The sequence below is a fragment of the Rhizobium tibeticum genome (genome assembly GCF_900110205.1).
Classification (GTDB): Bacteria; Pseudomonadota; Alphaproteobacteria; order Rhizobiales; family Rhizobiaceae; genus Rhizobium; species Rhizobium tibeticum.
Map to the genome: position 1 here is coordinate 57672 of NZ_FOCV01000018.1, position 57671 is coordinate 115342.

The following is a 57671-nucleotide window of genomic DNA, read 5'->3' on the forward strand; positions in this document are numbered from 1 at the left end:
AACCCGTGGTTTCCGTATCGAAGATGATTTCACGCATTCAGGAATTCCCCACTGGCGAGCCGCCGTCTCAAATCCGAGACAATCTCCGCGACCCGTTTTCTGGCCGTTTCGATGCTGTGTCCGCTATCGATCACATAGTCGGCCCTTGCGCGCTTTTCCGCGTCAGGCGTCTGGCGGGCAAGAATCATGTTGAATTTTTCCACTGTCATACCCGACCGCGCAAGTACTCGCTCACGCTGTATCTGTGGATCACAGCTGACAACCACGATCACATCGACCCTGCTCTCGGCTCCGGTCTCGAACAACAGTGGGATATCGAGCAGCACCATATCCGTGCTGCGTTGCTGCTCGCGTTCGATGAACTCTGCCTCGCGCTTTCTGACAAGTGGGTGGACGATTGCTTCTAGACGCTTGAAACCATCCGGACTTCCGGCCAGCTGGCGGCCGAGTTCCTGACGATCGACGGCCCCGTTCTTCAGTGTGCCAGGAAAGGCAGCATCGACCAGTGGTGCGGCCTCCCCGGCATAGAGATCATGGACGACGGCATCGGAATCATTCACCGGCACTCCTGCTTCCGCGAAGAACTTTGCCATCGTTGATTTACCCATGCCAATCGAGCCGGTCAGTCCAATCCGCAACATCAGTGCTTGTCCATGTCCTCAATAATAAGCGCACGCAGCTTTTCGTCGACCACCGGGCGACGCCCGAACCACTTCTCGAAACCAGGTACTGCCTGATGCAGCAGCATGCCAAGCCCATCGACAACAGGAAATCCTTGCTGAACAGCCTGGGTTAAGAACGGCGTCTTCAGGGGGACATAGACGATATCCGTTACAACTGCATCGGGCAGCAGGGGTGAGAAATCAATCCGCGGTGCCTCCTCGCCAGTCATGCCCAGAGAGGTCGTGTTGACGAAAAGACCGGCTCCGCGCATGACGTCCGGCAAGGCTGCCATCGAATGGGCATATATTTTGGGGCCAAACCGATCTGCCAATTCCTGAGCCCGCTCGACCGTTCTGTTGACCAGATGTATTTCCCTGACGCCGCGATCACGCAGAGCCTGGACGATGGCGCGGCTGGCGCCGCCGGCGCCAAGCACCACCGCCGACTGGGCCCTATCCCAGCCGGAATGTCGTTCATCCAGATTTGCGGTGAAGCCGCGTCCATCCGTGTTGGTTGCCTTGAGCCGGCCGTCCTCGATCCAAAGTGTGTTGGATGCACCAAGTTCGTCAGAAAGTTCGTCCGGATCGTCGGCGAGTTTGAACGCCATCTCCTTGTGCGGGATGGTGACGTTGCCGCCTACGAAGCCGGATTCGCCGCTCTTCAAAGAATCCACAAAGACCGAAAAATCGGCGGGCGCGACCTCGTGGGCGCGATAGGATCCCGGCAATCCAAGCGTCTTCAACCAATAGCCATGGATAAGAGGCGACCGGGAATGCTTGATAGGAAAGCCCGTGACGAAGGCCTGCGGCCCTAATGTTTCACGTGAATCATCCATCAATGGCACTCAATTCTCTCAGTTTCTCCAAGAGCGGCAGCATCGGCAGTCCCAGAATTGTAAAATAGTCGCCGTCGATTCTCGAAAACAATTGAAGCCCTTCCCCCTCGAGTTGATAGGCGCCGACGCTGCTAAGTGCCCTCTCTCCTACGCGGTTCAAATGTCGCGCGATAAAATCAGCACTGAGTGGCCGCATAGTCAGCTCGGCGTGCGAGACATGCTCCCAGACGATATCGCCGTCGTAAGCAATCGCGATGGCGCTGTTCAGCCGATGCGTCTTGCCCGACAGCACCTGAAGATGATTTGTGGCATCGGTCATGTCCTTCGGCTTATGGAAGGTCTGCGGCCCAAGAGACATCGTTTGATCCGATCCGATGACGAAGCGCGCCGGAAACCGGTCGCTGACCTCCTTCGCTTTGGCCTTGGCGAGGACGAGCGCGACTGTATCCGGCGTTGCTCCCTCTCGTTCGAGGGGCTCTTCCAGCGCGCGTTCGTCAATATGGGCTGCATGCGCCTCGAAAGCGAGACCGGCATTGTGCATCAGCAGGCGGCGAAACGGACTGGAGGATGCGAGAATGAGCTTAGGTGTCATATGGCCTCGAACATATCTGATGCTGCGCTTACCGTAGCTTCGGACGGAGGGCAACAATTGCTGCCGCTGTCTCTTCGATGGAGCGGCGTGTCACGTCAATGAGCGGCCAATTGTGCCGGGCACAAAGCGACCGCGCATATTTCAGCTCCTCCGAGATCGCAGCTCTGTCTGTATATTGCCCGCGGTCAAAACCCGGTGTTGTTCCCAGGATGCGGTTTTCGCGGACCTGAGAAATCCGGTCGGTCGTGGCGATCAGGCAGACGATCAAGGGTTTGGTCGCGAGGAATAGGCTTTCCGGGAGCGGCACGCCATAAACGACTGGAATGTTGGCCGTCTTGATACCACGATTGGCGAGGTAGATACTCGTCGGCGTCTTCGACGTCCGACTGATGCCGATGATCACGACGTCAGCATCATTGTAGTCATCAGGCATCTGGCCGTCGTCATGATCCATCGTGAAGTTGAGGGCTTCGATGCGCGCGAAGTAGCCGGCATTCATCACGTGTTGCGCGCCGACCCGGCGACGTGAGGGTGCACCGAGATAGATCTGGAATGCATTCATGACAGGCTCTAACACGTTCACGGATGCAACACTCATCTCCGAGCAGCGTTGATCAATGAGGGTCGCAAGCTCGCGGTCGACAATCGTATAGAGAACGATGCCAGGCTGACTGTCGATCGACTGGAGAACCTGCAGGAGCTGCTTGCGATTGCGGACGAGCGGATAGACATGCTCGATTGGCTGGGCGGATTTGAATTGCGCCGAGGCAGCGCGCCCGGCCGAAATCAGTGTTTCGCCGGTCGAGTCAGAAATCAGATGCAAATGGAAGAAGTTCGTGCGGTTCTCCACGCTATTTTCCGCGACTTGTTGAAAAGACTGGACAAAGCAGAGCTAAGAGACGCGGCACGGGTAAGGCAAGGGAAAACATGCCAGCTTTTCCACAAATCGGATTTCGGGGGAGCCAATGAGCGTGCCGTGTTGGTTCTGTGGATAACGGACGACAGTTCGACCGATGTTGATCGCTTTTCCACAGTTCAACCTCGACCGGCGAGCTTCTATCCGATTGGAAAGATTTTCATTTTCTTGCTTATCCACGATTTGCGCCAAACAACTGGACGTTCGATCCTTTCGGATCATCGGTGGCGCGACAAAACGCTTCGGGCGTGGATAGATTTTAATCCTTGATAGAAACAGACTCTAAGAAATAGAAACCTTTTAAAATATCTTTGATTTTTTATAGGGAAGAAGCGCGTGGGTGAGAACCGCCGGAAAATCATGAGGGTCTTGGACGGCGAGACGCTCAGCCCTCCTCCAATCTGGCTGATGAGACAGGCGGGGCGATATCTGCCCGAATACCGGGAAACGCGTGCGAAGGCCGGAGGTTTCCTTGATCTCTGTTATACGCCTGAGCATGCAGTGGAGGTCACTCTCCAGCCCATCCGACGCTACGGCTTTGACGCAGCCATTCTCTTTTCCGATATCCTTGTGATTCCGGATGCGATGAAGCGCAACGTTCGCTTCACCGAGGGGCATGGCCCGGAGATGGATCCAATCGATGAAGCCGCAATCGCCCGGATCGAGACCGATGGTGTCATCGACTACCTGAAGCCGGTTCTGGAAACAGTTGGGCGCCTGCGAAGCGAGTTGCCGGTCGAGACGACCCTGCTTGGCTTCTGCGGCGCTCCATGGACGGTTGCTACCTATATGATTGCCGGCCATGGTACGCCCGATCAGGCTCCGGCCCGGCTCTTTGGCTACAAGTATCCGAAGGCCTTCGAACGTCTGCTCGCGGTATTGGCTGAGGTGTCAGCCGACTACCTGGTTGCACAGATCGATGCAGGGGCCGATGCGGTCCAGATCTTCGATTCCTGGGCTGGTGTTCTCGGTGAGCGGGAATTTGAGGCATTCGCAGTGAAGCCTGTTGCGCGGATGATTGCGTCCATCAAGGCGCGGCGGCCGAATGCTCGGGTCATTTCCTTCGCCAAGGGAGCCGGGTTCCTGCTGAAGGACTACCGCCAAAAAACGAAGGCGGATGCGATCGGGCTCGATTGGTCAGTGCCTCTGGATTTTGCTGTAGAATTGCAGAAGGACGGAGCCGTACAAGGTAATCTCGATCCGATGCGTGTAGTCGCCGGCGGCGCAGCGCTTTCGGAGGGAATCAACGATATTCTCGACAAGCTCAGCGACGGTCCGCTGATATTCAATCTCGGACATGGGATCACGCCACAGGCCGACCCTCGCAATGTCCAGCTGCTCGTGGACCACGTCCGCAGTTGGAGGCGCTAGCTCATGGAAAAACAGACCGATGAGAAGCCCGGCGCCTATGCGCGTCGCCGCGCCCATTTCGCGATCCTGCTTTTCGCGCTTCTGGCCGTGGGGCTGTTTGTCTGGAATCCGGCTGACCTCTACCTCTGGATCAAGGCTCTTCATGTCATCGCAGTGATTTCCTGGATGGCCGGTCTTTTCTACATGCCGCGGCTTTTCATCTATCATACCGACGCCGAGCCGGGTTCCATGCAGTCGGAAACCTTCAAGGTCATGGAGCGGCGCCTGCTGAAGGTGATCATGAACCCGGCAATGATGCTAACCTGGATCTTTGGACTTTATCTCGCTTGGTCGGTCTATGGCTTTCAGGGTGGCTGGCTGCACGCGAAGATTGGTCTCGTTGTGCTCTTGACGGCCGTGCACGTCTTTTTTTCCCGCGCGGCCAGAGCGTTCGAGCGCGATGAGAACCGCCGGCCGGCGCGCTATTGGCGTTTCATGAACGAGGCGCCAACCCTGTTGATGATCGCGATTGTCATTCTGGTCGTGGTCAAGCCCTTCTGAGAAAACGCTGTTCGGTTAAATTTGCTTCATTTTAAGCAGCCCCCTTGCGGCGGTGATCCTTACTCGCTATTTTCGCTCCACCTCATCCTTGTGGCATGTATGTAAAGTTCGATCGTCTGCGATCTCTTCGCAGGACCGGTTACAGCCTCGACATCGCCTCCCCCCAGAATTATAGAGTAATGGTCACTTCATGGCTGAAATGAAGCTTCAAGAACTTAAGAGTAAGTCCCCGACGGATCTGCTGGCATTTGCCGAATCGCTCGAGGTCGAAAATGCGAGCACAATGCGCAAACAGGAATTGATGTTTGCCATACTAAAGGTGCTTGCGAGCCAGGATGTGGAGATCATCGGCGAAGGCGTCGTTGAAGTGCTTCAGGATGGTTTTGGCTTCCTGCGGTCCGCCAATGCCAACTATCTTCCGGGCCCAGACGATATCTATATCTCGCCTTCCCAAATCCGCCGTTTCTCGCTGAAGACCGGCGACACTGTTGAGGGTCCAATTCGTGGGCCGAAGGAAGGCGAGCGCTATTTCGCGCTTCTGAAGGTCAATACGATCAATTTCGACGATCCCGAGAAGATTCGTCACAAGGTGCACTTCGACAATCTGACGCCACTTTATCCGAACGAACGCTTCAGGATGGAGTTGGATGCCCCAACGTCCAAGGATCTTTCGCCGCGCGTCATCGATCTCGTCGCGCCGCTCGGCAAGGGCCAGCGTGGACTGATCGTCGCACCGCCGCGCACGGGTAAGACTGTCCTGCTCCAGAACATCGCCCATTCGATCACTGCGAATCACCCCGAGTGCTATCTCATCGTACTCCTCATCGACGAACGTCCCGAGGAAGTTACGGACATGCAGCGTTCGGTCCGCGGCGAAGTCATTTCGTCGACGTTCGACGAACCTGCCGTGCGCCACGTCCAGGTGGCTGAAATGGTAATCGAGAAGGCAAAGCGTCTTGTGGAGCACGGCCGCGACGTTGTCATCCTGCTCGATTCAATCACGCGTTTGGGCCGCGCCTACAACACTGTTGTGCCCTCTTCTGGTAAGGTTCTCACGGGTGGTGTCGACGCAAACGCCCTGCAGCGACCGAAGCGCTTTTTCGGCGCTGCGCGTAATATCGAGGAAGGTGGCTCGCTGACGATCATCGCGACCGCTCTTATTGATACCGGCAGCCGCATGGACGAAGTGATCTTTGAAGAGTTCAAGGGGACCGGTAACTCTGAAATCGTTCTCGACCGCAAGGTTGCCGACAAACGCATTTTCCCGGCAATGGATATCCTGAAGTCCGGTACACGTAAGGAAGATCTGCTGGTGCCGCGGCAGGATCTGCAGAAGATCTTCGTGTTGCGCCGCATCTTGGCGCCGATGGGAACGACCGACGCCATCGAATTCCTGATCGACAAGCTGAAGCAGACGAAGAACAACCCAGACTTCTTCGACTCGATGAATACGTAGTGCTTAGCCGGATTCTCTAAGATTAAGCCGGTCACAGCGTGGCCGGCTTTGTCGTTTGTAACAGATGTTCTCTTCAGCCTTGAACTGGAGAAGGAAGATGCTGACCAACAAGGAAACAATATTTGCACTGTCGAGTGGCGCGGTTCCCGCCGGCCTCGCCGTAGTTCGAATGAGTGGAGAGGATACGCCAGTGGTGCTTGCCTCTCTCGTCGGTGAGTTACCTCGGCCGAGGCAGGCGGCATTACGATCGATTCGGACTCGTAATGGTCTCGTCATCGACACCGGCCTTGTCCTGTTCTTCCCGGCACCACATTCCTTCACCGGCGAACATGTAGCGGAACTGCACCTTCATGGGGGCCGCGCCGTTGTTGATGCCTTGCACCGCGAACTCGCAGAATTCGAAAACATGCGGCCGGCAACACCAGGAGAATTCTCGCGGCGAGCCTTTGAGAATGGAAAGCTGGATCTGATCGAGATCGAAGGCTTGGCGGATCTCATCGCAGCCGAAACGGAGATGCAGAGACGTCTTGCTGTGGAGCAGAGCTCCGGTGGTCTTTCATCGATCTATTATGGCTGGTCCGAGCGGCTGACGCGGGCCCGAGCGCTGATCGAGGCCGAGCTGGATTTTCCAGATGAGGAAGATGTACCAGGCTCCGTATCCGACCAAGTCTGGACGGACGTGGCGCGCTTGATAGAGGAGATGGCGAGCCATCTCGAGCAACTGGAGGCCGGCGAGATCATCCGCGATGGATTCAAGATCGTCATCGCAGGAAGGCCGAACGCCGGCAAATCGAGCCTCATGAATGCCCTAGCAAAGCGTGACGTAGCGATCGTCACGGACATCGCCGGTACAACAAGAGATGTGCTGCAGGTAGACCTGAACATGGACGGCTACCTTGTCAAGCTCTACGATACCGCGGGCCTTCGCAATACGGACGAAATCGTCGAACGCGAGGGGATTCGGCGCGCAGAGAAAACGATCGCGGAAGCGGACTTGTTGATCTATATCGAGGACCTTTCGGTAGATACCGCAATCGACGAGAACCTCAATGGCGCAGTGTTAGTGGGCACGAAATGCGATCTGCCTCGTCGAAGTGTGAGAGAGTACGACCTTGTGATCTCGACCGCAGACGGGACCGGCCTCGATATGCTTCGAGCCTTGATCGTGCAGCGTCTCAAGGCAAAAGTACATCCGCACTCCATGGCGATCCCGAGTCGCGCGCGCCATAGAGATTCGCTGACGAAGTCATTGATGGCTCTGCAGGCGTCCTTGTGCGCTCCAAATCGAGGCCTCGATCTGCGGGCAGAGGATCTGCGCGCGGCCGGCGAGGCCTTGGGACGTGTGACAGGGCGCGTTGATGTCGAGAACCTCCTTGATGTGGTCTTCGGGGAATTCTGTATTGGAAAATGATTCACGTGAAACATTCCAAATCGCACCCTGGCTCTGGGTTTCACGTGAAACGCCTTGACTCGTCCGATGACATCGCTCATCACCTGAGGATCTCAGGAGCTTGAATATGAACACCTCACGGTTCGATGTCATCGTCATCGGTGGCGGGCATGCGGGATGCGAAGCCGCTGCCGGCGCAGCGCGCCTTGGCGCTAAGACGGCGCTGGTGACCCATCGGCGCGATACCATTGGAATCATGTCGTGCAATCCAGCGATTGGCGGACTTGGGAAGGGCCACCTCGTTCGAGAGATCGATGCCATGGATGGGCTCATGGGTCGGGTTGCCGACGCCGCCGGGATTCAATTCCGGATGCTGAATAGGAAGAAGGGACCCGCTGTTCGCGGCCCTCGCACGCAGGCTGATCGAAAGCTCTATCGACAGGCGATGCTCGCGGAAGTTGAACGCCTTGAGAATCTCACCGTCATCGAGGGTGATGCCTGCGATCTGTCCATAAGGGATGGTCGGGTTGCGGCTGTTTTCATGAAAGATAGCCGGATTCTCTCGTGCGCATCGGTCGTACTGACGACTGGCACTTTCCTACGAGGGCTCATTCATATCGGCGATCAGAAGATACCGGCTGGTCGCGTTGGCGAAGCGCCATCCGTGGGTCTTTCTCAGACACTCTTGAGTTTGGGTCTTCGTCTCGGACGTTTGAAGACCGGTACGCCGGCGCGGCTGGACGGAACGAGCATTGATTGGGAAAGTGTCGGCCGGCAGGGCGCTGATGAAGAGCCCGTCCCGTTCTCTTTCATGACTGATGACATCTCAAACCCTCAGATCGAATGCGGCGTCACGCGCACGACGGAGGCAACCCATCGTATTATCGTCGAAAACCTGAAACGCTCGGCAATGTATTCAGGGCAGATTGAAGGGGTTGGGCCGCGTTATTGCCCATCAATCGAGGACAAACTCGTCAAGTTTGGCGAGCGCGATGGGCATCAGGTGTTTCTTGAGCCGGAAGGACTGGATGATGACACAGTCTATCCGAACGGCATCTCCACGTCCCTGCCCGGTGATATACAGGATGCATTCATTCGCACGATTCCCGGTCTCGAACGTGTTCGCATTCTGCAGCCCGGCTATGCAATCGAATACGATCATGTGGATCCGCGCGAACTGAAGCCATCCCTTGAACTCAAAAAAATGCCGGGGTTGTTCTTGGCTGGCCAGATAAATGGGACCACCGGCTACGAGGAGGCGGCGGCTCAGGGTCTTGTCGCAGGAATCAATGCGGCGCGTTTGGCTGGCGGCCAGGACGAAGTGCGCTTCAGCAGGACCGATTCCTATATCGGGGTGATGATCGATGATCTGACCTCTCGTGGTGTGGCGGAACCATACCGTATGTTTACCTCCCGCGCCGAATACCGGTTGTCGCTAAGAGCGGACAATGCGGATATCCGTCTGACCCCTCTGGCAATTCAGATAGGCACGGCTTCTGCAGACCGGCGGGATCGCTTTCTGGCATATTGCGGTGCGCTGGATGCGGCTCGCGCCAGACTAACGGCACTCTCCGTGACGCCAAGCGAAGCAGGCCGCTTTGGTCTCAAGCTGAACCAGGACGGCCAACGACGCTCAGCTTACGATCTCCTATCCTATCCGGATTATAACCTTGAGGATCTGAAACAGATTTGGCCGGAGCTGGCAGAAATTGGAAACCGCGTGGCTGAAGCCCTGGAGATCGAAGCGAGTTATGCCGTTTACATGCAGCGGCAATCTGCTGATGTCGCTCATGTGAAGCGAGATGAAGATCGACTGATACCGCCCGATTTCGATTTCGACGTGCTTTCTGGACTATCTAACGAGCTGAAGCAAAAGTTGCGCAGCCTCCGCCCATACAACCTTGCGCAGGCGACAAAGATTGATGGAATGACACCTGCCGCTATCTCGCTGCTCCTTGTGCACCTGCGACGAAGCTCTATGGTCGCGGCATCCGCCTGAAGTTTCTTATTGCAATCTGCGAGAGTCCTACCATGCACCTGAACGGCCGGCGTGTTTCACGTGAAACACAGGAGCGTCTCGAACACTTCGTGGCCCTCTTTCAAAAATGGGCAAGGTCGATCAATCTGACCGCACCCTCGACGCTGGACGATGCCTGGAACCGGCACATCGCGGACTCTGCGCAGATCTTCCAGCTCCAACCAGCACCTTTCATTTGGGTCGATCTGGGCAGCGGCGGCGGCTTTCCGGGTGTCGTGACAGCCATTCTGTTGGCAGAGCTCGGCGACGGATGGGTGCATCTAATTGAGAGTAATCACAAGAAAGCGGCCTTCCTGCGGACAGCTCTTCGTGAGACCGGTGGCAGGGGTTCTATCCACGCCATTCGAATTGAGGATGCTCCGTCGATCGTCGAAAACTGCGATTTCGTCTCCGCCCGGGCACTGGCCGATCTCGGAAGGCTCTTGGCGTATGTCGAGCCATGGGCGCTACGGAATGCAGATCTCCGTGCTTACTTTCATAAAGGCCGGGATTATCGCGCCGAGATTGAGAAAGCGCATGGTGGCTGGGGATTCGATCTGTTAGAACATAAGAGTGCTGTCGAGCAGGATTCCGTTGTCTTGGAAATCTTCAATCTTCAGCGCGTGGCTTAACAGATCGGGCTTTGGCTATGGCTGGCGAACGAAATCGTATAATCACCATTGCAAATCAGAAGGGCGGCGTCGGAAAGACCACGACTGCCATCAACCTCGCCACAGCCCTCGCTGCGATCGGCGAACGGGTCTTAATCGTTGACCTTGATCCGCAAGGCAATGCAAGCACGGGCTTGGGGATCGATCGTAAACATCGCCGGCTATCTTCCTATGATCTTTTGCTGGGTGATTACGGCGTCGACGCGGTGTCGCAAGAAACGGCTGTTCCAAACCTTTATATTGTGCCGTCGACAATGGACCTGCTGGGGATCGAGATGGAGATTGCGAGCCAGACCGATCGCGTCTTCAAGCTGAAGAAGGCGCTTGCTAGGGAAGAGGCTTTCCGCTTCTCGTATATCCTCGTTGACTGCCCGCCTTCCTTTAATCTCCTCACCATGAACGCTATGGCCGCGGCACATTCCGTGCTGGTGCCATTGCAGTGCGAGTTTTTTGCGTTGGAGGGTCTGAGCCAGCTTCTAGAGACCGTCGATCAAGTTAGGCGCACCGTCAACCCTCGCCTCGATATCCAAGGCATCGTGCTGACGATGTTCGATTCCCGCAACAATCTGGCGCAGCAGGTTGTCAACGATGTTCGCACGCATCTTGGGGAGAAGGTCTACCACACGTTGATTCCGCGAAACGTTCGCGTATCAGAGGCGCCATCCTATGGCAAGCCGGCAATTCTGTATGATTTGAAGTGTGCGGGGAGCCAGGCATATCTGCAATTGGCGTCGGAAGTTATCCAGCGCGAGCGCCAACGTCTCGCGGCTTGATTTGAAGAAGATAATGGCGAGTTAGACATGAACGATGACGTCTCGAAGAGAAGACTTGGTCGCGGCCTGGCTGCATTGATTGGTGAGATGGATCAGCCGATGCCGGTTGATACTGCGAGACCGGGCGTCAGTGCCGATCGGATGGTGCCGATCGAGTTCGTCAGCCGCAACCCACGCAATCCTCGGCGGTTCTTCGACGACGGGGAATTGCATGAGCTGGCGAGTTCCATCCGGCAGCATGGTATCGTGCAGCCCGTTGTGGTTCGCACACTGGCGAGCAGCCAGTTCGAAATCATAGCCGGCGAAAGGCGGTGGCGGGCAGCGCAGCTCGCCGGCCTCATTGAGATCCCTGTCATCGTGCGCGACGTCGATGACAAGACGGCTCTCGAGATCGCGATCGTTGAAAACGTTCAGCGCTCGGATCTTAACCCCCTTGAAGAGGCGCTGGGCTACGAGCAGCTCATGGCGGAGTATGGCTACACGCAGAACGATCTCGGCGAAATCATCGGTAAAAGCCGCAGTCATGTGGCGAACTCGCTCCGTCTTCTGAAGTTGCCGGAGCCTGTTCGAGACCTCTTGGCGGCTGGCAGCCTCTCGGCTGGCCATGCCCGCGCCTTGGTGCCGACGTCTGATCCGATTGCCCTCGCCCGCACCATTGTGTCAAGGGGCATGTCTGTGCGTGACGCTGAGCGTTTGGCTCAGAACGACATCAAGGCTCAGTCCGAGCCGAAAACGCTGGCGCATCAAAAGGATCAGAAGGATTCAGATACGCTCGCCTTGGAACGCACGCTGTCGGATGCACTCGGCTTGGACGTGGCGATTAACCACAAAGCAAGCGGCGGCCAGATCAGAATTTCCTATAAGTCATTGGAACAATTGGAAGAAATCTGCCGACTGCTCGAGCGCCGCTGAGGACGCTGCTATCGACGCGCCGATTGTAGCGTCGTTGAAAGCAGTGTTTGGAGTGCGATGCTATCTTCCAGGGATGCGCGCCTGCGGGTCTGTAGGATTGCGGCCTGCAGACGATTTGCCTCTCGTGCCACAGCTTCGCCGGACCAGGTGCGTAGCGCTTGCTCAATGATCGGCTTTCGTCGAAAATGCAGGTGACGACCCAGTGTCTGCATGACCTGGGCGGCCGGTAACCGTTTTTCTTCCATCTCCGTCTTCATGGCATCAAGGAGCTGAAATTGCTTCAGGCAGGCCTGAATGACGAGAAACACAGCAGTCTTCGACGATATGATCTTCTGCATCGCGTGCAGGAAGCTGCCGGGATTGCCGCTTAGTATGGCATCGACGGCGTCGTCGACCGAGATTGCGCTGGCGTCGCCTATGATTTCCGTAACATGGTGCTCTTCTATCGTCGATTTACCGCGGCAATAGAGTGCGAGCTTGCGCAACTCGTTGCGAGAGGCAATTCGATCCCCACCGATCAGTTCCAGTAAGGCTTGGCGCGCAGCGGGTGTAATGCCAAGGCCAGCGCTGGAGAGTTCGTTATCTATCAGGCTGTTGAGTGCGCGGGTATCGTCTGCATAGCAGGGTATTGCCACAACGTTGCGCGTTGTTTCGGCTCCCTTGCGTAGCAGCGAACCCTTCTTGAGGTCTCCAGCTTCGATGACAATGAAGGTGGCATCCGGCATGCTCGCGGAAAGAGCCTGCAGGGAATCGACGAGATATTTTTCGTTGGACGCCCCCCGGATCCAGATAAGCTTGTCCCCCCCAAAAAGGCCAATCGCGCCGGCCTCGTCCAAAAGACGCCCTTGATCCCGCTGCAAATCTGCAATGTCGAGCTTTATCAGGGAAAAGGGATCGTCAAGCGAAACGCCTGTCTTGGCGGCAAGCAAGCCCGCTCGCTCGGAAACAAGGCCGCGATCCGGTCCGTAGACGACGAATAGCCGGTAGTTGCGGGCGGATCGCTCGAGGAAGCCTTCAAATTCATGCGATTTGATTTCTGCCACGCATCCGCTCCTTAGCGGCCGAGCGCAGCCGCAATATCGGCGCCAACGAACTCGGCAGCCTGCCGCGCGGCGCGGTTTTCTGCGTCCCGGATCGCACGCTGCTTGGCGAACTCCTGAGCCGGGAAGTCAAGCAGGGCTGTGGCGTAGCGATTGCCGGCTTTGATGACATGGCCATCTTTCGTCGACTTCAGAGTGTAGTCAACGCTGACGGTCGCGCGGCCGGCCAGTGATTCGTCAGACGACGGCACAAGAAGAGTGCTGATGACATTCGAGCGAGCGCTAAACTCGACCTCGTACTCCGGGTTCGCAGGCTCGCCAGCGCCGCGCGAAGCGATGAAGATCAGCCGATTGCGGACCTCCTGCCCAACCCGGGAATTCGCCTCCGAGAAGCCCACGGAAGCGAGTTTACCTGCGACGCCCGAACCTTCGGAATAGAGAGGGCGAACCTGGCAGGATGCGAGAAAAGCCGTGGACGCAAGGATTGCGGCAAGGCCAGCGCCGCGCACCAGCTTAAAAGCGATATCAAACGACAATGTTCACAATCCTTTGCGGAACCACGATGATCTTCTTCGGCGTCTGACCGTTCAGAAGCTTCTTGACGTCATCCAATGCGAGTACAGCCTGGGTAACAGCATTCTGATCTGCGTCGCGGGAAATTGTCAATTCGGCGCGCTTCTTGCCGTTGATCTGAACTGGCAAAACCACATCGTTTTCAACTACTAGGGCCTCGTCATAGTGCGGCCAGTCCGTCCGCGCCAGCAATGCGCTGTTGCCCAGCGCTGTCCAGCACTCCTCCGCCAAATGCGGCGTCATCGGCGCGACCAGCTGGATAAGGATTTCTGCAGCGTCACGCACGGCAGCGCGATACGCCAGATCGCCCTCGCCCGCAGCAACCGTGGTCAGCGGCGAGGCGAGTGCATTGACGAGTTCGTAAATCCGCGCGACAGCCTTGTTGAACCATAGGCGGTCATAGTCATTCTGGACGGCTTTCAGTGTCTTGTGCGCAACCTGCGAAATAGCCTGAGCTTCGCCGTTCTTAGCCGGCATCGACGTGACATCCTTGAGGGCATCCGCCGCCTCGGAAATCAAGCGCCACAGCCGCTGCGTAAACCGGTGCGCGCCCTCGACCCCCGCTTCCGACCAGATGACGTCACGTTCCGGCGGTGAATCCGAAAGCACGAAGAAGCGGGCGGTGTCTGCGCCGTAAGATGCGATGATGTCGTCCGGATCGACGACATTCTTCTTTGACTTCGACATCTTCTCGATCGATCCGATAGCGACTTCTTCGTCATCGGACAGGAGATAGGCGCGGCGTTTTCCATCCAGTTCCTCGATCCGAATGTCTGCCGGCGCGACCCATTCCCGGCTCATTCCAGAGCCGCGGCTGTATGTCTCGTGAACAACCATCCCCTGCGTGAAGAGACCTTTGAAGGGCTCCTTCGCGTCGACATGGCCTGTTTCGCGCATCGCCCGGGTGAAAAAGCGGGAATAGAGCAGATGCAGGATCGCGTGCTCAATGCCGCCGATATACTGATCGACCGGCAGCCACCGATTGGCAGCGCTCGGATCGGTCGGCTTATCCTCCCAAGGCGCCGTAAAGCGCGTGAAGTACCAGCTCGAATCGACAAAAGTGTCCATCGTATCGGTTTCACGTCGTGCATCCTTACCGCATTGCGGGCAGGCAACATGCCGCCATGTCGGATGACGATCGAGCGGATTGCCGGGCTGATCGAAGGTTACGTCCTCCGGCAGCTTCACCGGCAGGTCCTTCTTCGGCACTGGGACGACGCCGCAGTCATCGCAGTGGATCACCGGTATCGGGCAGCCCCAGTAGCGCTGGCGCGAGATGCCCCAATCACGCAAGCGGAAGTTAACCTGGCGCTCGCCCTGGGGAGCATTGCCAAGCGGCATCGATGACAGCAGGTCCGCGACAAGCTCGAATGCCTCGCTCGTGGTCTTGCCGTCGAGGAAGCGCGAGTTGATCATCACGCCGTCGCCGTCATAGGCAACATCGCCAACGCTGAACGTCGCAGCGTCGCCATCTGCCGGCATGACGACCGGAACGATGGGCAGACCGTACTTGCGTGCGAAATCGAGGTCGCGCTGATCGCCTGACGGGCAGCCAAAAATCGCGCCAGTCCCGTAGTCCATAAGGACGAAGTTCGCGATGTAGACAGGAAGTTCCCACGAAGGATCAAGTGGATGCTTTACCCGTATGCCGGTGTCGATGCCTTTCTTCTCCGCGGTTTCCAGCGCGGCGAGCGACGTGCCGGCACGACGGCATTCTTCGCAGAAAGCATCGATGGTCGGATTCTTCGCCGCGGCATCCTTCGCCAGCGGATGGTCGGCTGCGATCGCCAGGAACGAGGCGCCAAACAGCGTGTCCGGGCGCGTCGTATAGACCGTAATTTCGGTTTCCCCGGCCGGAGCTGCCTCTTCAACAATCTCCCACCGCAGCATCATACCTTCGGAGCGGCCGATCCAGTTCTTCTGCATCAGTCGGACCTTCTCAGGCCACTGGTCAAGCGTGTCCAACGCGTCGAGCAAGTCCTGGCTGAAGTCGGTGATCTTGAAGAACCACTGCGTCAATTCGCGTTGCTCGACGAGTGCGCCCGAACGCCAGCCACGTCCGTCGATAACCTGTTCGTTGGCCAGGACCGTATTGTCGACCGGATCCCAGTTCACCTTCGACTGCTTGCGATAGACGAGCCCCTTCTCGAGGAAATCCAGGAAAAGATGCTGTTGGTGCTGGTAGTAGGCGACATCGCAGGTCGCGAACTCGCGGCTCCAATCCAGTGAGAGGCCCATCGCCTTCAACTGGGACTTCATCGACGCGATGTTCTGGTAGGTCCAGGATGCCGGATGTACACCGCGCTCCATTGCTGCATTCTCGGCCGGCATGCCAAAGGCGTCCCACCCCATGGGATGCAACACGTTATAGCCACGGGCGCGCTTGTAGCGGGCGACGACGTCACCCATCGCGTAGTTTCGCACATGGCCCATGTGGATGCGACCGGATGGATACGGAAACATTTCGAGGACGTAATACTTGCCGCGCGGATCGCTGTTATCGGTCTCGAAGACCTTCGCATCGTTCCATTTCTGCTGCCAGCGAGGTTCAGCATCGCGCGGGTTATAACGTTCGGTAGCCATGGTATTCGTATTTCCGAAAAATCAGGGGAAGTTGGTGGTGACCTTCACCATGAAACCACCGTAGCGTCAAGTTTTACGGGCGCGCAAGCGTCCGATCGCGGTCTGCTGGCCACGATTTCAGACCTGTGGGCCTTGGCAAGCACAGCCCGGGCGTTTAGTGCATTGCAATCTTCTCATGCGGTCATGTCGAGGCGAGTGATGGAACTTGAAGAGCGATTGAACGATGTGCGCTCGCGTATCGCTGCGGCCGAGCAGCGGGCCGGGCGATCGGCGGGTTCGGTTCAGCTTGTTGCCGTCTCAAAGACATTCGACGCAGACGCAATCGGTCCAGCGCTTCGGGCCGGCCAACGGATCTTTGGCGAAAACAGGGTTCAGGAAAGCCTGGTAAAATGGCCCGAACTGAAATCCGAAACGCCTGGCATCGAACTTCATCTCATCGGCCCACTGCAGTCAAACAAGGCGGCAGAGGCAGTCGCGCTATTTGATGTCATTGAAACCATCGATCGAGAGAAGATCGCCCGTGTGCTGGCGGATGAGATGAGGCGTCAAACGAAGGATCCTCGCCTCTATGTCCAGGTCAATACGGGGCTTGAGCCGCAGAAGGCCGGGATCGCGCCGAAGGACGTCGCGGTGTTTGTCGCTTTCTGTCGCGACGAACTCGGCCTCGCCATCGACGGATTGATGTGCATCCCGCCGGCAGAGGAAAATCCCGGCCCGCATTTCGCGTTGCTTGCCAAGCTCGCGAAGGTTTGCGGCGTCGAGAAACTGTCGATGGGAATGTCCGGGGATTATGAAACGGCCATTGCTTTCGGGGCGACCAGCGTTCGCGTAGGCTCCGCGATCTTCGGCGCCCGCTGATACGCTGCTTTCGTCGGGCTTCCTTCCTGGCCTAGCTTTCCTAGATTGATAACGACAAGCTGGATGTTCTGGGGAGGAGAAAATGCAGGGAAACTATCGCCAGACCTATGCCAGATGGCAAAGCGATCCGGAGGCATTCTGGCGCGAGGCGGCGGCGGAAATCACCTGGTTCAAACAACCGGAGCGGACGTTTTCACCGGAGGATGGCCCATACGGCCGTTGGTTCCCTGGGGGCGAAACCAATACCTGCTTCAATTGCCTTGACCGCCATGTGCGGGCCGGCCGCGGCGACGATACCGCATTTATCTACGATAGCCCGGTTAGCGGCGCGAAGGCCGCATTTAGCTATGGCGAAGTCCTTGCCGAAGTGAGCGCCATTGCAGCGACGCTGCGACAACGTGGGATCGCGAAGGGCGACCGCGTCATCATTTATATGCCAATGGTGCCGCAAGCCGTCTTTTCAATGCTTGCCTGCGCCCGCATCGGCGCGGTTCATTCCGTGGTGTTCGGCGGCTTTGCGGCAAACGAGCTCGCCGCACGCATCGACGATTCGGGAGCGAAACTGATCGTCACGGCAAGTTGCGGGCTCGAACCGGGACGTGTCGTTCCATACAAGCCGCTGGTTGATCAGGCGATTTCAATCGCCAAGTCGAAGCCTGCCCATTGTCTTGTGTTGCAGAGGCGGCAGCTTGCGGCCGAGCTGATCGATGGTCGCGACGAGGACTTCGAGACTGCCGTTGCGAGAAATCGCGGCGTAACTGTTGAATGCACCCCCGTCAGGGCAATGGACGAACTCTACATTCTCTACACATCCGGGACGACGGGCCAGCCGAAAGGCGTCGTGCGCGACAATGGCGGTCACATGGTCGCCCTCGCCTGGTCGATGGCCAACATCTTCGGCGTCAAGCAAGGTGAAGTGTTCTGGGCAGCTTCCGATATAGGTTGGGTCGTCGGCCACTCCTACATCGTCTATGCACCGCTTTTAGTAGGCGCTGCCAGCGTGATTTTTGAGGGAAAGCCGGTTGGCACACCAGATGCCGGCGTCTTCTGGCGCATTGCCTCAGAGCATGATGTCCGCGTTCTTTTCACCGCACCCACTGCTTTTCGCGCCATTCGCCGCGAAGACAGCGATGGTATTCACATCAAGGCCTATGCGATGCCGAATTTCCGTGCCCTGTTCCTGGCGGGAGAGCGTGCGGATCCGGAGACGCTGAAATGGGCCGAGCGAATGCTAGACGTTCCGGTGATCGATCATTGGTGGCAAACGGAAACTGGATGGCCGATGGTGGCGAACCCGCTCGGTCTTGAGGTCTTGCCGGTGAAGCATGGCTCACCATCGGTGGCCATGCCCGGTTATTCTATCCACGTGCTTGATGATGCCGGCCACTCGGTTGCGTCGGGGACGCTTGGGAATATCGTTGTCAAGCTTCCCCTGCCCCCCGGTTGCCTACCCACGCTGTGGAATGCTGATGAGCGCTTCCGTTCGGCCTATCTGGCTGAGTTTCCCGGCTACTACAAAACTGCGGACGCCGGCTATGTCGACGAGGATGGCTATCTCTTCATCATGTCGCGCACCGACGACATCATCAACTGCGCTGGCCATCGACTGTCGACGGGGGCAATGGAGGAAGTTTGCGCTACGCATCCAGATGTTGCCGAATGCGCGGTTGTCGGAATTGTTGATCCGCTGAAGGGCCAGGTACCTTGTGGCTTTCTCGTCCTGAAGAAAAATGTTTCACGGGAAACATCGGCGATCGAATCGGAAGTCGTGACGCTGATCCGCGACGCGATCGGCCCGGTCGCCGCATTCAAGACCGCAATAATCGTCGAGCGCCTTCCGAAGACCCGCTCCGGCAAGATATTGCGCGGCACGATCCAGAAGATCGCCGACGGCGTGCCGTGGAAAATGCCAGCGACGATCGACGATCCCACTATTCTCGAGGAGATAGCCGAAGCGCTACGCAAGCGTGGGTTCGGTTCCCTACCGATGTAGGCGCAAAGGAAAAAGGCCCCGCTTACGCAGGGCCTTGTGTGTCGATCATCGAAGACGATCAATACTGATCGTCTTCGTCCTCGTCTTTCGGAGAAGATTTCAGAGACTTGAGCTTTGCGAAGACGGCATCGGCATCGATTTCCTTCTCCTCTTCCCGCTCATGCGGCGTCAGGCGCTCTGTCTCGTGCGCCGACTGCAGGGTTGCACCAAGCTCGGCGGCGGTCGGCAGCGGACGGCCCTTCGCCGCCTTCTCGACTTCCATGTCGAGGTCGATCTGGCTGCAAAGACCGAGTGTTACCGGGTCCATCGGCGCGAGATTCGCAGAGTTCCAGTGAGTGCGTTCGCGAATCTGCTCGATCGTCGACTTCGTGGTGCCGACCAGGCGGGAAATCTGAGCATCCTTCAGTTCCGGATGGTTGCGCACCAGCCAGAGAATGGCGTTCGGACGATCCTGGCGCTTCGAAACCGGCGTGTAGCGCGGGCCGCGGCGCTTGGATTCGGGTACGCGAACCTTGGGCTCGGAGAGCTTCAGCTTGTGCGCCGGATTTTTTTCAGCGCGGGCGATTTCGTCGCGCGAAAGCTGACCGGTCGCAATCGGATCGAGACCTTTGATGCCCTGCGCGGCTTCGCCGTCGGCAATTGCCTTCACTTCGAGCGGATGCAGTCTGCAGAACTGAGCGATCTGGTCGAAAGACAGGGCTGTGTTGTCGACGAGCCAGATGGCAGTCGCCTTCGGCATGAGCAATTGTTGAGCCATGGATATAGTCCTTCTGTCGTCCGCGCCGGTGTCGCGGTCCGTGGATTGTCACCACTATGTCCGGGAAATATGGCGCTATATAACCGCAGTGACGCAGAATTGCAATTGATCACGAATGAAATGACCTTTGTCTAATTGCCGGGTAAATGTGACCTGCTATGAATGCCTACAGCCAGTCCGGGCTGCTTCGCTTTTTGGTCGCCCGGTGTCCGAGTGAGGAGGAGTTCCATGTCCGAAAAGATCTACCCGGTGCAAAAGCCGGTGAAGAACCATGCGCTTATCGATAAGGCCAAGTACGAGCAATGGTACGAGGAAAGCGTCGAGAACCCCGACAAGTTCTGGGGCAAGCATGGCAAGCGGATCGACTGGTTCAAGCCCTACACGAAGGTCAAGAACACGTCTTTCACCGGCCGGGTCTCAATCAAGTGGTTCGAGGACGGGCAGACGAACGTTTCGTACAACTGTATTGACCGGCACCTCAAGACCAACGGCAATCAGGTGGCTATCATCTTCGAGGGCGACAATCCCTACGTCGACAAGAAGATCACCTACAACGAGCTCTATGAGCATGTTTGCCGGATGGCGAACGTCATGAAGAAGCATGGCGTCAAGAAAGGTGATCGCGTCACCATCTATATGCCGATGATTCCTGAGGCGGCCTATGCGATGCTCGCATGCGCCCGCATTGGGGCGGTCCATTCAGTCGTGTTCGGCGGTTTCTCGCCGGAAGCACTGGCCGGCCGTATCGTCGATTGCGAATCCACGTTCGTGATCACCTGCGATGAAGGGGTGCGTGGTGGCAAGCCGGTGCCGCTGAAAGACAATACCGATACCGCAATTCATATCGCCGCTCGGCAGCATGTCATCGTCGACAAGGTTCTTGTGGTACGTCGCACGGGCGGCAAGACCGGCTGGGCGCCGGGCCGCGACCTCTGGTACCATCAGGAAACCGCTACGGTTAAGCCGGAGTGCCCAGCGGTGAAGATGAAGGCGGAGGATCCGCTGTTCATCCTCTACACCTCTGGCTCCACCGGAAAGCCGAAAGGTGTCTTGCATACGACGGGTGGCTACCTCGTCTATGCGGCAATGACCCATGAATATGTGTTCGACTACCACCCCGGTGATATCTACTGGTGCACCGCCGACGTAGGCTGGGTGACCGGACACTCTTACATCGTCTACGGTCCGCTTGCGAACTGTGCGACGACGCTGATGTTCGAAGGCGTGCCGAACTTTCCAGATCAGGGCCGATTCTGGGAGGTCATCGACAAGCACAAGGTCAATATCTTCTACACTGCGCCGACGGCGATTCGCTCGCTGATGGGCGCCGGCGACCAGTTCGTTACGCGCTCGTCGCGCTCAAGCCTGCGCCTGCTCGGAACGGTTGGCGAGCCGATCAATCCAGAAGCCTGGGAATGGTACTACAATGTGGTTGGCGACAAGCGCTGCCCGGTGATCGATACGTGGTGGCAGACGGAAACCGGCGGCCACATGATCACACCGCTGCCAGGCGCGACCGACTTGAAGCCAGGCTCGGCGACAACCCCATTCTTCGGCGTCAAGCCGCAGCTCGTCGACAATGAAGGCAAGGTGCTGGAGGGTGCCGCCGACGGCAATCTCTGCATTACCGACAGCTGGCCGGGGCAGATGCGTACTGTCTATGGCGACCACGAGCGCTTCATCCAGACCTACTTCTCGACCTACAAAGGCAAGTATTTTACCGGCGACGGCTGCCGACGGGATGAGGACGGCTACTACTGGATCACCGGTCGCGTTGATGACGTGCTGAACGTGTCGGGTCACCGCCTGGGCACCGCCGAGGTCGAATCGGCGCTCGTTTCGCACAATCTTGTCTCGGAAGCGGCTGTCGTCGGCTACCCCCACCCGATCAAGGGCCAGGGGATCTATTGCTACGTCACCCTCATGGCCGGCAATGAAGGTTCGGACGATTTGCGCCAGCAACTGGTCAAGCACGTTCGCAGCGAAATCGGTCCAATCGCCGCTCCTGACAAGATACAGTTCGCACCGGGGCTTCCCAAGACCCGTTCGGGCAAGATCATGCGCCGTATCCTGCGGAAGATCGCCGAGGACGACTTCGGCTCTCTGGGCGATACCTCGACGCTTGCCGATCCGGCTGTTGTCGACGACCTCATTGCCAACCGCCAGAACAAGGCGACAGCCTAAACAAAGGCCGCTCCGAGCAATCGGGGCGGCATGTTCTTCGGGACAGATTTCTCGCGGCTTTCGGCCGCCGTTGTAGAGCCGTACGATCCCCTCCCTTCAGAGATCCTGAGCCGGATTCCTGCCATCCAGAAGGGTGACATTTGCAAGGATGCGGCCGAAATACTTCTCGCCGGCAATCTGCCTAAGCCGGATCTCGGTGATCCGGATGTCAGGGTTTCCAGTGCCTGGGTGAGCATCGATCCCCGCGCGCCTTATTTCGGCGTATCTGGAGTGCATCTCCGGCGTGTCGATGCCGCGAATCCGCACGTCGACTTCCATTGTTTGCCGTGGCCCAGGTGGCTTCGACCAGCAGCGTGTCGCCCCCGATCACGCTCAGGGTCGTCTCGGCCGACACAGGCCCTTCAATTTCGTCTCGCGCCTCAGACGTGGTCGGAATCACAATAAAGGCCAATGCGACAAGGGAGCAATCTTTCCCATGAAAGGTATGAGTTCCGACCAATAGCGACCGCAAATAGGAATATTTACTTAGAAATCGATCGCTCTGCCGTTGATTTCCCAGTCCCCGAAGCGCGAAGGATCTGCACCGCCGCGGCCACCTGTCTCTGGCGGCATTTCTACCGGCTTCTCGTTTCGGCGACGCTCTTCAGCCTCGGCAAGCGCGCGCTTGGCAGCCGGCGAGAGCAACTTGCGGGGAGCCTCGGCGGGCTCAGTCGCCAGGGTTTCGTTGTTATCATTATCCGCTGCCTGCATCACGCGATTCCGCCCGAAGAACATTGAAAATGGCTGGTGAATGACCAAATCATAGTGCGCCGGCGCCGCAATTGAAACCCTGTTGCCTTGTGCGGTCTGCTTAGGGGTGTTTGGAGATAGCGATGAACCTCGTCCGTACAGCCATGTTGCTCGCCTTCATGACCGCTTTGTTCATGGCCGTCGGCTTTCTGATTGGCGGGCGCGGCGGCATGATGATTGCGTTCGTGATCGCCGCTGGCATGAACTTCTTTTCCTACTGGAATTCCGACCGCATGGTGCTTTCGGCCTATCACGCGCAGGAGATAGACGAGCGCAATGCGCCAGAGTTCTTCGCAATCATAAGGGATCTGGTGCGTAGTGCCGACCTGCCCATGCCGAAGGTCTATCTTTACGACAGCGCGCAACCAAATGCCTTCGCGACGGGTCGCAATCCTGAGAACGCTGCCGTTGCTGCCTCCACCGGCTTGTTGAGCGCGCTGACGCCGGAAGAGGTCGCCGGCGTCATGGCGCATGAGCTCGCCCACGTTCAAAACCGCGATACCTTGACGATGACGATCACGGCGACGCTCGCCGGCGCGATCTCCATGCTGGGCAATTTTGCGTTCTTTTTCAGTGGCAACCGGGAAAACAACAACAATCCGCTCGGTTTCATAGGAGTGTTGCTGGCGATGATTGTGGCGCCGCTTGCCGCGATGATCGTTCAGATGGCCATCAGCCGGACGCGCGAATACTCGGCCGATCGCCGTGGCGCGGAGATTTGCGGCAATCCGCTATGGCTTGCTTCGGCACTTGGCAAGATCGCGCGGAGCGCGTCGCATGTGCCGAACTACGACGCCGAGCGCAACCCTGCAACCGCCCATATGTTCATCGTCAATCCGCTGACCGGCGCCGGCATGGATAACCTGTTCTCCACACACCCGAACACGGAAAACCGGATTGCGGCGCTGCAGGAAATGGCACGCAGCGGGATGAATGTCTCGACGCCGCCGGCTCGCGCTGCTAATCCGATGCGCAAATCGCGTTCGGTTCCGGATACCGGTCTTGATCGCGGTGGTTCACAACCGCCGAAAGGTCCGTGGTCTTGAATTCAGACGGCAAGAAAAAGCCATTTCGTAAGCCAAAGCCTTCCAGCGCTGGGCCCGTCCTTGGGCCGGTAAAACCTGGATTGCAGGTTCGTGCCGCTGCGGCCAAGATCCTGGCAGCGGTCGTTGACCGGAAGCTCCCGCTCGACGGCGCGTTGGACAATGAGCATGGCAATCCGGCTTACAAGGCTCTCAACGAGGGTGACCGCGCACTGGTGCGCGCCATTCTCAATGCGACGTTGCGGCATTTGCCACGCATAGATGCCGCGATTTCCCGCCTGCTTGAATCGCCGCTTCCCGAAGGCGCGCGGGCATTGCATCACGTTCTCGCGGTTGCCGCGGCGCAGATCCTCTACCTCGATGTGCCGGATCATGCCGCGGTCGATCTCGCCGTCGAGCAATCAAATCAAGACCCGCGCAATCGTCGCTTTGCCAAGTTGGTAAACGCTGTCCTACGCCGTCTTGGCCGCGAGAAAGAGGAGGTCCTCGCCGAGATCCGCAACATTCCGGTGATGCCGGAATGGTTTCTCCAAAGGCTCGAAAAAGCCTACGGCAAGGAGAAGGCACAGTCGATTTCTGATGCGCAACTCGAGCCGGCAGCGATCGATCTTACTGTCAAGGCCGATGCGCAAAGCTGGGCGGAACGTTTGGGTGGTTTTACGCTGCCGACCGGTGGTGTACGGCTGGCCGCATTCGAGGGCAGTATTCCCTCCCTCGAGGGATTTGCGGAGGGCGCATGGTGGGTTCAGGACGCAGCCGCCAGTATCCCCGCTCAACTCTTTGGTGACCTGACAGGCAAGCGCGTTGCCGATCTATGTGCGGCCCCTGGCGGAAAGACGGCCCAACTGGTGTTCGCTGGCGGCGACGTCACGGCGGTCGAGCAATCCGAAAACCGTATCAAGCGTTTGCGCGCCAATCTCGATCGGCTGGGACTGAGTGCCGAAACGGTCGCTAGCGACCTGACGAAGTATGAGCCAGTGGAGCTTTTTGACGCGATACTACTGGATGCGCCCTGCTCATCGACGGGGACGACGCGCCGGCATCCGGATGTTCTCTGGGCCAAGGGACCGGCAGACATAGCAAAACTTGCAGTGCTTCAGGAGCGCCTGTTGCGCCACGCACTCACCTTGCTGAAGCCGGGTGGCACAATCGTCTTTTCCAATTGCTCGCTTGATCCCACCGAGGGGGAAGAGGTCGCAGCCCGCGTCCTTTCGGATACACCGATGGTTGCGCGAGTTGCAATTGATGCCAAGCGTTGGCCGGGGCTCGAGTCTGCTATCAGTCCCCTCGGCGAATTCCGCACGACACCTGACATGCTGGAGGTTCCCTCCGGTTTTGCGGGTGGTCTCGATGGCTTCTACGCCGTCGTCATGCGCCGTGTTGCCTGATCGAAAGGCAACTGGCATAGTTGAGCACCTGTCATAATTTGATACGTAAGTGTCACTGATTCCGGGCTTATTCACTTATTCTTAACGACGCGGGTCAATAGACGATAGATATGTGGTCCGGGTTCTCGACTCTTTACGTGGGAGAGGCTTGGCGGCGCACCCTGTGCCGCGGAGCAATCCTGCGGCTGCGTCTCTTCCGCCATACGATTCACGTTCCGGAGCGCTTAATCGTCGCCCCCACCGACCTGCGTTCGGTTGATCCGCATGTGGCCGAAGAGATTTTGAACGGCCGCTTCCCGCTTGCCGGACGCCTTCTCGAAACAGGCGGCAAGTCGCCTTTCAATTTCAGCCTTCCGTCCCGATCCTTCGCGCTGCGACTTCATAGCTTCGGCTGGCTTCGCCACATGCGAACCAAGAAGAGTGACCTTCACTCGAGCGTTGCCCGTTCGATCGTCAACAACTGGCTATCGCTGCATGGCGGCCGCATCGAAGGTATTGCCTGGGAGATCGACGTTACAGCTCAGCGCGTGATTGCCTGGCTCTCGCATTCTCCCGTTGTTCTTCATAATGCCGATCGCGGCTTCTATCGCCGCTTCTTGCGGTCACTCGCCTTTCAAGTCCGCTTTCTACGGCGAATTGCAAAGTACGCACCGCCCGGAGAGGTTCGATTCCGGCTGCGGATTGCCCTCGCGATGGCCTCTATTGCAATGCCGACACGCGCAGGTGCGCTCCGACGCGCTGCTGAAGCATTGGACCACGAGTTCGACAGCCAGATTCTGCCTGACGGAGGCCATGTCTCGCGCAATCCGCGAGTCGGGTTGGAGCTGCTCCTCGATCTCCTTCCGCTGAGGCAAACTTACGTCAATCTGGGCCATGACCTGCCGCAGAAGCTGATCTCCGGCATCGATCGGATGTATCCGGCTTTGCGCTTCTTCAGGCATCAGGATGGCGATCTCGCGCTTTTCAATGGCGCGACGTCGACTCTCGCGACGGAACTGATGTCGTTGCTGCGGTATGACGAGACCGCGGGCGATCCCTTCAAGGCGATGCCCCATTCGCGCTATCAGCGGCTGGCCGCGGGAAGAACAGTGGTCATTGCTGATACCGGTTTGCCGCCCGCTGGAAATTTGTCCCGCACGGCGCATGCCGGTTGCCTGTCTTTTGAGATGTCCTCCGGGCGTCACCGCTTTATTGTCAATTCGGGATCGCCGAAATTTGCCGGCCGGCGTTACGTTCAGATTGCTCGAACGACTGCCGCGCATAGCACCGTGACGGTTGATGACACGTCGTCCAGCCGTTTTGCACCGTCCGACTTCATCGCGAACGTGATCACCGATGGCGTGAAGACTGTGAGTGTCGATCGCGCGCTCGCAGATGATGGACGCGACGTGATCAAGGCGAGCCACGACGGCTACCTTAACGCCTTTGGCGTTCTGCATGAGCGAGAGCTGACCCTGAACGCCACGGGATTGATCGTTACCGGCTGTGATCGGCTTGTCGCGCCGGAAGGCAAGGTCGATGAGGCCGTGCGTGCCGTGGCGCGTTTCCATGCCCACCCCTCGATCAACCTGAAGCCGCTCGACAAAGAGTCGGTGATGATGACGGCACCCGATGGCGAGACATGGCTGTTCTCCTCGCCCGGCAACGAGGTGTTGATCGGCGAGGACGTCTTCTTCGCGGACGCCTCGGGTATCTGTGGATCCGATCTGATGGAGATCGCCTTCTCCCACCCTGACCGGCCGGAAATACGCTGGTTTTTATCACGCAAGAGCTAGTGACTGTTTTCGCGGACGCAAAGCTGTGCTAACGCGGCGCCATCATCCGCTTATCCCTCGCCGGATATCTCCTGAAGACCAAATGGAGAAGCCTCATGGCCGTTGTTTCCAAGAAAATCCCCGCACCCGACAAAGTCGACGTCAGGACTGCATTGCTTTCGGTATCTGATAAGACCGGAATCGTCGAGCTCGCGCGCGCACTTGCCGAAAAGGGTGTTCGCCTCCTGTCGACCGGGGGCACTCATAAGGCAATTGCAGCGGCCGGACTTGCGGTGACCGATGTCTCCGACGTCACAGGTTTTCCTGAGATCATGGACGGTCGCGTCAAGACGTTGCATCCGAAAGTGCACGGCGGCCTGCTTGCCATCCGCGATGATGCGGACCACCAAGCGGCGATGAAGGCGCACGGCATCGAGGGTATCGATCTCGTCGTCATCAATCTTTATCCGTTCGAGGACGTCCGTGCCGCCGGCGGTGACTACCCGACGACCGTCGAGAATATTGATATCGGCGGTCCGGCGATGATCCGCGCGTCGGCCAAGAACCACGCCTATGTCACCATCCTCACCGACCCAACGGACTATCCCGAACTGCTCGAGCAGCTTAATTCCGGTGGCGGCCAGACCGTGTATGCGTTCCGCCAGCAGATGGCAGCCAGGGCCTTCGCTCGCACGGCTTCCTATGACGCAATGATCTCCAACTGGTTTGCCGAGGCGCTTTCGATCGACACGCCGAGACACCGCGTCATTGGCGGCGTCCTCAAGGAAGAGATGCGTTACGGCGAGAATCCGCACCAGAAGGCGGCATTCTATGTTACGGGCGAGCGCCGCGCCGGCGTTGCCACGGCGTCACTGCTTCAGGGCAAGCAGCTCTCCTACAACAACATCAACGACACCGATGCGGCTTACGAGCTTGTCGCAGAGTTCCTGCCGGAGAAATCCGCCGCCTGCGCGATCATCAAGCATGCAAACCCCTGCGGCGTGGCGACGGCTTCGGGCCTGATTGAGGCCTACAAGCGCGCGCTTGCCTGCGATTCGGTCTCTGCCTTCGGCGGCATCATCGCGCTTAACCGGACGCTTGACGCGGAAACGGCGGAAGAGATCATCAAGCTCTTTACCGAGGTCATCATCGCGCCCGATGTGACTGAGGAGGCAAAGGCCATCATCGCGCGCAAGGCAAACCTCCGCCTGCTCACGGCAGGTGGCCTCCCGAATCCGCGGGTTGCCGGTCTCACGGCGAAAACCGTATCCGGCGGCTTGCTCGTGCAGAGCCGCGACAATGGCATGGTCGAAGACCTGGAGCTGAAGGTGGTCACGAAGCGGGCACCGACACAGCAGGAACTCGAAGACATGACGTTTGCCTTCAAGGTGGCAAAGCATGTCAAGTCGAACGCCGTGGTCTATGCGAAGGACGGGCAGACGGCCGGCATTGGGGCAGGCCAGATGAGCCGCGTGGATTCTGCGCGCATCGCCGGCTTGAAAGCCGAGGAAGCGGCGAGGGCCCTTGGCCTCGCAGAGCCGCTGACGCGCGGTTCGGCCGTTGCCTCGGAGGCATTCCTGCCCTTCGCCGATGGTTTGCTGTCAATGATTGCGGCTGGTGCGACGGCGGTCATCCAGCCCGGCGGGTCGATGCGCGACCAGGAAGTGATCGACGCTGCCAATGAGCACAATGTCGCGATGGTCTTTACCGGAATGCGGCACTTCCGCCACTGAGTGGTAGCCCTGCCGTTACGCCCTGTCTGCAGGATAGGGCGTTCGGACAAGCAGGACGAGCCCGGCGGCCAGGAAGAGCACAAGCGTTGCCATTCCGAGCCGCGACGAGCCAGTCATGTAGGTCACGGCGGAAAACAACAGCGTCGCCATGAAGCTCGTGGCGCGTCCCGAAAGCGCATAGATGCCGAAATAGCGGCCCGCCTCGTTCAGGCTTACGCTCCGCGCGAGGTAGGACCTCGATGAAGCCTGCACCGGGCCGAACGCAAGGCCGATCAGCAGGCCGTAGGCAATGTACGCTTTCTCGGCCGCCGTCCCGAAGAGGCCGCCGGAATCGACGGTTGGCAGCTCGAATAAGCCGAAGAGCGTGTATCCCGGCCCCGTCGACACAATGCCAATGGTCGCGAGCAGCAACATCGTCAAGCTGATGATGATCGTCGATTTGGAGCCAATGTGCCGGTCCACCCGACCTGCAATGATGCAGCCGAAAATCGCAACGATGTTAAGAATAATCCCGTAGATCCCGATCTCGATCGTCGCCCAACCGAACATTCCGGCGGCAAACGCTCCACCGAGTATCAGAAGTCCGTTGACGCCGTCCTGATAGATCATTCGTGCTATCAGGAAGTGAAGGATGCCTCGGCGCTGCCTTAGCTCGCCAAGTGTGTTTTTCAGCTCGGCAAGGCCAGTACGGACGGCGTCGCCGAACGGAAGGCCCTTGCTTGTGTCCGGCGTGAAAAAGAACATCGGAAGAATAAAGATCAGGTACCAGACGGCCGAGATCGGCCCGGAGATGCGGGCATCCTCGCCCTGGTGTGGATCGAGACCAAACAAGGGCTCGAGACCGAGAATCGTCTTGCCGGATTCGAGATTTCCCGCAAGCAGGACCACCACGGCGATCAGAACGATCATCCCGCCAAGATAACCGAGACCCCAGGCCGTATTGGATAGTTTGCCGACCTCGTCCTTGCTAACAAGCCGCGGCATCATGGAGTCGTTGAAGACGATCGAGAACTCGGCTGCGATCGACGCAAGGATCATGAAGGTTACTGGGTATATCAGCGGCGAACCCGGTGCCGCAAACCAGAGGCCGAAGAGGCTTGCAATCTTGATGACGGCAAAGAAAGCGATCCACGGCTTTCGCGCGCCGGACTGGTCGGCGATCGATCCGAGCACGGGCGATAAAATGGCGATGATCACCGAGGAGATCGTCGCCATGTTGCTCCACATCGCCTGGGCGGAGACCGGATCGACCGTCAGGCGTGACACGAAGTAAGGGCCGAAAATGAACGTTGTCACGACCGTGAAGAACGGTTGCGCCGCCCAATCAAAGAGCATCCAGCCCCAGATGCCCTTTTCTGATGCCCTAGCCGGCTGAGTTCCCGTCCAGTCGATGCGATTCACAATCCGCTCCTGATTCCGAGCGGAACTGTGTCACCTCGTCCCGTCGCGCGCAAGGTCGGTCAACAGACCCGCGGCGACAGTGATCCGGGCAAGATTCGGATCGCCGCTGTCGCTCAACCCGGATAGTTCTTCTGCGATCCGGTTGATCCTGACGCGATCGCCGGCATGCCAAGCCTGGACCGGAAGCTTGTCCTTACCATGGTTGGCAAGTGCCGAAATGACGATATCACGTCTCGCACTGGCGATCTGGTCGATACTGCGTGCCAGCGCCAGGTTCTCGTAATGGTCGGTTGTGATGATCCGCGATCCGGCGGCGAGCAACCGACCGATCCGGAAGGTCTGGGAGACGGCAAAATAGCTTTCCGCGGCGCGAGCCAGCGGTTCGCCCGTGCGTTCGGCGATCTGCATGATCTCGGGCACGAGCGCAAAGCCGAGCAGCCCTGAGATCTCGGCGGCCAGCTTATCCGGCACGCCGGCGTCGCGATATTCCTGCTGGCGCGCCTCGAGCTCTGGTACCGTCTGGTTGGCGAAAATCGGCTTGAGCTTCTTCAGGGCAGTCTGAAGGCCTTCGATCGTAGCGGCCATATCGCCCTTGGCCATCTGTGTCTTCAGAAGGAGGCGCGTCAGCAGCGTGAAGGTGTGGCTGATTTCCTCGTAGATGCGGTTCTGCATCGTGCCGCCAATCTTGCCGTCCAATGCATCCGTTTCCGTCCAAAGCCGTCCGAGATCAAAGCCGTCACGGGCGATGATTGCCGCGCGAACGACCTCAGGCGCGGATGCCGCTGTGGCATCCATCATGCTGACGGCGAAGCCGGGGCCACCTCGGTTGATGGCCTCGTTGGCGAGCACGGTCGCAATGATCTCGCGTTTCAGACGATGGGCGTCGATGTCAGACGCGTTCGTCTTCCGCATCTTTGCGGGGAAGTAGTTCGAAAGCGTTGCAGCGAAATAGGGATCGTCAGGCAAATCGCTGGCCGCCAGGGCATCGAACAACACGATCTTGGCATAGGAAAGCAGAACGCCGATCTCGGGTCGGGTCAGTGGCTTGCCTGCCGCATAGCGCTCGGCAAGGACCGTATCGTCGGGTAGCGTCTCCACCTTGCGGTTCAATTGCTTGGCCCCTTCGAACACCGTCATGAGCCGGGCAAGTTCCAGCCCGTTGGCTGTGCCCTTGCGCTCAATCAGCGAAATCGCCAGAGACTGCAAATAGTTGTTCCTGAGGACAAGCTTTCCGACTTCCTCCGTCATCGATGACAGCAGCTGGTCGCGCTTTGCCCGCGTGAGGCGATTATCGTGCATCGCAGCGGCAAGCGCGATCTTGATGTTGACCTCAACGTCCGACGTGTTGACGCCGGCCGAATTGTCAATCGCGTCGGAATTGCAGCGCCCGCCCCTAAGTCCGTAGGCGATACGGCCCTTCTGCGTGACACCAAGATTTGCGCCCTCGCCGATCACCTTGGCGCGCACGTCTTCCGCCGCTACCCGAATGGGGTCATTGGCACGGTCACCGACCTCGGCGTCTGTTTCTGACGGCGCTTTGACGTAAGTGCCGATACCGCCGAACCAGAGCAGATCGACCGGGCTCTTCAAAATGGCCGTCATGATCTCGAACGGCGTTGCCACGGCCTTGTCGATGCCGATCGCGGCCACCGCTTCGGGCGTCAGTGTGACGGACTTTGCCGATCGCGAAATGATCATGGCGCCCTTCGAAAGGACACCCTTGTCGAAATCCTGCCAGCTCGACCGCGCCAGATTGAAAAGCCGCTGCCGTTCGGCAAGGGTCTTTTCCATGTCCGGATCGGGATCGATGAAGATGTCGCGGTGGTCAAAAGCGGCGACCAACCTGATTTTTGGCGACAAGAGCATGCCGTTGCCAAACACGTCGCCGGACATGTCACCGACGCCTGCAACCCTAAACGGCGTGGTCTGGATGTCGATGTCCATTTCACGGAAATGTCGCTTCACCGTTTCCCAGGCGCCGCGTGCAGTAATGCCCATCTTCTTGTGGTCGTACCCAGCCGAGCCGCCTGACGCGAAGGCATCGTCAAGCCAGAAGCCAGCTTCCTGCGCGAGAGCGTTGGCGGTATCCGAGAAGGTTGCGGTTCCCTTGTCGGCTGCCACGACAAAATAGGGGTCGTCGCCGTCGAGCCTTACCGTATCCTTCGGCGGCACGATATCGGCGCCACTGATGTTGTCGGTGATCGACAGCAGTGTGCGAATATAGGTCTTGTAAGCTTCGCGACCGGCGTTGAAGATCTCGTCGCGGCTGCCGCCGACCGGGAGCTTCTTCGGATAGAAGCCACCTTTCGCGCCAACCGGCACGATGACCGCGTTTTTGACCTGTTGCGCTTTCACAAGCCCCAGCACTTCGGTTCGATAGTCTTCAGCACGGTCGGACCAACGCAGGCCGCCACGCGCCACCTTGCCGAAGCGCAGGTGTACGCCTTCGACTTCGACGCCGTAGACGAACATCTCGCGGAACGGCCGTGGTTCGGGCAATCCGTCGACCAGATGCGGGTCAAGCTTGAAAGCCAGCATCGCTTTCGGTGAGCCGTCTTGATTGCGCTGGAAGTAGTTCGTCCTCAGCGTCGCGTCCACGACGTTGGCGTAGCGGCGCAGGATTCGATCGTCATCAAGGCTAGGCACGTCGGAAAGCGCCGCCTCGATCTTTTCATGTTGCTCGCTCACCTTCTTCATCCGCGTCTTGTCGGTGATTTTGGGATCAAGCGTGTCATGGAATAGCCGGAAGACCATCGCCGCGATTGCCGGATATTTGTCAAGCGTCGTTGCGATGTAGTCCAGCGAGTAAGGAATACCCGCTTGGCGCAGATAACGTGCGTAGGCGCGAAGTACGCTGGTTTCGCGCGCGGTCAGTCCCGCCGAGACGATCAGACGGTTGAAGTTGTCATTGTCGATGACTCCGCTGAAAGCTGCGAGGAAGGCTTCCTCCAACGTCACTCCATGTCGGTGGAGGTCGATTTCAATGCCGCTTCGAGCTTCGAGCTCCATATCATGCAGCACGACCAGCTTCTCCGAGCCGCCGGGCAGGGTCACGTCGATATCGAAGGTTCCTTCGCTGATGACGTTGAAACCCAGGTTCTCAAGCAATGGGACGCGGCGGGACAAGGCGAGTTGGCCACCAGAGTGGAAGATCTTCAGGCACAGCAGTTCAACGCCGTCCTTCTCTCGCGTATAAAAAGCGATACGGATCGGCTCTCCGGCCGCGCATGCAGCAATGTCCCCCAGATCGCCAAAGGTCTCTTCCGGCGTGAAGAGATCCTGAAAAGCGTGACTGACCTGCAGGCGTGGCGCCTTCGGCCCTGCAAGGGTTTCGAAGCGATCATCCCAGCGTGCGGTGATGGCGCGGATAGCTTCCTCCAGCTTTGCCTGTGGCACGCGTGGCGTCTTGCCCCAGGACCGGCCAATGATGAAGTGGACGCGGGCGACGCCGCCTTCAGGAAAGGCCGGGTAATAAGCCGAGACACGGCCATCATAGACGGTCTTCAGATAGGCTCCGATCTTCTCACGCACGATCGAATCGTACTCTTCGCGCGGCACGTAAACGATCACTGAAACGAAACGGTCGAAATGATCGATGCGGGGCAGGACGCGGACTCGCGGCCGGTTGGCAAGATCGTTGATCTGCTCAGCGAAGCCGGCCAGAAGCATCGTGTCGATCTGGAAGAGGTCGTCGCGCGGATAGGATTCCAGCGTATTGTCCAGCATACGGCCCGAGTGGCTCATCGGGTCGAAGCCGAAGTGTTCCTTCACCCGCTCGATTTTGGAGCGGAGCAGCGGGATATCGCTGGCGAGGGATGTGTAGGCGGTCGAGGTGAACAGGCCGACAATGCGCAGCTCGCCGGTCACATTCCCGTCGGCGTCAAACCGCTTAACCCCGACATAGTCCATATAGGCGCGGCGATGGACGATCGACTTCACGTTGGCCTTGGTAACGATCAGGAAATCCGGGCCATCCAGGAATGCCAGGATTTCCGGTGTTGTCGTAACAGCGTCCTTGCCGGTGCGCAAAACAAGCACGTCGGGGTTCGAAAGAATCCCGAGACCGGTGCCCTTGTCCCGCTCCACCTTCGCGCTGGTGCCTTTTCCGGAATAGACATATTCTCGCATTCCGAGGAACGTGAAGTTTGCATCGCGTAGCCACGTCAGAAAGGCAAGCGCTTCATCCCGTTCCGCCTTCCTACGGCTGGATTTGTAGGCGGAAAGCTCATCGATCACCGTTCCGAGCTTCTCCAGCATGGGCCTCCAGTCTGACACCGTCACGCGCACCTGCTCGACCACGGTCTTCACCCGCTTGATGAGGTCGGCGGCCTGGACCGCCGTCAGAGGCGCAAGGTGGAGCTGGATATGGCTGACGCGATTGACCGGCTCGCTCGGGAGATCAGCGGAGTAGAGTTCCGGCGCTTTGCCTTCCTCCAGCACTAGGATCGGGTGCACGGCCATATAGAGGTCGCGATAGCTGCTGGTGACCTCGCCCATCACCGATTCATACAGGAACGGCATGTTGTGGTCGGTGACCGAGAGAATGGAAACGGCAACACCGTCGGGCTCCACATCGGCGATGGTATCGATGGTGATGCGCGCCGAATTGCCCGCCCAGGCTGCTAATTCCTTTGCCGAATGCACAGCAGCAAGCGCCAGCATTTCCGGTGTGTAGTGTTCCAGATCGTCGCCGCTGGCGCGGCCGAACAAAAACTCGGGATCGAGAGAGGTTTTCCCGGTTGCCGCCGCGATTTTGGTCGCGCTTTCGAGCTGCTTTTCTCGTTTCGGATTGTTTCGACCAGCCATCGCAGATACTCCCTCATCTCCTCGATTTGGCGCAAAGTAGCAGAAGATTTGACGAAAGATTCTCTAAAAGAGCGCATTACGAGGCAGCTTTCATGCGTTTTTGGCCACCCGAACGCAAATTTTCGAAAGATTTTGCTTCGTCGTAGACATGTGGAATTTCTTGGGTCCGACGTTTTCATGCCTGTGTGAAGAGCAGTTGACAGTGAAGCCGCAAAAAGGAGATCAACGTTCATCGAAAGCCGAGTGGAGCATCATGTCGGAAAACGCCGCAGGAACTGTCATCGTTATCTCCAGCCACGTTGTCCGTGGTTCCGTCGGAAATCGTGCGGCGGTCTTTGCACTGGAGACTCTAGGCCATCAGGTCTGGGCACTGCCGACGATCGTGCTTCCCTGGCACCCCGGTCACGGCCGGTCGACAAGGCTCACATTTGCGGAAGCCGATTTTGATGCGGCGATCGACGATCTCATCGGCGCGCCCTGGATCGGCGAAGTGAAGGCTGTTCTCTCGGGGTATTTCGGCAATGGGGCGCAGGCGCGCTCGGTTGCCCGGCTGGTGACGGCTTTGCGGGAGCGGAAGCCGGAGCTTCTGTATGTTTGTGATCCGGTCATGGGGGATCTGGGCGGTCTCTACGTGCCGCAGGCAACGGCCGAGGCAATCAGGGATCATCTGATACCGCTCGCTTCGCTTGCAACGCCTAATCGATATGAACTCGCCTGGCTCGCCGGTGCTCCGCTAGAGGACAATACAGCGATCATGGATGCGGCCCTATCGCTGGGACCGTCCCGCATGCTGGTGACCTCCGCAGTGCCCATGATGGCTGGCGGCACAGGCAATCTCTATCTCTCGGGGCGCCATGCGCTGCTGGCGGAACATCGCCTTATCGACAAGCCGCCGAATGGCCTTGGTGATCTTCTCGCGGCGCTGTTTCTATCGCGGCTTCTCTCGGGCATGGAGGATGAGAAGGCGCTTCAGCTTGCAACGGCGAGCGTCTACGAGGTGCTTGCTCGCGCGGTGAAGCGGGGCAGTGATGAATTGACACTGGCACGCGACTCGTCGAGCCTGGCAACGCCGATGGCGATGGTCCAGATGCGACGCTTGTTGCACCCGGCACAAAGGCGCAAGGGGTAACGGTCACGCACCCGCATTTCATATCTTGCAGTGCGATATTGATCTTGGCGGGCGTAGGCTGTAATCGAAGATCATGCAGCGTTTTCCAAACACCCTTCTGGACGGTTATCGTAACTTTATGAACGGGCGTTATGCGGACGCCCGCGATCGCTATAGGACACTGGCGGAGCACGGCCAGAACCCAAGTACGCTGGTGGTCGCCTGTTCGGACTCGCGCGCTGCCCCCGAACTGATTTTCGACGCAGGCCCCGGTGAACTTTTCGTCATCCGGAATGTTGCCAACATGGTACCGCCCTATCAGCCGGATGGCCATTTCCACGCGACGTCGGCAGCGCTGGAATTTGCGGTCCAGGTGCTGAAGGTTACCGATATCGTCGTCATGGGTCACGGCCGTTGCGGGGGTATTCGGGCGGCGCTGGACCCGAACGCTGAGCCCCTGTCGCCGGGTGACTTTATCGGACGCTGGATGTCGCTCGTCAGGCCTGCGGCTGAGCAGATCGGCGCCAATGATGTCATGACACTCGCCGAGCGCCAAACCGCCCTCGAGCGCGTGTCGATCCGAAATTCGATCGAGAATCTCAGGACGTTTCCGGACATCAAGGCCTTGGAAGACGCCGGCAAGATAGCGCTTCACGGTGCCTGGTTTGACATTTCGACCGGAGAGCTGTGGGTTATGGACGCTGAAACCCGTGACTTCATTCGTCCTGATGTCTAGGCCAAAATAAAAAGCGCCGAACTTCGGTTCGGCGCTCTTGGCGTATGTTGAACTCTTCTCAGTTGCCGTCGATCTGCTGACCGATGTAGGCGATTGCCTGCTGGTAGACGGTCGCCGCGTTCCAGCCGGCAATGGCTGCGAAGTTGGGCTCGCCTGGCTGATAGCCGGCACCAGCCTGCCAACCATGGCCCTTCAGGAAGTTGGCAGTTGAGGCAAGCGCGTCAGCGCGTGAGCCAACCATATCGACGCGGCCGTCGCCATCGCCATCGGCGCCGAAGCGCACGACATTGCGCGGCAGGAACTGCGTCTGTCCGATCTCGCCGTGGGCTGCACCGCGCGCCTGCGGGCTCAGGTAACCCTCCGAGACGAGTTGCAGCGCTGCGTAAAGCTGGTCGGTGAAATAATCAGAGCGCCGGCAATCATAGGCGAGCGTCGACACGGCCGACAGCGTGTGCTGGTTGCCCATGTAGCTGCCGAATCCAGTCTCCATGCCCCAAATCGCGATCAGCGGGCCGGCTGGAACACCAAAGCTGCGCTCGATCGATGCAAAGAGGGCTGCATTGGAGCGCTTCATCCCCTTGCCGCGTGAAATGATTGTCGCGCCGCCACGCTTCTGCATGAAGGCATCGAAGGAAAGCTTGAAGCTCTTCTGGCCGCGGTCGGCGGCAATTGTGGGTCTGTTGTAGGCGACGTTCGCGAAGGCGCGATCAAGAATTTTGGGGCTGACACCATGTGTTGCAGCCTCTTGTTTGAACTCGCCAACCCACTCCTCGAACCCGGCACCGTTGTTGCCGCACTGGGCGGCCTTGGCAGCTGCAGGAACTGCGTGGAGAATGCAGGCGGCCGCAGCTACCAGCAAAAATTTTGTCATGCGCATGGAGATACCCCGATCCCGATCTGACTAGCCTTCAAACCGGGCCAGCGGCCCGCTTTCGGCAATATTGTCACCATCTTTGTGTTGGCAAGCGCGGGAAGCCAAAAACAGCAAACCCGCGCCAAGCAAGCCCTATCTTAGTAAGCGGGACTTAACAAATCACAGTTAACAGTTGGTTAGGCCGCCTTCTTGCGCGGCTTCACAAGTCCGCGATTAATAAGCAGCTCGGCGATCTGTATCGCATTGAGAGCAGCCCCCTTGCGGAGGTTGTCGGAAACCACCCACATATTCAGGCCGTTCTCGACCGTCGCGTCCTCGCGGATGCGCGAGATATAGGTCGCGTCTTCGCCGGCAGACTCGTACGGCGTGATGTAACCGCCGTTCTCGCGCTTATCGATGACCAGGCAGCCGGGAGCTTCGCGCAGGATGTCGCGAGCCTGATCGGCGGTGATCTCGTTCTCGAATTCGATGTTGACCGATTCAGAGTGGCCGATGAATACCGGAACGCGAACTGCCGTGCAGGTCACCTTGATCTTCGGATCGAGCATCTTCTTGGTCTCGGCGAGAACCTTCCACTCTTCCTTCGTGTAACCGTCTTCCATGAAGCTGTCGATGTGGGGGATGACGTTGAAGGCAATGCGCTTCGTGAACTTCTTGTTCTCGATCGGATCCGCGACGAAGACGGCGCGCGTTTGGTTGAACAGCTCGTCCATGCCGTCCTTGCCGGCGCCGGAAACGGACTGATAGGTCGAAACGACCACGCGCTTGATCTTGGCGAAGTCGTGCAGCGGCTTGAGCGCCACGACGAGCTGTGCAGTCGAGCAATTCGGGTTGGCAATGATGTTGCGCTTGCTGAACTGGGCAATGGCGTCCGGGTTCACTTCCGGAACGATGAGCGGCACGTCCGCGTCGTAGCGCCATGCCGAGGAGTTGTCGATGACGACGCAGCCTTGGGCGCCGATCTTGGGCGACCACTTCTTGGAAACCTCCCCGCCGGCCGACATCAGGCAGATGTCGGTATCGGAGAAGTCGTAATTTTCAAGGTTGGAGACCTTCAGCGTCTTGTCGCCGTAGGAAACTTCAGTCCCCTGCGAACGCGCAGACGCAAGCGCGACGACTTCGTCAGCAGGGAAACCGCGCTCGGAGAGGATGTTGAGCATTTCCCGGCCAACATTTCCGGTCGCTCCCGCAACTGCAACTTTAAAACCCATTTCTCAAGCTCTCTTTCTCTTCTCTCCTCTTATCCGGTGAGGGGGAAGCGCGAAACATCGCGGCTTCCTTGTCCCCAGCCGGGCCGGGGAGAGAGCGGCAGGCCAGAGACGTCAGACGGTTTTCGTCGTCGTTTTGGCCTTGGTTTTGGAAGAAACCGGAACGGCAACACCCATCCCGGCATTTTGTGCCCGGTCATTGCATGCAGCAATGGCGTGTTCGTCGCGAACCATGGATATCCCTTTTCCGCCGTTGCTCTTAAAAGGTTTTCCACAGGAGTCAAGGTTTATGCGATCAGATACGGCAGCGTGGCGGCGGATGGACGGTCTTCCAGCAGCCCTCGTGCCTCCGACGTCTAGCGCCGATCCCGCCAGCGATCGACGCGCACGGGAACCGGAATCATGCTTCGGTCGGGCAATCGCCTATGGCCCCCCGTCTCAAGTCTGCGCTTGCGCTCAAGATGGTAGGCGTAGGCGAACTGGATGGCGATGCCGATGACCACGAAGACTGGGCCGGCGATCTGATCGTGATTGTTGATGTAGAGCACGACCTGACCAACCATCGCCAGAATGGTGCCGGCGACGAAGATGCTCAGCGAATGGCGACCGAGAATGGTCAGCGGATTGTCCGTGGATCGTTGAAGGAGGCGTGAGATCGCCGGAATATTGATGACGAGATAGGTCAACGCCAAAACGTGCAGCAGCCTCGGTAGCGACAGGAACGTCTTGTCGAAGCCCGTCAGCACGGGCGGCAGCCCGAGCGATGTCAGTGCGATTCCGAAGCTCCAGAGCTGACCGACAACCCAGGCAAAGGACAACACGAGATAGGCGGCGGCGAGCGCAAAAAGAATTGGGTGCTGCGGCAGTTTGCCGCCGCGGCGCACATGCATCATTCCGACGATGCCGATCGTAAAGAGGAACTGCCAGGACAACGGATTGAGGAACCAGTAGCCTTCGATCAGCATGTTATGCGGAGCAATCTCGTAAATGCCGGCAAACAGCCAGACAGTGCCCGAAACGGCGAGGGCAAGGAGTGGGCTTGCCGCGTTGAGCAGAAGGATGATGGGGACCATCAACATCAACGCGCCATACATCGGCAAGATATTGTTGTAGCCGATCTGATGCCCGAGCAGCAGCAACGAGGGGATCCCGGCCTTCAAATTGGTGAGGACGGCAAGGATGTTGATCTCACACAAAAGCCCGGGCCGATGGAAGATCCATGCGCCAGTCAGAAATAGGGCGAGCGTCATGAATGTCGTGATCATGTGAGCCAGGTAAAGCGTGAATGCTCGCTTCCAGGCCTTTGTTGCCGTCTGCAGCCACGCCCCTGGCTGAAAACATGATCCGTAGGCCAGGCCGACGGCAATGCCCGAGATCAGGACGAAGCCTTCGGCCGCATCGGAGAAGCCGAAATTCTTGGTTGTGAGGTTCTCGAAAATCTGACCGGGAACATGATTGATGAAAATCGTGATGAGCGCGAGTCCGCGCAGAACGTCCAATCGCGTGTCACGTTTCGGCGTCGCTACCGTCACAGAACTTTGCTTGGCGCTGATCGTTCCTTCGAGCGCTATTGCCATGGACTTCTCCTGCTTTCCGATTTTGCAAACGCAGTTGCGGCCAAAAGGGTTCCCTTTTGGCCGCAACGAATCGCCGGATGATTAGCGTGGAAGAATGCTGTTATCCGACCGGATATCCCTCGTCGGGATCGGTGACTTCGCGTCCGTTGATGGTGACACCGTAACCCTTCGGATGGGACGATTTTGAGACCGAAATGAGATATTTAGCACCCGCATGCTCGATCTCGGCAGAGAAGCCGTCCCATGTGCTCGGCAGTGCCGGACGCACGTACAAGCAACCGTCCTTTACCCGGATGCCAAGGATGCCCTCGGTCACCGCCCGGTAGAGCCAGCCGGCCGAGCCCGTGTACCACGTCCAGCCGCCGCGCCCACTGAGCGCGCCCTCGCCGTAGACATCAGCCGCGATGATGTAGGGTTCGACGCGATAGCGCTCCGCCGAAACCGGGTCACGCGCATGGCTGATCGGATTGAGCAGTTCGAAACAACGCAGAGCGTCATCGCCGCGGCCAAGCTCGGCCAGCGCCATGACGACCCAGGTCGCGGCATGGGTGTACTGACCACCGTTTTCGCGAACACCTGGCGGGTAGGCCTTGATGTAGCCCGGATCCTTAGCCGAGTTATCAAAGGGCGGGGTAAAGAGGCGGATGATCCGCGCTTCGGGATCGACCAACTTATCCAAGACCGAGTTCATCGCCTTCGCAGCATGCGCCGGATCTCCTTCGCCGGATAGCACGCTCCATGACTGGGCGATCGAGTCGATCTGGCATTCGAGGCTTTCCTTCGAACCAAGCAAGCTGCCGTCGTCAAACGTACCACGCCTATAGTAGGCGCCATCCCAAGCGGCCGTTTCAAGCGCAGCCTTGAGCTCTGCCAGGTGCTTGGTCCACCGCTCGACACGTGCCGTGTCACCCCGCTCCTGCGCATAGGCGGTGAACGAGCGCAGCGCGCCCGCAAGGAACCAGCCGAGCCAGACGCTAGTTCCCTGGCCGCCGATGCCGACGCGGTTCATGCCATCGTTCCAGTCGCCGCCAAGGAACAAAGGCAGCCCGTTCTTTCCCTTCCTGGCGATCGCGAGATCAAGCGCGATGGCGGCGTGTTCGTAGACGCTCGCCTTGTCGTCGGAGACCTCAGGCAGATAGAAGGAATCGTGCTGGCCCTCGAGGAGCGCCGGCCCTTCCAGGAAGGCGAGTTGCTCGTCGAGGACGCTTTTGTCGCTCGTAACGCTGCAGTAGTGATGGATTGCGTAGGCGAGCCAAACAACGTCGTCCGAAATCAATGTCCGGACGCCGGCGCCGGTGCCGGGCAGCCACCAGTGCTGAACGTCACCTTCACGGAACTGACGCGAGGCGGCGTTCAGGATCTGCTTGCGGGCAATTGACGGCTCATGGATGACGAATGCCAATGTATCCTGCAACTGGTCGCGGAAGCCGAAGGCACCGCTCGCCTGATAGAAGGCGGTACGCGCCATGATGCGGCAGCCAAGGCTCTGGTAGGGCAGCCAGGTATTGATCAGATTGTTCATGCTCTGATCGGGCGTGAAAACCTGCAGCTTCCCAGTGACACCCTGCCAGAAGGAACGGTTTGCCTGGACAACGTCCTCGAAGGCGATCTTGCGGATATCGCTGATCAACGCCCTCGCCTCGGCCTTCGTCTCGGTATCGCCGAGGAAGAAGCAGACATCCCGCTCCTCGTCCGGTCCGACCTCGATATCGATCGCCAGAACCGCTGCCGGGTCGCCGTCAAGTTCGGTCGTGCCGGAAAGGTTGGCAACCGAACTCAGTGCATGCGGTGTCTGGATCGTACCTGTTCTGCCGATAAATTCTCGACGGCTGGCGGTAAAGCTCGATGGGTTCTCGCTGGCCACAAAGAAAGTCACGCGACCGGAATAATCGATGCTGTAGTTGTTGCTCGCCAGCAGCGCGCCCGTCTCCTCGTCGTGCTCAGAGAGGATGAACGGCGCAGACTTCTGCGCGTTGTTGCCCAGAACCCACTCGACGTAGCCGTAGAGCCGCAGCTTTCTTGGTCTGGAGCCGGTATTGCGTAGCCGGATTCGCTGCAGCTTGACCGGTTTCTCGCGGTCGACGGTTTGAGTGACCTCAAGCGCGATTTCGTTCTGGACGCTGGAGAATACGGAATAGCCCAGGCCATGTCGTGCTTCGAAGCGAATATCCTGCCGCTCCGAGAGGCTCGCGAACGGGGTCAACACCGCGCCGCTCTCGCGATCGACGACGTAAATCGCTTCGCCTGGGCGGTTGATGACCGGGTCATTCGACCACGAGGTCAGCTGATAATCGCGCGAGTTTACGCTCCATGTGAAACCCGCTCCTTCCGCAGACACGTGGAAGCCGAATTTCTCATTCGAGATCACATTGATCCATGGATGAGGCGTCGCGTGACCCCCGGGGAGGCGCACGACATATTCGCGACCGTCGACGGCAAAACCGCCGATGCCGTTCCAGAAATTAAGGTCGCCTTCCTCCTCGATCACCACCTTTGACGGCGATGAGGCGGGTGGCGCGGCGACCAGCTTGACAGGCGTCTTTGCCCGGTCGGCGCGTTCCAGTTCCTGCTGCTCTTCCTTGCTTGGGGAAAAGAGCGCGACGGCGCGATTGATCTGATCGATAATCTTGCCGTTCTTGGCGTGGAAGGTCACGCGCGAGGCGGAGATGAGGGCGTGATATGTCGACTCTTCCATCAGATCCTTGCGGACCGTGAAAATGTGCTGACGCAAACCATCGGCCTGACCCATACGGCGAACGTTCTCTGCCATCTGGTCGACGGCGTGCTGCATGTCCTGCGCATAGGATGAGGCGCGCTCGTTCATGATGACCAGATCAGCGGTGACGCCACGCGAGCGGAGGTATTCCTGCGCAAGCAACGCCTCTCTGACAATGTCGAGATCCATGTCATCGTTGACGCGCAGGGTGAAGATCGGGAAATCCCCCGAAATTGCCAGCGGCCAAAGCGACGACTGCGACTGCATGCCGGCGGCGACTGCGGCCGCGTCGGCGCGCAGATACATATCCGGATAAACCAGGTGGCGGCCGAGATGCTGGAACGCTGCCGCCTGCTGCGACGTGACGCCGACATGGCGCATCTGCACCTGCGTGCGGGTCCATGCCTGGACGAGCTCGTGGTTGAAGGCGTCCGCGTGGCGATACCGATCAACCGCCTGGTCCACCTCATTGCGGCTCGGGGCAGCAATAGTCCAGAAGATGACGCTGACTTTCTTGCCGGGCGGCACGCGGACCGTGCGGCGGAGGGAAAGAACCGGATCGAGGATGAAGCCGTCGGTGCCGGAAAGGGTCGCGCCTGGGTCGAAAACGGCAGCATTCGAGAGGGTGCGTCCCCGTCCGAGAAACTTGCGGCGGTCGGTCTCGAACTCGGTGTGGCGCGAAGAACCCGAGTTGTCGACGATAAGGTGGGCAACGGCCATGTTCGGCTCGTTCGGATCGCGCTTGTTGCGCTCGACGCGGATGACGTCACCGCGTTTGCCGATTTCCGTCTTGACAAACATCCGGGCAAATGCCGGGTGTGCGTTGTCGACATCGTCCGTCGCCAGAACCGGTTCGAGATACGAGGTCACCTCGATGAAGCGATCCTCCGTTCCGCTGTTGACGAGCGTCAGGCGGCGGCCTTCGGCGTCGTGCTCAGTGGCGACGATGCACTCGACCTCACTGGTAAGGTCACCGACGGTCTTGGTGAACTCCGCCTTTTCGTCGGCGAGGAGAACCTTGACCTGCTCGCCTTCGACGCTCTTTGGCTCCGCGGTCGCCGACCACCATTCATTGGTTGCGGTATCGCGCAGGAAGATGAAGCTACCCCAGCGATCCTCGGTTGGCTCGGCTTTCCAACGGGAGACCGACTGGCCGTTCCACCTGGAATAGCCGGCGCCGGTTGCGGTCAGCATAAGCGAGTAGTGGCCGTTCGAGAGGAAGACCAGCTCGCGGTCGCGCGATGCCGGATCATAGATCTTGCGCAGTTCAGGACGCAACAGGTCATCCTGGATGCTGGCTGGCGTATCGGACTCGTGCTTGCCACTCATGACCGGAATATCCCGCGGTGCCTTCTCCTGGAGAAGCAGCTCGGCAGCCTCGATCACCGGATCCGAGTGGAAGAGTTCGCGCAAGTGGCCGTTGAAGGCGACGTTCGCGACGGCCGCGATCGACATGCCGTGATGGTGAGCATAGTAGTTGTAGACGACCGCGCAAGTCTTACCTTCGGGCACGCGGGTCGGCGTAAAATCGACGGCGTCGTGGAAGCCGAACTTGCCGAGCGCGCCGAGTTTGCGCAGGCGCTGAAGGTTCTCAAGTGCCGCGTCAGGATCGTACTGGCTGGCGAGGATAGAAGCATAGGGCGCGATAACCGCGTTGTGGCCAAGGCCACGCTTCAGGCCGAGCGATGGTACGCCGAAGTTCGTGTACTGGTAGTTCAGGTTGTGGTCGCGCGCATTGAACGCGGCTTCCGAAATACCCCACGGAATGCCCAGCTTGCGAGCATGGTTCATCTGCTCGACCACGACCAGATTGTTGGTCTGGTTGAGGATGCCTCCGCCGCGCTCCTGCATGACGAGCGGCGGCATGAGGTACTCGAACATCGAGCCGGACCAGGAGACGAGTGCACCGCGCGAGCCAACCGGAACAACCTGGCGGCCGAGTCGGTACCAATGCTCGGTCGGCAAGTCGCCCTTGGCGATGCCGAACAGGCTGGTGAGGCGGCATTCCGACGCCAGCAGGTCATAACACGCCTGATCGAGTTCGCCGCTTTCCACACGGTAGCCGATGGAGAGCAGGCGCCGCTCGGGTCGGAACAGGAAACCAAAGTCCATCGAGAAGGCGAGGTCGCGTGCCTTGTCGCGCAAGGCAGTCAGGCGTGGACGCAACGCGTCGATGTTGGATAGATCAAAAGTGCTGTCGGAAATATGGGCTTCGCAGATCTTGACCAGAGATTCCGCCCAGCGCGTGACTTCGACGCTCAAAGCAGACTTTACTTCGTGGTCGAGGTTGGCAGCGAGCTTTTGAATATCACGTGCCAGTACGGCAAGGTTGATGATGCGAATGGATGCGAACTCGTGCTCGCGCTTGACTGCAGCCAGCGCGTTCTGGAAGCCGATGATTCGTTCCTCCAGGCGACGGCGCAGCGGGCGAACTGTCTTGCGATCGTCCGGTAGCTCGGACAGCACTTCTGCAAGGATGCCGGCAGTATCGCCGACGCCGTCGAGGTTGCCCTGCATATGAGCTGACGGCGCTTCCGCCCAGTCGCGGCAGGCGGACGAGATCGCGATGAGGTGGCCAGCAAGGTTGCCGCTATCGACTGCGGAAACATAGCGCGGTCCAAGCGTCTCGAGCGTATCGGTGTGATACCAGTTGAACAGGTGCCCGCGGAACTTCTCCATCCTGTCGATCGTTGCGATCGTCTGTTCGAGCCGCTCGATGGTTTCCTCGAAGGAGAACCATCCGAAATGGCGACCGGAGACGACGGATAGCAGGTAGACGCCGATATTGGTCGGAGACGTGCGCGTCGCCACGATCACATGCGGCGTTTCCTGAACGTTGTCCGGCGGCAGGTAGTTCTGTTCGGCAGTCGTGAACGTCTCGAAATATCGCCACGTGCGGCGGGCAATCTTGCGGAGTTCGCTGGAAACGGAATCGGCGACCTCAAGACGGTCTTCGGTCTCGGCAGACTGGCTGACATAGTAGGCGACCAGTGGCGACAGGAACCAGAGAAGAGCGAAAGGAACGCCGACGAGATAGGCGTTGTCGCCGGAAAGTGCGGCAAAGCCAAGCGCGAGCAGAGCCAGCACCGGGGCGTGCCACATTGCCTTGTAGTAAGACCGGATCGTTCCCTGCTTGCCGGCCTGGACACTGGCTGCCGTTCGCCACTGCAGCATCAGCTTGTGGCTGAAAAGCAGGCGATAGAGCGAGCGACCGATGGCATCGGCCATCATGCAAGCGGAATCGGCGATGAAGACGATCCGCAGGGCCACTTGGGCATTGGCCGCGCGAATGTCGGACCAAACGGTGTAAAGGTGAGCCCTCGCGACGATATCGCTGGTGCGCGGAATGATGCCGTGGATAAGCGAGAGCGTGGGAGCGACGAAGAGGCAGAAAATCAAGAGGATCTGCCAGACGAGTGCGCCGAGTGGGCTCATGAAATACCAGCCGAGCACCGAGGCGAAGAACCAGGCGATCGGCGTCAGCGAGCGGCGGAGGTTGTCGAACATCTTCCAGCGGCCGAGCCCGGTCACGCCGTGCTTCGGATTGAACATGTACGGCAACAGCTGCCAGTCGCCACGCGCCCAACGATGCTGGCGCGAGGTTTCGACCTCGTAACGGATCGGGAAATCTTCGACGAGCTCCAGATCGGTGACCAGCGCGCAACGGGCCATCGAACCCTCGAGCAGGTCGTGGCTGAGCACCGAGTTTTCCTCGATGCGCCCCTTCAGCGACGCTTCGAAGGCATCGACATGGTAAAGGCCCTTACCGGTGAAAGTGCCCTCACCCGCCAGATCCTGATAGACGTCGGAGACGGTGAAGACGTACGGGTCGAGGCCGCGGTTGATCGAGAATACGCGCTGGAAGACCGAAGCGTCCTTGCCTGTTGTCAGGGATGGGGTAACGCGCGGCTGCAGCACGCCATAGCCGCTTTCGACGCGACCCGTAGCCGGATTGATGACCGGACGGTTGATCGGATGGTAGAGCTTGCCTGCGAGCTTCGTGACCGCATCGCGCATAAGGCGTGTGTCGGCATCGAGCGTCATCACGTACTGAACGTTTGCCGGTACGACATTTGCACCCGGAAGGTAGGTCGTATCGCGGTCGCCGCGAAGCAGCAGGTTCAATTCGTGCAGCTTGCCGCGCTTGCGTTCCCATCCCATCCAGGCACCTTCGGACGGATTGTAGAGCCGGCGGCGATGCAAGAGATAGAAACGCGTCTTGCCATCAAAGGCATAGCGCGCCGAGAGGTTTGCGACTTCGCGGCGAGCGTAGTCTAGAACCTCAAGATCGGCAGACGTTTCCTCGACCTGGCTGTCCGGCCAGTCACTGAGCAGCGCGAAGTAGATTTCGCCGCGCGGGTTGGCGAGGTAGTGGACCTCGAGATTTCGGACCAGCTCATCGACGCTGTCACGGTTGGAGATAAGGCAGGGAACGACCAGAAGCGTGCGGGCTTCCTCGGGAATGCCTTCCTTGAATTCGTAGCCGACCAGTCGAGCCGGTGTGACGAAGAACGACAGCACGGTGTTGAAGAGACCGGTCGCTCCTTCGGAGGCCAGAAGCGAGAACATGACCAGCAGGATCGCGATTTCCAGCGGTCCCATGCCTGCATTGGCCATGAACTTGCCGACGATCGCCATCGCGATGATAGTGAGCAGGATCACCGGAGCGGCGATCGACAGCCAATTGAATCGGCGAACAGCGCGGACAAAATGCTGCGTCGACGTTGGGCGGTAGTTCGATCGCGCCTCGAGTTTTGGCCGTTGGGCACCGGTGAGAAAGCCGCCGACGTTTGGTTCATTTGGCTGCGTCTCGCCGGAGGCCTTCGCCTCCTCAGTCATATCGAGCGCCAGGTGGGCAATTTCCATTTCCGACAGTGGCGAGCGCTTGGCCAGCTTTTCGATCTGCTTGCGGTATTTGTTGCGCGAGCCGGAATCAAGATCACCGTAGTCGGAATTGTCCCACAGCAGCTTGTCAACATGGCTCACCTGCTCGACCCAGACCGACCATTCGGTGTCGTCGATCTCGCGAAGACTGCGGATGATGTTGCCCATCGTGACATTGCCGGAGGACAGGCGGCTATGTTCCGCCATCGTCGCCTCTTCGGTGTCACGGCCGAGGGCTTCAAGACGCTCGTCCAGCCATGTGATCGCCACGCTGGACGCTTGCGAGCCGTCGCGCATGCGATAGAGGAACTGCGTCGCAAAGGTGTTGTCTTCGGCAAGAGACTCGAGCGACCTAAGATACTCGGCCGCCCTTGCCGGGTCCGTCAGCCGCACAAGCTCGTCTGCAGCCTCGTTGGCGCGCCGACGCAACCGACGGCTGCGCTCGACGCGGCTCGAAATGCGACGCAGGTTTTCCACGAGCACATAGCGAACAAGCGACGGCAGTGCCCAGAGTTCACCGATCCTCAGCGTTTCGCTCTGCTGGAAGCCATCGACGAGCGCCGTCAGGCTTTGCTGCGAGATCGTGCTGTGGGTGTGGGCGACATAAAGCCACGCTAGCGCCAGGGTGCGCGGAATCTGCACACCGCTGATGTCGATCGTCGGCAGTTCCCGATAGAAGCGCCGCGGGAAGTCCCGACGGATTTCCTGGATCGCTTCCTCGACAATGTAGTGGTTGTCGAGCAGCCATTCCGCTGCGGGAGTGATCGTTTCACCCGATTCCACGTCCGTTGCCGTGGTGCGGTAGACCCGCAGGATTTCCTTCTCGTTTTCCTTATGCCGCGCGAAGAAATCGAAGGGCGCAAAAGCGGGCAGCAAGTCGACGCCGCGGGCGGCGACGGAGTTGCCTATTGCCTTGATATCCTCGATGGAAAGATACGTTGAGCGGATCGAGTCGTTATGATCGATCTGCTTCGTTTCAGACTCGCGGGACGGGCTCGGAGACGTGGCGGAAATGGACATGGGTTCGGTTCTGGATCCAAACAAAGTTATGATGATTTTGCGTAGCCTTTTGCACTGCCAAATATGACTGCCGCATGAACAGCGCCGAGGTTTCCTGATCCCGGACAGCAAGATCGAAGCGGTAATCAACCGACGATGCGAAACGGTTTAAACGCGACCTATGTGGGCGATGTGCGAACACAGCTCCGTGCGCCCTCCACCCTTTCGGAGCCATTCCGGGAAAGTTGGACACCATTGCGATAATTCAAGTCAAGATGTTTCAAAGGATGCAATCGGGCACCGTGCGGATATTCCTGCGGTCGACAAGAAACCGGCGCTTGGGCAAGCGCCGGTTTCCAATTTTACGCCAATGTTTTTCGTCAAGCGCGCCGCATGAGGCGCATAACCAGCGAGACGACGAACAGGATCAGGAACAGGAAGAAAAGAACCTGAGCGATTGACGCCGAAGCACCTGCAATGCCGCCAAAGCCCAAAACGCCGGCGATCAGCGCCACAACGAGAAATACAAGTGCATAATAAAGCATGGCGATCTCCTTTGTCTTTGCTGACGACATAACGGGAGGTCGCCCTATTGGTTCCGTTGGAGCTCCAAGGCCGGGTTCAGCCAACAGAAAAGACGCGTCCAAATCGACGCGCCTTTGCAATACGCAACCGAAAGCAGTCTTGAACGGCATGGAAGAGACAGAGCAGAATAATCAGCGGGATAGGATACTGATCAACCAAAGCAAAATGCCTTTCGTCGTCATTTTCCCTTTCACAATGAATGTGATGAGAGAATGAGCCGGGATGGTTCCGACACGGCATCTTCCGACTGCTACGTGCTCTTGGCTTATCCGACGATGCCAAAGACGAGGGCTGCGACGAAAAGAAACGCCGCAGTGACAAGCGTTGCGTGAACGACAAGCTGAATCTTGCTACGTGCCGTGACCGGCTTCTTGCTCTGGACGGAACCATATTGATTCACATGAGCGTGCGAGATACCCAAGTCTGCCATGTGTTGCCTCCGTTTCTCCGCGCTTCTTTTTATTAGAGCGTGTTTTCGTATTTTCTCTATCTGATAAGTAGAGATAAAATTCTGTCCTGCTAGCCGTCGTTAAAAAATCCGTCCGTTTGTGCCTAGACGAGAATTCGCCACGCCCAGAGCAGGGACCGCTCGTTCCCGGCACCATAGCGCGGCCTCACCACTGCTTCTGGCGTTTCCAGCAAGCGCCGGTCTTTCTCTGCGGGAATGGATGTCGAGATTGCAGCTTCTCTATCGGTTTTGGCCGGTGGCTGCAGGTATCCCATCGTCATGCCGCCGAGAAAAAACATGCCTGATCTCCATGATCACGAAAATTAACGGGCGTTAACCGGATCATGACAGAAGTAAGGCAGGTGTCAATAGTCTAGTCGATTGGTCGTGTTTTAGTTGATCGTTAAGGCTGAGCTCCAGCGAGCCTCAGCGAAATCAATTCTTTGAAAGGATTGCCCTTCAAGCTTTTACGAAGCCCTTGCTGGCGATCATCAAATTTCGCGTGTAGTCCTCCGTCACAGCCGCCTGCGCCAGCTGGGTCGCGGTCAGTCGCTCGACGACGGTGCCGTCGCGCATCACTGCCAGGCGATCACACATATGCGTGACGACGCCGAGGTCATGGCTGACCATAACGAAGGTCAGCTTGCGGTCGTGTCGAATCTGCTCGAGCAGGTTCAGAACCTCCGCCTGCACCGAGGCGTCAAGAGCCGAGGTCGGCTCGTCAAGCAGGAGAATCGACGGCTCGACGATCAATGCGCGGGCAATCGCAACTCGTTGGCGTTGACCGCCAGAAAGCTGATGCGGGTACCGGAATCGGAAGCCGTTTCCAAGCCCGACTTCATCGAGGGCGCGGGCAATCCGCATGTCACTGTCACTGATGCCATGTATCGCCAGCGGCTCGAGCAGGAGGCGATCGATGGTCTGGCGGGGGTGCAGGGACCCATAGGGATCCTGGAAGACCATCTGCACCTGTCTGTAGAAGCCCTTGGACCGCTTGGCGCCGACGAGGGGATTGCCATGGATTCTGATGCTGCCGCTCGCCACCGGCGCCAAGCCGGCAACAGCACGCAGCAAGGTCGACTTTCCGGATCCGGACTCGCCCACTAGGCCGAATGACCCGCCGGTCTCGATATCGACGCTGACGTCCTTTAGCGCGTGGAAGTGATCATAGATCACACTCAGCTTATCGACTGACAGTGCGATGGTCATGCGGCCCACTCCGGCTTGCGATCGAGGACCGGCAGGGGATGCCTGCTTTCGCCAATTTGGGGCATGCAGTTCAACAGGCCCTGGGTGTATGGGTGGCGCGCGTTCTTAAGTTCCGATGCCTTGAGTTCTTCGACAACCTTGCCGGCATACATAACGATGACGCGGTCGCAAAAGGACGAAACCAGGCGCAGGTCGTGGGACACGAAGATCAGCCCCATACCGCGTTCCGACACGAGTCGGTCCATGATCCGGAGAACGTCGAGCTGGACCGTGACATCCAGTGCGGAGGTCGGTTCGTCGGCGATCAAGAGTTCCGGATCGGCGATCAGCATCATAGCGATCATTGCGCGCTGACCCATGCCGCCCGAGACCTCATGCGGATAGAGGTCGAATACCCGCTTCGGGTCGCGGATTTGAACCGCCTCCAACATCGCTAGCGCGCGATCGCGCGCCTCCGCGTTGCCGACCCTTTCATGGGTTCGCAACGTTTCGCAAATCTGCCGGCCGATCGACATCACGGGATCGAGCGAATATTTGGGATCCTGCAGAACCATCGCGATGCGTTTGCCGCGCAACTGTCGGCGCTGCTTGGCGGATGCGGCGAGAAGATCTATGCCGTTGAAGTCGAGCTTGTCGGCCGAGACGATACCGTGTTTCGGGGTTAGCCCCATGATGGCGCGCCCCGTCTGGGACTTGCCGGAGCCCGACTCGCCGACGATACCGAGGCGTTCCTTTCCAAGCGAAAAGGAGACGTCGCGGACGGCTTCGATCACGCCCGTGCGCGTGGGATAGCTGACTTTGAGGTTTTGAACGGTGAGGAGCTCGGTCATTGGCCGCTCTCCTTCGGGTCAAGCGCATCGCGCAGGCCGTCGCCGAGCAGGTTGAAGCCGAGGCTGACGATCAGGATAGCGAAACCAGGCATTGCGGCGACCCACCACTGGTCCAGGATGAAACGCCGGCCGGAGGCGATCATCGCGCCCCACTCGGGTAACGGAGGCTGCGCGCCGAGACCGAGGAAGCCGAGACCGGCGGCCGTTAGGATGATCCCAGCCATGTCGAGCGTGACACGTACGATGAGCGAGGAAAGGCACAGCGGCATGACGTGCCGGACCACAATCCGCAAAGGTGATGCGCCCATCAGCTTGACCGCGGAAATATAGTCGGAGCGTCGCACGGTTAGCGTCTCCGCGCGCGCAATGCGGGCGTAAGGCGGCCAGGAGGTGATGGCAATGGCGATGATGGCGTTCTGAATGCCAGGCCCGAGCGCCGCGACGAAGGCGAGGGCCAGAACCAGCTTCGGGAATGCCAGGAAGATATCGGTGATGCGCATCAGCGTCGCATCGACCCAGCCGCCGGCGTAACCCGACACCGTCCCGACGATCAGGCCGATCGGCGCCGAGATGGCTGCGACGAGAACGACGACGAGCAGCGTCAGACGAGAGCCATAGATGAGGCGGGAATAGATATCGCGTCCCTGATCATCGGTGCCAAGCCAATAGCCCTCTGAGCCTGGCGGCAGCAATCGCGCATTTTTCAGGTCGCCCACAACAGGCGAATGGGTTGCAAGTACATTCGCAAAGGCAGCCACAAACAGGAGCGCAATAATGATCAGCAAACCGACGACGGCGAGGCGGTTTGCGCTGAACTGGCGCCAGGTCAGGTAGGCTCGGCCCAACCGCGCCTGCATGCGCGACTGCGGCCGATCGGAAAGCAGCCACTCGCGGCGGCTCAGTGGCGCTGATTGATTTGCGGGAACCGTCATCGGCTTCGCGTCCTGGGGTCAAGCGTCCGGTAGAGAAGGTCGGACAGAAGATTGATGCCGATGAAAACCGTGCCAATGATGATGGTGCCACCGAGGACGGCGTTCATATCCGCGTTCTGAAGGGAATTGGTGATGTAGAGCCCGATGCCCGGCCAGGAGAACACAGTCTCGGTGAGCACCGAACCCTCAAGCAAGCCGGCATATGAAAGTGCAATGACGGTTACCAGCGGCACCGCGGCGTTGCGCAATGCATGACCCCAGATCACCCGGGTTTCCGATAGTCCCTTGGCGCGCGCCGCGACCACGTACTCCTGGCTCAGCTCGTTGAGCATGAAACTTCTGGTCATGCGGCTGATGTAGGCCAGCGAGAAATAGCCGAGCAACGAGGCCGGCAGGATGATGTGGCGAAAAACGTCATAGAAGACGTCCCACTGCCCCTGCATGGCGCTGTCGAGGAGATAGAAGCCGGTCACCGGCGTGAAACTGTATTCAAAGACAATATCAATGCGGCCCGGGAAGGCCACCCAACGCAATTGAGCGTAGAAGATGACAAGCGAAATGAGTGCCAGCCAGAATATCGGCACGGAATAGCCAATCAGGCCAATGACGCGGACGACCTGGTCGGCCGTGCTGCCTCGCCGCACTGCAGCGAGCACGCCCAGCGGGACGCCAATGACGGAGCCGATGATCGTCCCGAGCGTTGCGAGCTCGATCGTCGCGGGAAAGACGCGCCTGATGTCGACCATGACAGGATTGGTGGTCAGCACCGAGGTTCCGAAGTCACCCGAAAGGATGCTCTTTAGATAGATATAGAACTGCTGGTAGAGCGGCAGGTCGAAACCGAGCTCGTGACGGACTCGTTCGACGACATGTGTCGGCGCGCGGTCGCCGAGTATAGCAAGGACCGGATCGATCGGTACGACGCGGCCGATGAAGAAAGTCACGGCCAGGAGGCCGAGATAAGTGGTGACGGCGGCGACAAGAAATCGCCCGACCGCCTTGGCAACGGCAACAGCACGGCCCTGTTTGGGCCGTGCCTGCGTCTTTGTCTCAACGATGCTCAACGGATCAATCCTGCCGGATTATTCCTTGCCGATCGGGCCGACATAATTGGTGTCAAAGCTCGGGCCGAGCTTGAAGTCCTTCAGGCTCTTGCGAGCGCCTGCGACTTCGATCTGCTGGAAGATGATCACAAAGGGGCTGTTGGCGAGGAACTTCTTCTGGATGTCCTCGTACATGGCAGCGCGCTTGGCGCCGTCACGTTCAAGCAATGCAGCCTTCGTTTCCTTGTCGAGCTCCGGCGCTTCCCAGGCGTTGCGCCATGCGAGCGTCTTGACCGTACCGGCATCCGAGTTGTCTGGGTTGGTGGTAAAGGTGTCGGCATTCGAGTTCGGGTCGAAATAGTCCGAACCCCACTGGCCGATATACATGTCATGCGTGCGTGCACGGAACTTCGTCAGGGTCTGCTTGCCGTCGCCCGGGATGATTTCCATCTTGATGCCGGCCTGGGCGAGCGACTGCTGGATGGATTCGGCAATACCCGTTACCGGCTGCGTATTGCGAACGTCCATCGTCACCGAGAAGCCGTCCTTCAGGCCGGCTTTCGCAAGCAGTTCCTTCGCCTTGGCCACGTCGAGCTTATAAGGGTTTTCATCGAGCGCACCGAGCTGGCCCTTGGGCAGGAAGGTCTGGTGGATTTCGCCGATGCCCTTGATCAGCGTCGAACCGATCGCATCATAGTCGACAAGATACTTGAAGGCTTCCTGGACTTCCGGCTTCTTCAGGTTGTCGTTCTTGGAGTTGAGGCTGACGTAGTAGACCGTCCCCTTCGGCGCAGCGACAGTCGTCAAGTCGGCATTCTTGGCGATCGCATCCAGATCGCCGGGCTCCAGGTTGCGCGCGATATCGATATCACCTGCTTCCAGCGCCAGGCGCTGCGCCGAGCTTTCCTTCATGAAGCGATAGATGACGCGGTTGAGCTTCGCCTTGTCGCCGTAATAATTGTCGTTGCGTTCCATCACGACAACTTCATTGGCGCGCCATTCGCGCAGCTTAAAAGCGCCGGAGCCTGCATAACCGGTCTTCAGCCATTCGTTGCCGAAGTCGTTGTCGTACTTGTATTCGGCGCTCGGCGTCACGGACTTGATGTGCTCCATGACCAGCTTCTTGTCGACGACCGAGGCAACAGTTGCCGTCAGGCAGTTTAGAACGAAGCTCGGCGCGTAAGGCTTGTCGACTGTGAAGACGAAGGTGTTGTCATCTGTCGCCTTTGCCTTCTCGGCCACGTTGTCGCCAGTGATGCCGAACTGGGTAATGATGAACGCCGGGCTCTTGTCGAGCTTGACTGCGCGCTCGAAGGACCACGCAACGTCTTCGGCGGTGATCGGATTGCCGGAGGCGAACTTCAGGCCGGATTTGAGCTTGAAGGTGTAGGTCAGGCCATCATCAGACACCGACCAGCTGTCGGCGAGATCGCCCTTGACCTTCGACGTGTCGCTCATGTCGAGACGGACGAGCAGGCTGTAGGTGTTGCTCGTAACTTCGGCCGTCGACAGTTCGAACGCCTCACCCGGGTCCATGGTGATGATGTCGTCGATGGCGAAGCCTTCGACCAGCGTGTCCTTCGGCGTTTCCGCCAAGGCAGCCGGTGCGGCGGCCATCATGATCGATAGAGCGGCGCCCGCAGAAAGCAGACGGAAGGTGCGGTTGAATTTGCTGACTATCATGGTTTTTGTTCCCCTGTTTTCCATTTCAATACAAAGCGATAGGCAAGCTTAGGCGTACTCTTCTCCCCACGCCGAAGTCAGAATTCTCAGCCAGTTCCCGCTGGCCAATTTTTCGAGATCTCGTGCACCATAGCCAACGCGCTGGAGGGCGGCAATCAGCTTCTGGTTACCGGCGGCATCCCCTATTTCCTCGGGAATGGTTGCGCCATCGAAGTCCGAACCGAGAGCCACACAATCGATGCCGATGCGCTCGACGAGATAATCGATATGGCGCACCATGTCGCTGAGCGGTGTGTCGCCATCGGAGCGAGCGTCGCTGCGCAGCATCGCGGTCGCATAATTCACGCCGACGAGGCCGCGGCTTTCTCGAATGGCGTCGAGCTGCTTGTTCGTGAGGTTGCGAGCAACGGGCGTCAGCGCATGAGCGTTGGAGTGGCTGGCCACGAGCGGCTGATCGGTTGTCTTTGCAACATCCCAGAAGCCTTTCTCGGTGATGTGCGCCAGATCGATCAGGATGCCGAGCCGGTTGCATTCGCGCACAAGCGCCAAGCCTGCCTCGGTCAGGCCGGGCGCAGTGTCCGGCGACATCGGAAAGGCGAAGGGCACGCCGTGGCCGAAGACATTGTGCCGGCTCCATACCGGTCCCAGTGACCGCAAGCCGGCGGCATGGAACACTTCGAGCGCTGCGAGATCAGGGCCAATGGCCTCGCAGCCTTCCATGTGCATCACAGCCGCGAAGACGCCGTCGGCCATTGCTTGGCGAATGTCCTTGACGCTGCGGCAGAGGCGCCAGGCGCCGGCGCGGTCGAGGCGAAGCGCGATCGCGGCCATTTCCGTAGCGATCCTCAGCGAGGGAAGCGGTTCGAGGGGGGCGGCAAGCGGGGTGACATAGTGGCCGTTCTTGTCGGGATCGGCAAAAACGAGATCGCCGGAGGGCACGTAGATTGCGCAGAGGCCGCCGGCCAACCCGCCAGCCTTGGCGCGCGGGGCATCGATATGGCCTAGATCTGTTCCGTTTGAAAATTCAGCGACTGGATCGCCACCATCCCGTTCATGTGTCCAAAGCCGGAGGAGGACGTCGTTATGGCCGTCGAATACGAATTGCATCTGCGTTCCTGTGTGCCCGGGCGGGCGATATGAAGAGCGCAGAATAGAAAAGCTGACGGAATACGCTACCACTTTTTTCAGAAATTTTGCGCTTCCGCATCAATGGTTAGCGGAAACGAAAAACGGGAGCCGAGGCTCCCGTTCGGAAGTGCTTTTCGTCAGTGCTTGGCGCGTTTCTTTTGCCGGTAGACGTCGATCACGACGGCAGCCACAATGATCAGCCCCTTGACGATCTCCTGGTAGTAAGCATCGACCCTGAGAAAGGTGAAGCCCGAGGTCATCACGCCGAGAATGATCGTGCCGATAACCGTTCCGGTGATGCGGCCGACGCCACCGGTCAGGGAGGTACCGCCGATAACAGTCGCAGCAATGGCGTCCAGTTCGTACATAACACCCATACCGGCCTGCGCGGTCTGGGCGCGGGCCGCCGTGACCACGCCAGCAAGACCCGCCAGGAGACCGGCGATTGCGTAAACCTTGATCAGGTGGGCTTCGATGTTGATACCAGAAACCCGCGCAGCCTGCACATTGGCGCCGATGGCATAGGTGAACTTGCCGTAGCGGGTATAGCGCAGCGCAATGTGGAAGATCAGCGCGACGACGAGGAAAACGATCACAGGCCAAATGCCGGTGCCGATGAAATTGAACTGATCGGTGAGCCCCGAAACCGGCTGGCCCTTGGTGTACCACTTCG

At 58.8% G+C, this 57671-nt stretch carries 46 protein-coding genes (2 of these 46 cut by a window edge); 18 read left to right on the forward strand and 28 right to left on the reverse strand.

The genetic code is table 11. The features are described 5' to 3' along the window. The 5 genes in view from dnaQ to BSG20_RS19770 are tightly spaced (at most 28 nt apart) and all read right to left on the reverse strand, a layout consistent with a single transcriptional unit that may run on beyond the window. A protein-coding gene (gene dnaQ, locus BSG20_RS19750) for a DNA polymerase III subunit epsilon (protein WP_072370021.1) crosses the window boundary here: on the reverse strand, positions 1-37 show its 5' portion. 674 nt of this gene lie to the left of the window's left edge; only the first 37 of its 711 coding nucleotides appear in the window; the start codon lies at positions 35-37; its stop codon lies beyond the left edge, outside the window. Next, positions 30-641, reverse strand: a complete 612-nt coding sequence (coaE, locus tag BSG20_RS19755) for a dephospho-CoA kinase (protein ID WP_072370019.1) — start codon at positions 639-641, stop codon at positions 30-32. The genes dnaQ and coaE overlap by 8 nt, the downstream gene beginning before the upstream one ends. Next, positions 641-1498, reverse strand: a complete 858-nt coding sequence (locus BSG20_RS19760) for a shikimate dehydrogenase (protein WP_072370016.1) — start codon at positions 1496-1498, stop codon at positions 641-643. The genes coaE and BSG20_RS19760 overlap by 1 nt, the downstream gene beginning before the upstream one ends. Continuing rightward, positions 1491-2090 carry a Maf-like protein gene (locus tag BSG20_RS19765; RefSeq protein WP_072370013.1) on the reverse strand — a complete coding sequence of 200 codons (600 nt, stop codon included), beginning with the start codon at positions 2088-2090 and terminating at the stop codon, positions 1491-1493. The genes BSG20_RS19760 and BSG20_RS19765 overlap by 8 nt, the downstream gene beginning before the upstream one ends. Before the next feature lie 28 nt (positions 2091-2118). After that, a complete protein-coding gene (locus tag BSG20_RS19770; protein ID WP_072370010.1) occupies positions 2119-2940 on the reverse strand; it encodes a pyruvate, water dikinase regulatory protein in 822 nt (273 codons plus the stop codon). Between BSG20_RS19770 and BSG20_RS35700 the strand changes: the two genes are divergently transcribed. From BSG20_RS35700 to BSG20_RS19810, 9 genes are all read left to right on the forward strand, one after another. Then, a complete protein-coding gene (locus tag BSG20_RS35700) occupies positions 2914-3276 on the forward strand; it encodes a hypothetical protein (protein ID WP_143147507.1) in 363 nt (120 codons plus the stop codon). The genes BSG20_RS19770 and BSG20_RS35700 overlap by 27 nt on opposite strands. 66 nt (positions 3277-3342) lie before the next feature. Further along, positions 3343-4377 carry a uroporphyrinogen decarboxylase gene (gene hemE, locus BSG20_RS19775; protein WP_177309860.1) on the forward strand — a complete coding sequence of 345 codons (1035 nt, stop codon included), beginning with the start codon at positions 3343-3345 and terminating at the stop codon, positions 4375-4377. 3 nt (positions 4378-4380) lie between these two features. Next, positions 4381-4917 carry a protoporphyrinogen oxidase HemJ gene (hemJ, locus tag BSG20_RS19780; protein ID WP_072370003.1) on the forward strand — a complete coding sequence of 179 codons (537 nt, stop codon included), beginning with the start codon at positions 4381-4383 and terminating at the stop codon, positions 4915-4917. A 190-nt stretch (positions 4918-5107) separates the two neighbouring features. Continuing rightward, the gene (rho, locus tag BSG20_RS19785; protein WP_093041303.1) at positions 5108-6373 is read left to right on the forward strand and encodes a transcription termination factor Rho; all 1266 of its coding nucleotides are present in this window, start codon (positions 5108-5110) and stop codon (positions 6371-6373) included. A 97-nt stretch (positions 6374-6470) separates the two neighbouring features. Then, positions 6471-7784, forward strand: coding sequence for a tRNA uridine-5-carboxymethylaminomethyl(34) synthesis GTPase MnmE (mnmE, locus tag BSG20_RS19790; protein ID WP_072370000.1), 1314 nt, complete (start codon positions 6471-6473; stop codon positions 7782-7784). A 106-nt stretch (positions 7785-7890) separates the two neighbouring features. After that, positions 7891-9762, forward strand: coding sequence for a tRNA uridine-5-carboxymethylaminomethyl(34) synthesis enzyme MnmG (gene mnmG / locus BSG20_RS19795; protein ID WP_072369997.1), 1872 nt, complete (start codon positions 7891-7893; stop codon positions 9760-9762). Between the two features lie 32 nt (positions 9763-9794). Next, entirely contained in the window at positions 9795-10412 is a 618-nt protein-coding gene (gene rsmG / locus BSG20_RS19800) for a 16S rRNA (guanine(527)-N(7))-methyltransferase RsmG (RefSeq protein WP_072369994.1), read from the forward strand. Positions 10413-10429: 17 nt separating this feature from the next. Next, on the forward strand, positions 10430-11224 hold the full coding sequence (locus BSG20_RS19805) for a ParA family protein (protein WP_072369991.1): 795 nt from the start codon (positions 10430-10432) through the stop codon (positions 11222-11224). A gap of 27 nt (positions 11225-11251) precedes the next feature. Beyond that, complete coding sequence (locus BSG20_RS19810) at positions 11252-12136, forward strand: ParB/RepB/Spo0J family partition protein (RefSeq protein WP_072369988.1); 885 nt, start codon at positions 11252-11254, stop codon at positions 12134-12136. A gap of 8 nt (positions 12137-12144) precedes the next feature. Here the strand turns inward: BSG20_RS19810 and holA are convergent, their stop codons facing one another. The 3 genes from holA to leuS are packed head-to-tail and all read right to left on the reverse strand — an operon-like array spanning position 12145 to position 16332. Then, positions 12145-13179, reverse strand: a complete 1035-nt coding sequence (gene holA / locus BSG20_RS19815) for a DNA polymerase III subunit delta (RefSeq protein ID WP_072369985.1) — start codon at positions 13177-13179, stop codon at positions 12145-12147. A gap of 11 nt (positions 13180-13190) precedes the next feature. Continuing rightward, entirely contained in the window at positions 13191-13712 is a 522-nt protein-coding gene (gene lptE, locus BSG20_RS19820) for an LPS assembly lipoprotein LptE (RefSeq protein ID WP_072369983.1), read from the reverse strand. Continuing rightward, on the reverse strand, positions 13702-16332 hold the full coding sequence (leuS, locus tag BSG20_RS19825; RefSeq protein WP_072369980.1) for a leucine--tRNA ligase: 2631 nt from the start codon (positions 16330-16332) through the stop codon (positions 13702-13704). The genes lptE and leuS overlap by 11 nt, the downstream gene beginning before the upstream one ends. A 198-nt stretch (positions 16333-16530) precedes the next feature. Here leuS and BSG20_RS19830 point away from each other — a divergent pair, with 198 nt between their 5' ends. Beyond that, positions 16531-17190: a YggS family pyridoxal phosphate-dependent enzyme gene (locus tag BSG20_RS19830; protein WP_072369977.1), complete on the forward strand. Its 660-nt coding sequence runs from the start codon at positions 16531-16533 to the stop codon at positions 17188-17190. Between the two features lie 82 nt (positions 17191-17272). Continuing rightward, the gene (locus BSG20_RS19835; RefSeq protein ID WP_072369974.1) at positions 17273-19183 is read left to right on the forward strand and encodes a propionyl-CoA synthetase; all 1911 of its coding nucleotides are present in this window, start codon (positions 17273-17275) and stop codon (positions 19181-19183) included. A 58-nt stretch (positions 19184-19241) separates the two neighbouring features. Here BSG20_RS19835 and BSG20_RS19840 read toward each other — a convergent pair whose 3' ends face one another. Next, positions 19242-19940, reverse strand: a complete 699-nt coding sequence (locus BSG20_RS19840) for a DUF1013 domain-containing protein (RefSeq protein ID WP_024313224.1) — start codon at positions 19938-19940, stop codon at positions 19242-19244. 228 nt (positions 19941-20168) lie between these two features. Between BSG20_RS19840 and acs the strand changes: the two genes are divergently transcribed. Next, the gene (acs, locus tag BSG20_RS19845) at positions 20169-22124 is read left to right on the forward strand and encodes an acetate--CoA ligase (RefSeq protein WP_072369971.1); all 1956 of its coding nucleotides are present in this window, start codon (positions 20169-20171) and stop codon (positions 22122-22124) included. 96 nt (positions 22125-22220) lie between these two features. Here the strand turns inward: acs and BSG20_RS36540 are convergent, their stop codons facing one another. Both BSG20_RS36540 and BSG20_RS19855 read right to left on the reverse strand, forming a co-directional pair. Continuing rightward, on the reverse strand, positions 22221-22430 hold the full coding sequence (locus BSG20_RS36540) for a hypothetical protein (protein WP_177309861.1): 210 nt from the start codon (positions 22428-22430) through the stop codon (positions 22221-22223). A 219-nt stretch (positions 22431-22649) separates the two neighbouring features. Continuing rightward, positions 22650-22874: a DUF1674 domain-containing protein gene (locus tag BSG20_RS19855; RefSeq protein WP_072370194.1), complete on the reverse strand. Its 225-nt coding sequence runs from the start codon at positions 22872-22874 to the stop codon at positions 22650-22652. Between the two features lie 122 nt (positions 22875-22996). Between BSG20_RS19855 and htpX the strand changes: the two genes are divergently transcribed. From htpX to purH, 4 genes are all read left to right on the forward strand, one after another. Further along, on the forward strand, positions 22997-23959 hold the full coding sequence (gene htpX / locus BSG20_RS19860) for a zinc metalloprotease HtpX (RefSeq protein ID WP_072369965.1): 963 nt from the start codon (positions 22997-22999) through the stop codon (positions 23957-23959). After that, positions 23950-25344, forward strand: coding sequence for an RsmB/NOP family class I SAM-dependent RNA methyltransferase (locus tag BSG20_RS19865; protein WP_177309862.1), 1395 nt, complete (start codon positions 23950-23952; stop codon positions 25342-25344). Before htpX ends, BSG20_RS19865 begins: the two co-directional genes overlap by 10 nt. Before the next feature lie 110 nt (positions 25345-25454). After that, positions 25455-27119, forward strand: coding sequence for a heparinase II/III family protein (locus BSG20_RS19870; RefSeq protein WP_072369962.1), 1665 nt, complete (start codon positions 25455-25457; stop codon positions 27117-27119). A 95-nt stretch (positions 27120-27214) separates the two neighbouring features. Further along, positions 27215-28831, forward strand: a complete 1617-nt coding sequence (gene purH / locus BSG20_RS19875) for a bifunctional phosphoribosylaminoimidazolecarboxamide formyltransferase/IMP cyclohydrolase (protein ID WP_072369959.1) — start codon at positions 27215-27217, stop codon at positions 28829-28831. Between the two features lie 15 nt (positions 28832-28846). Here purH and BSG20_RS19880 read toward each other — a convergent pair whose 3' ends face one another. Both BSG20_RS19880 and BSG20_RS19885 read right to left on the reverse strand, forming a co-directional pair. Further along, positions 28847-30235: an MFS transporter gene (locus BSG20_RS19880; RefSeq protein ID WP_177309863.1), complete on the reverse strand. Its 1389-nt coding sequence runs from the start codon at positions 30233-30235 to the stop codon at positions 28847-28849. Between the two features lie 27 nt (positions 30236-30262). Beyond that, positions 30263-35038, reverse strand: a complete 4776-nt coding sequence (locus BSG20_RS19885; RefSeq protein WP_072369953.1) for an NAD-glutamate dehydrogenase — start codon at positions 35036-35038, stop codon at positions 30263-30265. A gap of 253 nt (positions 35039-35291) precedes the next feature. On the opposite strand from BSG20_RS19885, the gene pdxY reads away from it, so the two are divergent. Next, complete coding sequence (pdxY, locus tag BSG20_RS19890) at positions 35292-36167, forward strand: pyridoxal kinase PdxY (protein WP_072369950.1); 876 nt, start codon at positions 35292-35294, stop codon at positions 36165-36167. 73 nt (positions 36168-36240) lie between these two features. Beyond that, complete coding sequence (locus tag BSG20_RS19895) at positions 36241-36882, forward strand: carbonic anhydrase (RefSeq protein ID WP_072369947.1); 642 nt, start codon at positions 36241-36243, stop codon at positions 36880-36882. A gap of 58 nt (positions 36883-36940) precedes the next feature. On the opposite strand, the gene BSG20_RS19900 is transcribed toward BSG20_RS19895, so the two are convergent. The 15 genes from BSG20_RS19900 to BSG20_RS19965 all read right to left on the reverse strand — a co-directional run. Beyond that, a complete protein-coding gene (locus BSG20_RS19900) occupies positions 36941-37759 on the reverse strand; it encodes a lytic murein transglycosylase (protein WP_072369944.1) in 819 nt (272 codons plus the stop codon). 173 nt (positions 37760-37932) lie between these two features. Beyond that, positions 37933-38967: an aspartate-semialdehyde dehydrogenase gene (locus BSG20_RS19905; protein WP_072369941.1), complete on the reverse strand. Its 1035-nt coding sequence runs from the start codon at positions 38965-38967 to the stop codon at positions 37933-37935. 111 nt (positions 38968-39078) lie between these two features. Beyond that, entirely contained in the window at positions 39079-39285 is a 207-nt protein-coding gene (locus tag BSG20_RS19910) for a hypothetical protein (RefSeq protein WP_072369938.1), read from the reverse strand. 35 nt (positions 39286-39320) lie between these two features. Then, positions 39321-40541 carry an OpgC family protein gene (locus BSG20_RS19915; RefSeq protein ID WP_072369935.1) on the reverse strand — a complete coding sequence of 407 codons (1221 nt, stop codon included), beginning with the start codon at positions 40539-40541 and terminating at the stop codon, positions 39321-39323. A gap of 100 nt (positions 40542-40641) precedes the next feature. Beyond that, positions 40642-49161, reverse strand: coding sequence for a GH36-type glycosyl hydrolase domain-containing protein (locus tag BSG20_RS19920; protein ID WP_072369932.1), 8520 nt, complete (start codon positions 49159-49161; stop codon positions 40642-40644). A gap of 359 nt (positions 49162-49520) precedes the next feature. After that, complete coding sequence (locus BSG20_RS19925) at positions 49521-49685, reverse strand: DUF1328 domain-containing protein (protein WP_007798213.1); 165 nt, start codon at positions 49683-49685, stop codon at positions 49521-49523. Positions 49686-49990: 305 nt separating this feature from the next. After that, positions 49991-50155 carry a hypothetical protein gene (locus BSG20_RS36545; protein WP_167371534.1) on the reverse strand — a complete coding sequence of 55 codons (165 nt, stop codon included), beginning with the start codon at positions 50153-50155 and terminating at the stop codon, positions 49991-49993. Positions 50156-50277: 122 nt separating this feature from the next. Further along, on the reverse strand, positions 50278-50472 hold the full coding sequence (locus tag BSG20_RS19930) for a hypothetical protein (RefSeq protein ID WP_072369927.1): 195 nt from the start codon (positions 50470-50472) through the stop codon (positions 50278-50280). Between the two features lie 160 nt (positions 50473-50632). Continuing rightward, positions 50633-51382, reverse strand: a complete 750-nt coding sequence (locus tag BSG20_RS19935; RefSeq protein ID WP_072369924.1) for an ABC transporter ATP-binding protein — start codon at positions 51380-51382, stop codon at positions 50633-50635. Next, the gene (locus BSG20_RS19940) at positions 51379-52212 is read right to left on the reverse strand and encodes an ABC transporter ATP-binding protein (protein ID WP_072369921.1); all 834 of its coding nucleotides are present in this window, start codon (positions 52210-52212) and stop codon (positions 51379-51381) included. Before BSG20_RS19940 ends, BSG20_RS19935 begins: the two co-directional genes overlap by 4 nt. Further along, positions 52209-53144: an ABC transporter permease gene (locus BSG20_RS19945; protein WP_072369918.1), complete on the reverse strand. Its 936-nt coding sequence runs from the start codon at positions 53142-53144 to the stop codon at positions 52209-52211. Before BSG20_RS19945 ends, BSG20_RS19940 begins: the two co-directional genes overlap by 4 nt. Further along, positions 53141-54208: an ABC transporter permease gene (locus BSG20_RS19950; RefSeq protein ID WP_072369915.1), complete on the reverse strand. Its 1068-nt coding sequence runs from the start codon at positions 54206-54208 to the stop codon at positions 53141-53143. Before BSG20_RS19950 ends, BSG20_RS19945 begins: the two co-directional genes overlap by 4 nt. Before the next feature lie 18 nt (positions 54209-54226). Then, a complete protein-coding gene (locus tag BSG20_RS19955) occupies positions 54227-55870 on the reverse strand; it encodes an ABC transporter substrate-binding protein (RefSeq protein ID WP_072369912.1) in 1644 nt (547 codons plus the stop codon). 48 nt (positions 55871-55918) lie between these two features. Further along, complete coding sequence (locus BSG20_RS19960; protein ID WP_072369909.1) at positions 55919-56977, reverse strand: dipeptidase; 1059 nt, start codon at positions 56975-56977, stop codon at positions 55919-55921. A gap of 158 nt (positions 56978-57135) precedes the next feature. Further along, positions 57136-57671, reverse strand: partial view of an ABC transporter permease gene (locus tag BSG20_RS19965; RefSeq protein WP_037116657.1) — the 3' portion only. It continues 490 nt past the right edge of the window; 536 of the gene's 1026 nt are visible here — the last part of the coding sequence; its start codon lies beyond the right edge, outside the window; it ends in the stop codon at positions 57136-57138.

Coding starts and splice junctions, on each gene's coding strand:
- coaE (WP_072370019.1), bottom strand. CDS start 641: ATGTTGCGGATTGGACTGACCGGCTCGATTGGCATGGGTAAATCAACG.
- BSG20_RS19760 (WP_072370016.1), bottom strand. CDS start 1,498: ATGGATGATTCACGTGAAACATTAGGGCCGCAGGCCTTCGTCACGGGC.
- BSG20_RS19765 (WP_072370013.1), bottom strand. CDS start 2,090: ATGACACCTAAGCTCATTCTCGCATCCTCCAGTCCGTTTCGCCGCCTG.
- BSG20_RS35700 (WP_143147507.1), top strand. CDS start 2,914: ATGGAAGAAGTTCGTGCGGTTCTCCACGCTATTTTCCGCGACTTGTTG.
- hemJ (WP_072370003.1), top strand. CDS start 4,381: ATGGAAAAACAGACCGATGAGAAGCCCGGCGCCTATGCGCGTCGCCGC.
- rho (WP_093041303.1), top strand. CDS start 5,108: ATGGCTGAAATGAAGCTTCAAGAACTTAAGAGTAAGTCCCCGACGGAT.
- mnmE (WP_072370000.1), top strand. CDS start 6,471: ATGCTGACCAACAAGGAAACAATATTTGCACTGTCGAGTGGCGCGGTT.
- mnmG (WP_072369997.1), top strand. CDS start 7,891: ATGAACACCTCACGGTTCGATGTCATCGTCATCGGTGGCGGGCATGCG.
- rsmG (WP_072369994.1), top strand. CDS start 9,795: ATGCACCTGAACGGCCGGCGTGTTTCACGTGAAACACAGGAGCGTCTC.
- BSG20_RS19805 (WP_072369991.1), top strand. CDS start 10,430: ATGGCTGGCGAACGAAATCGTATAATCACCATTGCAAATCAGAAGGGC.
- BSG20_RS19810 (WP_072369988.1), top strand. CDS start 11,252: ATGAACGATGACGTCTCGAAGAGAAGACTTGGTCGCGGCCTGGCTGCA.
- leuS (WP_072369980.1), bottom strand. CDS start 16,332: ATGGCTACCGAACGTTATAACCCGCGCGATGCTGAACCTCGCTGGCAG.
- BSG20_RS19830 (WP_072369977.1), top strand. CDS start 16,531: ATGGAACTTGAAGAGCGATTGAACGATGTGCGCTCGCGTATCGCTGCG.
- BSG20_RS19835 (WP_072369974.1), top strand. CDS start 17,273: ATGCAGGGAAACTATCGCCAGACCTATGCCAGATGGCAAAGCGATCCG.
- BSG20_RS19840 (WP_024313224.1), bottom strand. CDS start 19,940: ATGGCTCAACAATTGCTCATGCCGAAGGCGACTGCCATCTGGCTCGTC.
- acs (WP_072369971.1), top strand. CDS start 20,169: ATGTCCGAAAAGATCTACCCGGTGCAAAAGCCGGTGAAGAACCATGCG.
- BSG20_RS19855 (WP_072370194.1), bottom strand. CDS start 22,874: ATGCAGGCAGCGGATAATGATAACAACGAAACCCTGGCGACTGAGCCC.
- htpX (WP_072369965.1), top strand. CDS start 22,997: ATGAACCTCGTCCGTACAGCCATGTTGCTCGCCTTCATGACCGCTTTG.
- BSG20_RS19870 (WP_072369962.1), top strand. CDS start 25,455: ATGTGGTCCGGGTTCTCGACTCTTTACGTGGGAGAGGCTTGGCGGCGC.
- purH (WP_072369959.1), top strand. CDS start 27,215: ATGGCCGTTGTTTCCAAGAAAATCCCCGCACCCGACAAAGTCGACGTC.
- BSG20_RS19885 (WP_072369953.1), bottom strand. CDS start 35,038: ATGGCTGGTCGAAACAATCCGAAACGAGAAAAGCAGCTCGAAAGCGCG.
- pdxY (WP_072369950.1), top strand. CDS start 35,292: ATGTCGGAAAACGCCGCAGGAACTGTCATCGTTATCTCCAGCCACGTT.
- BSG20_RS19895 (WP_072369947.1), top strand. CDS start 36,241: ATGCAGCGTTTTCCAAACACCCTTCTGGACGGTTATCGTAACTTTATG.
- BSG20_RS19900 (WP_072369944.1), bottom strand. CDS start 37,759: ATGCGCATGACAAAATTTTTGCTGGTAGCTGCGGCCGCCTGCATTCTC.
- BSG20_RS19905 (WP_072369941.1), bottom strand. CDS start 38,967: ATGGGTTTTAAAGTTGCAGTTGCGGGAGCGACCGGAAATGTTGGCCGG.
- BSG20_RS19915 (WP_072369935.1), bottom strand. CDS start 40,541: ATGGCAATAGCGCTCGAAGGAACGATCAGCGCCAAGCAAAGTTCTGTG.
- BSG20_RS19920 (WP_072369932.1), bottom strand. CDS start 49,161: ATGTCCATTTCCGCCACGTCTCCGAGCCCGTCCCGCGAGTCTGAAACG.
- BSG20_RS19925 (WP_007798213.1), bottom strand. CDS start 49,685: ATGCTTTATTATGCACTTGTATTTCTCGTTGTGGCGCTGATCGCCGGC.
- BSG20_RS36545 (WP_167371534.1), bottom strand. CDS start 50,155: ATGGCAGACTTGGGTATCTCGCACGCTCATGTGAATCAATATGGTTCC.
- BSG20_RS19930 (WP_072369927.1), bottom strand. CDS start 50,472: ATGTTTTTTCTCGGCGGCATGACGATGGGATACCTGCAGCCACCGGCC.
- BSG20_RS19935 (WP_072369924.1), bottom strand. CDS start 51,382: ATGACCATCGCACTGTCAGTCGATAAGCTGAGTGTGATCTATGATCAC.
- BSG20_RS19940 (WP_072369921.1), bottom strand. CDS start 52,212: ATGACCGAGCTCCTCACCGTTCAAAACCTCAAAGTCAGCTATCCCACG.
- BSG20_RS19945 (WP_072369918.1), bottom strand. CDS start 53,144: ATGACGGTTCCCGCAAATCAATCAGCGCCACTGAGCCGCCGCGAGTGG.
- BSG20_RS19955 (WP_072369912.1), bottom strand. CDS start 55,870: ATGATAGTCAGCAAATTCAACCGCACCTTCCGTCTGCTTTCTGCGGGC.
- BSG20_RS19960 (WP_072369909.1), bottom strand. CDS start 56,977: ATGCAATTCGTATTCGACGGCCATAACGACGTCCTCCTCCGGCTTTGG.